This is a genomic window from Streptomyces dysideae, assembly GCF_001514305.1.
In the GTDB taxonomy this organism is placed as follows: domain Bacteria; phylum Actinomycetota; class Actinomycetes; order Streptomycetales; family Streptomycetaceae; genus Streptomyces; species Streptomyces dysideae.
The window spans coordinates 114817-170568 of the sequence record NZ_KQ949088.1; the positions used below are offsets into that span (position 1 = coordinate 114817).

Consider the following 55752-nt stretch of genomic DNA (forward strand, 5'->3'; position numbering starts at 1 on the left):
CCCCCACCGCCGACCAGGCCAGCCGCCAGCAGCAGATAGCCGTCGCCGAGAGGGTCCTCGCGGACCAGGGCACCGTCGCGTGGCCGACCTGCGGGCCGCTCTCCGGACTGGGCAGGGACTCCGCGTCGGCTGACGTCGACACGGGCGTCGGGGGCGACTCCTCGTCCGGGTCCGGATCGTCCGACACCTCCGACTCGCCCGGACTGCTCGACTCCATAGGCGGCTCGGCGGACAGTTCGAAGGGCGACCCGCCCGCTTCGCCCTCTCCGTCCATTTCGCCGGATAAGACGGATAAGACGGATAAGACGGATAAGGCGGATGGTGGCACTGGATCAGACACCAAGTTCGATACATCCCCCGACGTCGATGCGGGTAAGTCGCAGGAAACCGACAGTTCACCCACCGAAACCCCCAAGAGTGACGAGTCGGGCGACTCTGGGCAGAGCGAAGGCTCTTCGGCCCTGACCGACACCGGCCCCGACGTGCCCGCCGACGCCGCCGCCGGCACCGGCCGTCATCGCGGCGACAGTGCCGACGAGGGTGCCGTCGACGGCTCCTACGTCGTCCGCCCCGGGGACAACCTCTCCGCCATCGCCGACTCCCTTGACCTGAGTGGCGGATGGCGGGGCCTCTACGCCGAGAACAAGTCGACCCTCGGCAATGACCCGGACCTCATCATCCCCGGTCAGACCCTTGAAGTCGGTGTCGAATCGGGCGAAAAGTAGCGGGAGTTCGCGTCATGGTTCGTCGCTGAATGTCCGTTTTGATAGCGGTGAGAGATAGATCTCAGAAGCCCTGATCGTCTTTGAAATTCCGGGAATCGCATGTCTACGGTCGGGACCGCTCGTCACCACGAGCCCCGGCTGCCGCAACGCCGAATCCTGCCAGCGGCCGTACGGGAACAGTCGTCGCGTCAAGCGCCGTAGGCAGGAGCGGGGGACCCAAGGTAAGCGCCGGGTCCGGGAGTTGAGGCCCTTCGGGGTGGCTCGCGACCGGAACCGGCTTGGGGTGAAGCCGTGCCGCGCACGCAACGTGCGGGACACGACCGGGCAACTCAACCGGCCCGAACCCGACAGCTCACCTCGTAGGCGTCGGTGAGGGGATCTCTCCATGCTGTTCTCCGGCAAGGGCAAGCACCGTCGTCCGTCCAAGGCCACCCGCGCCATCGCCATCGCCGGCGTGACCGGTGCCGCCGTCGCCGCACCGCTGATGGTGTCCGGCACGGCCTCCGCCGCCACCGCCTCCGAGTGGGACGCCGTCGCCCAGTGCGAGTCCGGCGGCAACTGGTCCATCAACACCGGCAACGGCTACTACGGCGGTCTGCAGTTCTCGGCCTCCACCTGGGCCGCGTACGGCGGCACGCAGTACGCCTCCACCGCCGACCAGGCCTCGAAGGCGCAGCAGATCCAGATAGCCGAGAAGGTCCTCGCGGGCCAGGGCAAGGGTGCCTGGCCGCACTGCGGCACCGGCCTGTCCAGCGCCGCCTACACCGGTGGCGGCGACTCGTCGGGCTCCTCCTCGACCCCGAGCACCACCACGCCGCGTGAGACCGAGCAGCAGTCCTCCCGCTCCGCCGAGCGTCCGGCCGCCAAGAAGACCGTCACCACCCCGACCGGCAAGAAGGTCGAGAAGGGTGACGGCGAGTACAAGGTCGTCAAGGGTGACACCCTCAGCTCGATCGCCGAGGAGCACGACGTCAAGGGCGGCTGGGTGAAGCTGTTCGAGCTGAACAAGGACATCGTCTCGGACGCCGACCTCATCTACCCGGGCCAGCAGCTGCACCTGAAGTAACAGAAGGCGCGTAGCTGAACCACAGCGCCCTCACATCCGTGGGTTCCATAGTGGAGGCCTCGTGAGGGCCACCCCCGTCCCCCACGGGCTCCCCGCTCCGGTGCGTCTTCCCCCGTACGCACCGGGGCGGGGCTTTTTTCGTGCGGGTTCTTGCACAGGGGTTTTTGTTCCGTTCGGAAACAATTTACTCTCGGTTCTGCTCAAGGGGCGGTCGACCGGCTGGTGGATCGCCCGGAGCCGGTTAGGCTCGTCTCGCAGAGCCACCGCGCTCCTGCGTACCCGCGTCACATTGAAGAAGGAGATGCTCGTGCCGTCCATCGACGTCGTCGTAGCCCGGGAAATCCTGGACTCCCGAGGCAATCCCACGGTCGAGGTCGAGGTCGGCCTCGACGACGGCAGCACCGGTCGTGCCGCCGTCCCGTCCGGCGCCTCCACGGGCGCCTTCGAGGCCATCGAGCTCCGCGACGGCGACCCGAACCGCTACCAGGGCAAGGGTGTCGAGAAGGCCGTCCTCGCCGTCATCGAGCAGATCGGCCCGGAGCTGGTCGGCTACGACGCCACCGAGCAGCGCCTGATCGACCAGGCGATGTTCGACCTGGACGCCACCGACAACAAGGGCTCCCTCGGCGCCAACGCCATCCTCGGCGTCTCGCTCGCCGTCGCCCACGCCGCCTCCGAGGCCAGCGACCTCCCGCTCTTCCGCTACCTGGGCGGCCCGAACGCGCACCTGCTGCCGGTGCCGATGATGAACATCCTGAACGGCGGCTCGCACGCCGACTCCAACGTGGACATCCAGGAGTTCATGATCGCCCCGATCGGCGCGGAGACCTTCTCCGAGGCGCTGCGCTGGGGCGCCGAGGTCTACCACACCCTGAAGAAGGTGCTGAAGACCAAGGGCCTGTCCACCGGCCTCGGCGACGAGGGCGGCTTCGCCCCGAACCTGGAGTCCAACCGCGCCGCCCTCGACCTCATCCTCGAGGCGATCAAGGAGGCCGGCTACACCCCCGGCGAGCAGATCGCCCTTGCGCTGGACGTCGCCGCCTCCGAGTTCTACAAGGACGGCGTCTACACCTTCGAGGGCAAGGAGCGCTCCGCCGCCGAGATGACGGAGTACTACGCCGAGCTCGTCGAGGCGTACCCGCTCGTCTCCATCGAGGACCCGCTGTTCGAGGACGACTGGGCCGGCTGGAACGTCATCACCGAGAAGCTGGGCGACAAGGTCCAGATCGTCGGCGACGACCTCTTCGTCACCAACCCGGAGCGCCTCGCCCGCGGCATCGAGGAGGGCTCCGCCAACGCCCTGCTCGTCAAGGTCAACCAGATCGGTTCGCTGACCGAGACCCTGGACGCCGTCGAGATGGCCCAGCGCAACGGCTTCAAGTGCATGATGTCCCACCGCTCCGGCGAGACCGAGGACGTCACCATCGCCGACCTCGCCGTCGCGGTGAACTGCGGTCAGATCAAGACCGGTGCCCCGGCTCGCTCGGACCGCGTCGCCAAGTACAACCAGCTGCTGCGCATCGAGGAGATCCTCGACGACGCCGCGGTGTACGCCGGCCGCTCGGCCTTCCCGCGGTTTCGCTCTGCGAACCATTAAGCACAGCGCTCTGCGAACCATTAAGCACAGCGCTCTGCGAACCATCAAGCACAGCAAGGGCTGACCCTCACCGGGTTAAGGGCTTAGCCAGTCGTACGTACGTCCCCGTACTCGGTCCCGTACCGTGTGCGGGGACGTACGCGCGTGGGAAACGGGAGGCGGGCATGGCCGTGAAGGACCGGGACCGGTTCTCCACTACGACCAGGATCCGGTTGCTCGGCGAGCAGACGGCGGCCCGCGTCTACCGCTCCCAGACCAAGCGGCAGGCCCGGCGCTCCCGGCTCACGGGACGCGCCGCGTTGCTCGCGCTCGTCGTCTGCACCCTGGTGGTGGCGCTCGCCTACCCCATAAGGCAGTACGTCTCCCAGCGCGCCGAGATCGCCGATCTCCAGCGGGAGAAGCAGCAGGCCGCCCAGCGGGTGGAACGGCTGCGCGACATCAAGGCGCGCTGGCAGGACGACGCGTACGCCGAGCAGCAGATCCGGCAGCGGCTGCACTACGTCATGCCGGGCGAGACGGGCTTCGTCGTCATCGACCCGGACGCGGCGAAGCAGTCGCGCGCCGACCTCGGGGCGGCCGACCGCCCCTGGTATTCGAACGTCTGGGACGGGGTCGACAAGTCCGACGCCTCCGACCAGTGACGGACAGACAGACAGAAAGACAGCTTCAAGACAGATGGAAACGCCCCCGCCGACCACGCCTCGTACCGAGCCCACCGACGCCGACGTCGAGGCATTCAAGCAGCAGCTCGGGCGTCCGCCGCGCGGGCTGCGCGCGATCGCGCACCGGTGCCCGTGCGGACAGCCGGACGTCGTCGAGACGGCACCCCGCCTTCCCGACGGCACGCCCTTCCCGACGCTGTACTACCTGACGTGCCCGAAGGCCGCCTCGGCGATCGGCACGCTGGAGGCGAACGGCGTGATGAAGGAGATGACGGCCCGGCTGGAGTCCGACCCGGAGCTGGCCGCCGCGTACCGCTCCGCGCACGAGGACTACATCCGGCGCCGGGACGAGATCGAGGAGCTGACGGGTTTCCCGAGCGCGGGGGGTATGCCCGACCGCGTGAAGTGCCTGCACGTCCTGGTCGCGCACTCCCTCGCGGCGGGCCCCGGCGTGAATCCCCTCGGGGACGAGGCGCTGGAGATGCTGCCGGAGTGGTGGCGCAAGGGGACGTGTGTGTCGACGGCGCAGGAGCAGATCCAGCAGCTCGGCGACAAGGGCGGCGGCTTCTTCGAGGCGACCCCGCTCAACGAGGAGGACGGCAAGTGACCCGCGTCGCCGCCATCGACTGCGGTACGAACTCCATCCGGCTCCTCGTCGCCGACGCGGACCCGCTGACGGGTGAACTCGTCGACCTGGACCGCCGGATGACCATCGTCCGCCTCGGTCAGGGCGTCGACCGCACCGGGCGCCTCGCCCCCGAGGCGCTGGAGCGGACCTTCGCCGCCTGCCGGGAGTACGCGGCCATCATCAAGGAGCACGGCGCCGAGCACCTGCGTTTCGTCGCCACCTCCGCCTCCCGGGACGCCGAGAACCGGGACGACTTCGTGCGCGGCGTGCTGGACATCCTGGGTGTCGAGCCCGAGGTCATCTCCGGCGACCAGGAGGCCGAGTTCTCCTTCACCGGCGCCACCAAGGAGCTCGCCGGGCGGGACCACCTAGCCAAGCCCTACCTGGTCGTGGACATCGGCGGCGGCTCGACCGAGTTCGTCGTGGGCGACGACCACGTACACGCGGCACGCTCCGTGGACGTCGGCTGTGTGCGGATGGCGGAGCGGCACCTCGTGCACGAGGGAGCCGTGTCCGACCCGCCCACCGAGGCGCAGATCGCCGCGATGCGGGCCGACATCGAGGCGGCCCTCGACCTCGCCGAGCGGACGGTCCCGCTGCGCGAGGCGCGCACGCTCGTGGGGCTGGCCGGTTCGGTGACCACGGTGTCGGCCATCGCGCAGGACCTGCCCGAGTACGACTCCGCCGCCATCCACCACTCCCGCGTCTCGCACGACCGCGTCCGCGAGATCACCGACTGGCTGCTGCACTCCACCCACGCCGAGCGAGCGGCCGTACCGTCCATGCATCCCGGCCGGGTCGACGTCATCGCCGCGGGCGCTCTCGTACTGCTCTCGATCATGGAGCGGATCGGCGCGGAGGAGGTCGTGGTGAGCGAGCACGACATCCTCGACGGCATCGCGTGGTCGGTGGCGTAGACCCCGTTCATGACTCCCGCTGGACCTCTGGTGAGCAGGTCGGACAACGTATGAGCGCGCTCGAGGGGTCCTCGTGAGCGGCTCGATGACGCGCCGCCGAGAAAGTTCGTGAAGTTCTTCACAAGGATTTCGGCCCTGGTGGCACGGGAAAGGGGCCCGGTAGGCCCTTCCGGGGCCCCAGCAGGTCGTTGAACGTGTTCAGAGGGGTCGTGGGAGTCGGCCGGGCCCGGTCCTCGCGGGCGGGTCGAGGGGATGGGTCACAGGGGGTCCGGCCGCCCGGAGAGGCAGCTCACGCGGCATTGACAACGGGGCGTACTGGATCATGGTTCCCGGTCGTGGCCATGACCTGTGTCACGTGAGCGGCGGAGGATAACACATCCTCTGTCGGAGCTTGTGAAGGGGCGCACGAGCTACCCCCCTGGGCCGGGTGGATACTCGATGGCATGAGCACCACGGAGCGTCCCAGGATCCTCGTAGTAGGCGGTGGGTACGTAGGCCTGTACGCAGCTCGGCGCATTCTCAAGAAGATGCGCTACGGCGAGGCGACCGTCACGGTCGTCGACCCCCGGTCGTACATGACCTACCAGCCCTTCCTCCCCGAAACCGCCGCCGGCAACATCTCCCCGCGCCATGTCGTCGTCCCGCTGCGACGCGTGCTGCCCAAGGCGGAGGTCCTCACCGGCCGGGTCACCACCATCGACCAGGACCGCAAGGTCGCCACGATCGCCCCGCTGGTCGGCGAGGCGTACGAGCTGCCCTTCGACTACCTGGTCATCGCGATGGGCGCGGTCTCCCGCACCTTCCCGATCCCCGGCCTCGCCGAGCAGGGCATCGGTATGAAGGGCATCGAGGAGGCCATCGGCCTGCGCAACCACGTCCTCGAGCAGCTCGACAAGGCCGACTCCACGAACGACGAGGAGATCCGCCGCAAGGCGCTCACCTTCGTCTTCGTCGGCGGTGGCTTCGCGGGTGCGGAGACCATCGGCGAGGTCGAGGACCTGGCCCGCGACGCGGCCAAGTACTACACCAACGTGTCCCGCGAGGACATGCGGTTCATCCTCGTCGACGCCGCGGACAAGATCCTCCCCGAGGTCGGCCCCAAGCTCGGCCAGTACGGCAAGGAGCACCTGGAGAGCCGCGGGATCGAGATCTACCTCTCCACCTCGATGGACTCCTGCGTCGACGGCCACGTCGTGCTGAAGAACGGCCTCGAGGTCGACTCCAAGACCATCGTGTGGACGGCCGGCGTCAAGCCGAACCCGGTCCTGTCCCGCTTCGGCCTGCCCCTCGGTCCCCGCGGTCACGTCGACTGCGAGCCGACCCTCCAGGTCAAGGGCTCCGACTACATCTGGGCCGCCGGTGACAACGCCCAGGTTCCGGACCTCGCCGCCCGCAAGGCGGGCAACGAGAACGCCTGGTGCCCGCCGAACGCGCAGCACGCGCTCCGTCAGGCGCGCGTCCTCGGCGACAACGTGATCTCGGGTCTGCGGGGCTTCCCGCAGAAGGACTACGCCCACGCCAACAAGGGCGCGGTGGCGGGCCTCGGTCTGCACAAGGGCGTCGCGATGATCGTCATGGGCAAGATGAAGATCAAGCTCAAGGGCCGTCTCGCCTGGTACATGCACCGTGGCTACCACGGCCTGGCGATGCCGACCTGGAACCGCAAGATCCGCGTCTTCGCCGACTGGACGCTCGGCATGTTCCTCAAGCGTGAGGTCGTGGCGCTGGGTGCCCTCGAGTCCCCGCGCGAGGAGTTCTACGAGGCCGCCAAGCCCGCCCCGGCGCCGGCCGCCAAGGCCGGGCCGGCTCCGGTGAAGACCGAGGAGAAGGCCAAGGCCTCCTGACCTCCGGTCACTGAACAGCCCGAAGGGGCCGCCCGCCATCCGTGGTGCGGGCGGCCCCTTCGGCATGCGGGGGTTTTTCCCAGTTGTAACGCTGATGGGGGACTGCGCACCGGCCCGGTTGGTGTTTACGTGGTGTTGGGCATCTCGGTTTCCCTCATCACGGAGGTGTGCGCCATGGCAGAAGCCGCGCTGCGGCTGAAGGGCCTCATGGAACAGTTGCTGGGGGTGCCGCTCCCGGTGCGTATCCGCGCCTGGGACGGTTCGCAAGCGGGTCCGCCGGGCGCGCCGACCCTCGTCGTACGCAACCGCCGCGCCGTACGCCGGCTGCTGTGGAAGCCCGGCGAACTGGGCCTGGCCCGCGCCTGGGTCGCGGGGGACCTCGACATCGAGGGCGATCTCTACGCCGCCCTCGAGCTGCTCGCCGGGCTCGTCTGGGAGCGCGGGGAGGACGCGCGGGGTCTCGTAGAGTCACTGCGCGATCCCGACGTACGCGCCGGGGCACGCGGGCTCGTGAAGATCGCCGGGCTCCCGCTGCCGCCCGCCCCGCCCGTGGAGGAGGTCCGCCGCCGACGCGCCCACCTGCACACCAAGCGCACCGACAAACGCGCCATCAGCCACCACTACGACGTCGGCAACGACTTCTACGAGATCGTCCTCGGCCCCTCGATGGTGTACTCCTGCGCCTACTGGGAGGCCCCCGACGCCACCCTCGAAGAAGCCCAGCGCGACAAACTCGACCTCGTCTGCCGCAAGCTCGGTCTGCGGCCCGGCCTCAGACTCCTCGACGTCGGCTGCGGCTGGGGCTCGATGGCCATCCACGCCGCGCGCGAGTACGGCGTGACCGTCGTCGGCGTCACCCTCTCCCAGGAACAGGCCGCGTACGCCCGTAAGCGCGTCGCCGGCGAGGGCCTCACCGACAAGGTCGAGATCCGCGTACAGGACTACCGGGACGTCGCCGACGGACCCTTCGACGCCGTCTCCTCCATCGGCATGGCCGAACACGTCGGCAGCGAGCGGTACCTGGAGTACGCCACCCATCTGCACCGGCTCCTCAAGCCCGGTGGACGGCTGCTCAACCACCAGATCGCACGGCGGCCCCACCGGGACGAAACCACCTACAGCGTGGACGAGTTCATCGACGCCTACGTCTTCCCCGACGGCGAACTCGCCCCCCTCGGCACCACCGTCACCCAGCTCGAGCGCGCCGGATTCGAGGTGCGCGACGTCGAGTCGATCCGCGAGCACTACGCCCTCACCCTGCGCCGCTGGGTCGCCCGCCTGGAGGCCGACTGGTCCCGCGCCATGAAGCTCACCAGCCCCGGCCGAGCCCGCGTCTGGCGGCTCTACATGGCCGCGTCCGCCCTCGCCTTCGAGCGCAACCGCATCGGCGTCAACCAGGTGCTGGCCGTCCGGACACCCGAATCGGGTGGCTCCGCAATGCCCCTCCGGTCACGCGTCTGGGTGTAAAGCGGCCAAGCGGTTGAACGGTTGAACGGTTGAACGCGAAGGGGCCCCGCGGCAACTGCCGCGGGGCCCCGATCCGCTCACGTCCGCTCAGATTCCTCGCCGCTACTCCGACTTGATCGCCGTCAGCATGTTCAGCCGGGCCGCCCGCCGCGCCGGCCACAGCGCCGCCAGGACGCCCACCGCCGCCGCCAGCAGCAGGAACAGCGCCATCCGGGCCCAGGGCAGGACCAGTTCGTACGTCGGCATGCTCGTCCCCAGCAGCTCACCGGCCGCCCAGCCGAAGAACACGCCGAGCCCGATGCCGAGCACCCCGCCGAACAGGGAGATCACCAGGGACTCCAGGCGGACCATCCGCTTGATGCCCTTGCGGTCCAGGCCGATCGCGCGGAGCATGCCGATCTCCTGGGAGCGCTCGAAGACCGACATGGCCAGGGTGTTGATGACCCCGAGGACCGCGACCAGCACCGCCATCGCGAGCAGGCCGTAGACCATGTTCAGGATCAGCGTGAACATCTGCGCGATGTCGTTGGAGAGGTCCTTCTTGTCCTGGACCTTGATCGCCGGGTTGGAGCCGAGGGCCTTCTCCAGCTTGTCCTTCGTGGCGCTCGTCGCGCCGTCGGACGTCTTCACCATGACCTGCATGTCGGCGGCCTCCGACAGGTGCGGGGTGAGCGTGGCGTTGTCGAGGAGGATGCCGTTGAACAGCTCGTTGCCCTCGTAGACCCCGGCCACGGTGAGCTGCTGCTTCTTGCCGTCCTCGTAGGCGACGGTGAAGGCCGACCCGGCCTTCCAGCCGTACAGCTTGGCGCGCGCGTCGTCCACGACGACCTGCGTCCCGCCCACCTCGAACGTGCCGTCGTCGACCTTCAGGTCGGTGAGCTCGCCGATCGAGGCGCCGTTGACGCCGGTGAGGAACTCGGTCTCGCCGTCGATGCGCGAGGCCGCGTTGCGCATCGGGCTGATCTCCGTGACGTAGTCGGCCCGGCTCAGCTGCTTCTCGACGTCCGTCGACAGCTCGTTGCCGTTCGCCATCGACACCACGTAGTCCGCGCGGATCTCCGCCGCCGCCATCTTGTCGATCGACTTCTGCAGGCTGCCCGCCATCACCGTCATGCCGGTGATCAGGGTGAGCCCGATCATCAGCGCGGAGGCCGTGGCGGCCGTACGGCGGGGATTGCGGACCGAGTTCTGGCGGGCCAGCTTGCCCGAGATGCCGAAGACGCGCAGTACCGGCGCCGCCGCCGCGATCAGCGGGCGGGACAGCAGCGGGGTCAGGATGAACACGCCGATGATCAGCAGCACCGCCCCGATGCCCATGGGCGCCTGGCCGTCGGAGCCGCTCATCGACGTCGCCGCCAGGACGACCGCGATGCCCGCCCCGCTGAACAGCGCGCCCAGCGTGTTGCGCAGCACCAGGGACTTGACCGTCGGCGCCGCGTGCATGCTGCTCATCGCCGCGACCGGCGGGATCTTCGCCGCCCGGCGGCCCGGGAGCCACGCCGCCAGCATCGTGATCAGGACGCCGACCGCGAGGGCCGCGCCGACCGTGCCCGGCGTGACGACCAGCGGCCCGTCGGGAACGGTCGCGCCGAGCGTGCCCATGAGCGCCCGCAGTCCGGCGCCGATGCCGATGCCCGAGACCAGGCCGGTGACGGCGGCGACCAGGCCGACCACGAACGCCTCGGCCAGCACCGACCGCGTGACCTGCCGGCGGGAGGCACCGACCGCCCGCAGCAGCGCCAGTTCCTTGGTGCGCTGGGCGACCAGCATGGTGAAGGTGTTGGCGATGATGAACGTACCGACGAACAGGGAGATGCCCGCGAAGACCAGCAGGCCCTGTTTGAGGCCGCTCATCGACGAGGAGATCATCTCGGCCTGGTCGGCGGCGAGTTGTTCGCCGGTGGTGGTCTCGGTGAGGTCCTTCGGCAGCGCCTTGTCCAGCGCGGCCCGCAGCGCGGTCTGGGAGGTGCCGCCGGCGGCCGTCACGTCGATCTCGTCGTAGGTGCCCGTCTTGCCGAACAGATGCTGTGCGGTGGCCGTGTCGAACAGGGCCAGGCTGCCGCCGGCCGCGACGTTGCCGTCGTCGGTCGTGAAGATGCCGGTGATCGTCGGCGTCAGCACCGGCCCGTCGACCGAGATGCGTACGGTGTCGCCGACCTGGAAGCCGGCGCGCTTCGCGGTCTCGGCGTCGATGAGGACCTGGTCCTTGCCGCGCGGCGCGGAGCCGGACTTCAGCGGGTAGCGCGGGTCCTTGTCGCCCCAGTAGTTGCCGCCCTGGGACTGGAACCCGCCGCCGATGAGCTTGCCGTCCTTGTCGGCGATGGCGGTGAAGCCGGTCACGACACCGATGGCGTTCGCGGCCCCCGGCACCTCGGCGCTCGTGTCGAGTATGGCCTGCGTCAGTTCGGCCCGCTTGCCGAGCCGGTCGCCCTCGCTCTCCTGGTAGGCGGGTTCCACGGCGACGTCGACATGGTCGAAGCCCTTGGCGGAGCTGTTCTGGTAGGCGTGGGAGATGGTGTTGGTGAAGACCAGGGTGCCGGAGACGAAGGCCACGCCCAGCATCACGGCGAGCACGGTCATCAACAGCCGGGCCTTGTGCGCGAGTACGTTGCGCAGGGCGGTGCGGAACATCAGCTGGTGCGGCCCTTCGCGTCGAACTGCTTCATCAGGTCGAGCACGGAGTCGGCCGTGGGTTCGTACACCTCGTCGACGATCCGCCCGTCCGCCAGGAAGACGACCCGGTCCGCGTACGCCGCCGCCACCGGGTCGTGGGTCACCATCACGACCGTCTGCCCCAACTCCCGTACGGAGTTGCGCAGGAAGCCCAGCACCTCGGCGCCGGAACGCGAGTCGAGGTTTCCGGTCGGCTCGTCGCCGAAGATGATGTCGGGCTTGGAGGCGAGGGCGCGGGCGACGGCGACGCGCTGCTGCTGGCCGCCGGAGAGTTGGGAGGGGCGGTGGCTGAGCCGGTCGGCCAGGCCGACCATCCCGATCACCGAGTCCAGCCACTGCTGGTCCGCCTTGCGGCCGGCGATGTCCATCGGGAGTGTGATGTTCTCCAGCGCGGTCAGCGTCGGCAGCAGGTTGAACGCCTGGAAGATGAAGCCGATCTTGTCCCGGCGCAATTTGGTGAGCTGCTTGTCCTTCAGGGAGCCCAGTTCGGTGTCGCCGATGCGTACCGAGCCGGAGGAGAAGGTGTCCAGGCCCGCGACACAGTGCATCAGCGTGGACTTCCCGGAACCCGACGGGCCCATGATCGCGGTGAACTCGGCCTGCCGGAAGTCCACGGAGACCTGGTCCAGGGCGACCACGCGGGTCTCGCCCTGTCCGTAGATCTTCGACAGATCCGTGGCACGCGCGGCCACGGCGGTGGCCCGGCCGGCGATGGATGCGATGGTCACGAGAAGGCGCTCCTGAGGGATGACGGTGTGTTCGGGGGACGTGTTCCATCGTCCTGGCCGGCCGCCGCCGTGTAGTCAGCCGCTGTTCTGGTTCCGTAGGCAGACTTCGGGCGGACGGCGAGCCTCGGTGTCATACCTGGGGATGACGAGCGCCCCCTACGCGCGCGTGCGTCGAGAACCGGTGGAGCGACCTCGTTCGGGCGGTGAAATTCCGTCATTCCGCATACGCGCGGACGTGTCACGCGTAAGGCTATTGGCAAGTGCGGATGGCCCGTTCCGCGGGCTGATGCACCCTCAGGCATCAATAAAATAAGACAACATCGGTCCGCCCGTCCGCTGTTCGGGGGACGCACCCCGATAGGCTCGGAACCTCGATGCGGAGCCCATGGCCTGCCCGGATGGTGGAATGCAGACACGGCGAGCTTAAACCTCGCTGCCCCTCGCGGGCGTACCGGTTCAAGTCCGGTTCCGGGCACCTCCGACCTCACGCGCGGCCGCTGTTTGCGGCCGCTTTCGCATGCACCCTCCATTGAAGAGTTCACCGCACAACCGTTGACAGCGGGCGTGCGCGGTCGGAGACTCACAAGAGAAACGTGAAGTAAATTTCACTGGACGAACAGAAGGGTACGCCCGATGCGAACCACCGTAGGCATCATCGGCGCCGGCCCGGCCGGACTCCTCCTCGCCCGGCTGCTGCACAACGCCGGCATCGACTCGGTCGTCCTGGAGGGCCGCGACCGCGCCTACGTCGAGCAGCGCCAGCGCGCCGGAATCCTTGAGCAGGGCACGGTGGACGTGCTGCGCGCGGCCGGCGCCGGCGAGCGCATGGACCGGGAGGGCCTGCGGCACGACGGCATCGAGCTGCGCCACGACCGCAAACGCCACCGCGTCGACTTCCCCGCCCTCACCGGCGGCCGGTCCGTGATGGTCTACGCCCAGACCGAGGTCTGCAAGGACCTCATCGCCCTCCAGCTCAAGGAGGGCGGCCCGCTGCTCTTCGGGGCTGAGGCACTGGCCGTCGAGGGCGCGGACACCGACTCCCCGCGCGTCCGTTTCCGGCAGGAGGGGCACGAAGGAAACGACGACGTCCTGGAGTGCGACTACGTCGTGGGCTGCGACGGCTCCTGGGGCGTCGCGCGCAAGGCGATCCCGGCCGAACTGGTCCAGGTCTTCGAACGGACGTACCCCTTCGGCTGGCTCGGCATCCTCGCCGACGTCGCCCCCTCGCACGACGAGCTGGTCTACGCCCGCCACGACCGCGGCTTCGCCCTCCTCTCCATGCGCTCCCCGTCCGTCTCCCGCCTCTACCTCCAGGTGCCCGAGGGCACCGACGCCGAGGAGTGGAGCGACGACGAGATCTGGGCGGAGCTGGAACGCCGCTTCGAGACCGCGGACGGCTGGCGGCTGGAGCGTGGGCCGATCACCCAGAAGTCGGTCACCCCCATGCGCTCCTACGTCCACGAGCCCATGCGGCACGGCCGCCTCTTCCTGGCCGGTGACGCGGCGCACATCGTGCCGCCGACGGGGGCGAAGGGCCTGAACCTCGCCGTCGGTGACGTCGTCACGTTCGCGAAGGCACTGACGCATCAGAAGGACACCGGTTCGGCGGAGCTCCTCGACGCCTACTCGGAGACGTGTCTGCGCCGCGTCTGGCAGGCCGAGCGGTTCTCCTACGACATGACGACGCTGCTCCACCGGGCCCCCGACGCCACCCCGTTCGAGGACCGCCTCCAGGTGGCGCGACTCGAGCGGCTCGCCACCTCGACGGCGGCCGAGACCGACCTGGCCGAGGGCTACACGGGCTTCCCGTTCGAGTGAGACAAGCGGATGATCTCCGGCCGGTTCCGGCCACGTCGCAGGTTGGTCATGAATGAGCCCCTCCGTGGCTGGGAATCAACGAGCCGCGTAGCGTGTTGCGCAGCACGACGAGGGAAAGATCCTCCCCAAGCACTAGGGTCAATCCTTTGCCTACCTATTACTCTTAGGCCAAGGCCACGCCTGGTGGCCATGGAGGAGTGAAATGAGGAGCAGCAACCCGGTCTTCTCGCGACGGGGGTTCAGCCGCGACAACGGCCACGCGGGCTTCAGCACCGCGCCGCAGGCCGGGGGCGCCGCTGTCGGCACGCAGGCCAACCCGTACGCGCAGGGCAACCCGTACGCCGCCCAGCCACAGGCCGGCAACCCGTACGCGCAGAACCCTTACGCCCAGCAGGACCAGCAGTACGGCGCGCCGCCGCAGGCCCCGGTCACCACCGGCCGGATGACGATCGACGACGTCGTCCTGCGCACCGGTACCACACTCGGCATCCTGGTCGTCACGGCCGCGCTCGCCTGGGCGCTGCTGCCCGTCGACGACGCGAACCTCAGCCGGTCCTACGGCATCGGCATCGGTGCCGCGCTGATCGGCATGGTCCTGGCGCTCGTCCAGTCCTTCAAGCGCAAGGCCTCGCCCGCGCTGATCGTGTCGTACGCCGCGTTCGAGGGCGTCTTCCTGGGCGTCATCTCCAGCGTCGTCGACAACCGCATCGCCAGCGGTGCGGCCATGCAGGCCGTGCTCGGCACCATGGCGGTCTTCATCAGCGTCCTGGTGGCGTACAAGGCGGGCTGGATCCGCGTCAACCGCCGCTTCGTCGGCTTCGTGATGGCGGCCGCGCTCGGCTTCATCCTGCTGATGGCCGTGAACCTGCTGTTCGCGGTGTTCGGCGGCGGTGACGGCCTCGGCTTCCGCAGCGGCCCGCTCGGCATCGTCTTCGGCGTCATCGGCATCCTGCTCGGCGCCTGCTTCCTCGCCCTCGACTTCAAGCAGGTCGAGGACGGCATCGCCTACGGTGCCCCGCGCGAGGAGGCGTGGCTGGCGGCGTTCGGCCTCACGCTGACGCTGGTGTGGATCTACCTCGAGTTCCTGAGGCTTATCGCGATCCTCAACAGCAGCGACTAGTCTCCGACGGTCGTAACGGTCCTAGGCGAAAGGGCCCCGGCGCTCACATATGCGGCTTCCGCCGCGTGGCGACTCGGGGCCCTTCGTCGTTGTGCGCGCCTACATGAACTTGCGCGCGGCCCTCCTCAGGTCGTACTCGTGAATGATCGCCTTCGCGTGGCCATACGCGAGGTTGTGCTCGTGGCGGAGCCAGCTGACCTTCTCCTCGAAGTTGAAGAGAGCCGGGCCTTCTTCGACAGCGCGAAGCCAGTCGGAGACTTCACGACCGGTGCAGTGGGGGATACGGGCGAGCAGATTGCGATGGGTCTCCTCGGAGAAGACTTGGGACATCGGCGCCTCCGGACGCATGGGATGTAAGCCGGTCCTTCAGGTCACCGTGCCTGAGCGTTGGCCTGTTGGCAACAGTCGCGGTGCGGCGCGTACGCTCGCGGCGTGGTGGATACGACGCGTCTGACCCAGGCTGTGGATCACTTCGCCGATCGGTTGCGGGCGGCGCCGCAGAGTCGGTTGCAGCGGGGCGCTGCCGCCGAGGCCTTGCGGTTGGCCAGGGAGTTGGCCCTGCGGGCGCAGCGGATCGAGGATCCCCTGGGGGAGGGGCGGGTGATGCCTGACGCCGGGATGTTTGCTGCCGCTGATCAGATCACCGTGGCTGTGCATGACCTGGCTGTGGTGATTTCCAGTGACGCGGAGGTAGAGGAAGCGGTGGGGTTGGTGGCGGAGGCGCAGAAGAGGGCGGGGGTTTGAGGTTCGTACGCGGCTGCCGGTTCGTTGTTGCCCGGCGCCTGAGAACTCAAAGGCTTGCTATGACCCTGTCCGCCAGGATGTAGACGTTCTCCTCGCCGCACGCGAACGTCAGGGTGTACGCGCCTGAGACTCCCGAGCCGCCCAGCAGGACCGGGGTTTCGCCTGCCCTGAGGGCTGCTGCGAGGCGTTCTGCTGTTTCGCGGTGGCCGGGGGTCATGCAGAGGGTGGTGCCGTCGGCGAAGACGTAGACGTCGAGGGTGCCCAGGGGGCCGGGGCGGACGTCGGAGAGTTCGGTGGCGGAGGCGGCCAGGTCCTCGAGGGTGGCCACCGTGCGCTCGTGGTCGCCCACGACCGGTGAGGAGACCGGGACGAAGTCCGGGTGGGAGGGGTGGCGGCGGCGGGCCGCGGCCAGCTCCGGGGACTCCCCGGTGAACTCGTCGGTGTCCGCGGTCGGCTCGGTCACCGGCTCCAGGTGCTCCAGGCCCGCGAAATCGGCCTGCCGGGGCAGGAACAGCTCGCTGTCGGGCAGGCCCAGCAGGGTGGGCGCGTCGGAGGCGTCACGGGCCTCCTGGGCGGCCCAGAACGCCCGCGCCTCGGCGAGCTCCCGCTCGCGTTCCTCGGCAAGTGCCTCGGCGACGGCGGCGCGTATCTCATCGGCGTCGGCGGAGCGGCGGGAGGCCGGCACGAGACCACGGGCCGCGGCCGCGTTGGACGCGGCGAGCTCGGTGTGCAGGGCCGCGACCTGTCGGCGCAGCACCAAGAGGGTGCGCAGGACGGCGACGCCCACGGCGCCCGTGGCGGCCGTGGTGAGCAGCAAAGCGATCGGCATGGCGCTCACTGACGTACTCCCGGTTCAAAGTCGACCCCCGACTTCCTACATCAGCTTGAAGGGCGGACTGACCTGCTGTCAGTGCGTAACGTCACGAAACGGACAGGACTTTGGGTCCGGGGTTTAGTGGTGAAACGGCTCTGACCTGTGCGAATACCTCTCCGGAGGGAGATAGGTCACATCCTGGGGGAGATTGGATCACAAAACGGCCCAGAACCCTGGTGATTCAAGGGTTCCGGGCCTGAGGGTCACGCTGGGTTTGCGTACGGCTGCGGGGAGTTGGTCAGCTCAGGCGCTCGATGACCATCGCCATGCCCTGGCCGCCGCCGACGCACATCGTCTCCAGACCGAACTGCTTGTCGTGGAACTGGAGGGAGTTGATCAGCGTGCCGGTGATGCGGGCGCCGGTCATGCCGAAGGGGTGGCCGACGGCGATGGCGCCGCCGTTGACGTTCAGCCTGTCGAGGTCGAGGCCGAGGTCGCGGTAGGAGGGGATCACCTGGGCGGCGAACGCCTCGTTGATCTCGACCAGGTCGATGTCGTCGATCGTGAGGCCGGCGCGGCGCAGGGCCTGCTGGCTCGCGTCGACCGGCCCGAGGCCCATGATCTCGGGGGAGAGGCCGGAGACGCCGGTGGACACGATGCGGGCGAGGGGCGTGAGGCCCAGCTCGCGGGCCTTCGTGTCGCTCATGATGACGACCGCGGCGGCGCCGTCGTTCAGCGGGCAGCAGTTGCCGGCGGTGACCAGGCCGTCGGGGCGGAAGACCGGCTTGAGGCCCTGGACGCCCTCCATGGTGACGCCGGCGCGGGGGCCGTCGTCCTTCGAGACGACCGTGCCGTCGGGGGTCGTGACCGGGGTGATCTCCCGCTCCCAGAAGCCGTTCTTGATGGCTTCCTCGGCGAGGTTCTGCGAGCGGACGCCGAACTCGTCCATCTCCCGGCGGGTGACGCCCTTCCAGCGGGCCAGGTTCTCGGCGGTCTGGCCCATCGAGATGTAGGCGTCCGGGATCAGGCCGTCCTCGCGCGGGTCGTGCCAGGTCGTGCCCTCCTGCTGCGCGACGGCGGCGGTACGGGCCTCGGCCTCGGCGAAGAGGGGGTTGTGCGTGTCCGGGAGGCCGTCGGAGCTGCCCTTGGTGAACCGGGAGACCATCTCCACGCCGGCCGAGATGAAGACGTCGCCCTCGCCGGCCTTGATGGCGTGCAGGGCCATGCGGGAGGTCTGCAGGGAGGAGCTGCAGTAGCGGGTGACCGTGCAGCCGGGGAGGTGGTCCATCCCCATCTGTACGGCGACGATGCGACCGAGGTTGTGGCCCTGCTCGCCGCCGGGGAGACCGCAGCCGAGCATCAGGTCGTCGATGTCCCTCGGGTCCAGCTCGGGCACCTTGGCGAGGGCCGCCTGGATGATCGTGGCGGTCAGGTCGTCCGGGCGCAGGTCCTTGAGGGAGCCCTTGCCGGCGCGGCCGATGGGGGAGCGGGCGGTCGAGACGATCACGGCTTCGGGCATCACGGCTCCAGTCGAAAGGGGCGGCGCGTAGCGCCTCGTTGAGGGGTGGCGGTCGGGCGACGGGTGGGAGTACGTGTGTGATGGGCAGGGCTGCTTGGGAAGTTACCCGCACGTACCTCCAGGGTCACCGGTGGCGCGGTGTGACCCTGACCGCAATTTTCTAAGCGCTTGCTTTTTTCGCGCTGGGTGTGGGGCGAGACCCACTCCTTTCCCGGCCGAGTCGGGCGGCGGGTGGGCGCAGGCCGGGGGGCCAGGGGGCGGAGCCTCCTGGCTACGGAGCCGGCGTCGCAGGGGTCGGCTCGGCTTCCGGGACCCTCCGGCGGCGGCGCCGCTTCAGAAGCGCCCACGGTCCCCTGGGTCCCGTCGGCATCGCTGCCGCGACCTCCGTGCCTGCCTCCGAGGCGGCCTCGGCGGCAGCGCGGGCCACGGGGAGGAAGCCCTCGCGGCGGGCGACGTCGGGGCGTTCCTCTTCCGCCGGCCAGAGGTTCAGCGCCGCGCAGACCGTCGGCAGGACCGCCATCGCCGCGGTGGCATAGCCCTCCGCCGAGGGGTGGTAGTTGTCGGGGCCGAACAGCTCCCGCGGGTTCGCCTCGAACTCCGGGCCCAGCAGATCGCCCAGCGACACCGTGCGGCCGCCCTGCTCGACGACGCCGATCGTCTGGGCGGCCGCCAACTGGCGGGAGGCCCGTCGGGCCAGCCAGCGCAGGGGCTGCTGCACCGGCTCGATCGTGCCCAGGTCGGGGCAGGTGCCGACCACCACCTCCGCGCCGGCGGTACGCAGCCGCCGTACCGCCGCCGACAAATGGCGTACCGACCGCGTCGGCGGCATCCGGTGCGTGACGTCGTTCGCGCCGATCATGATCACGCAGACGTCCGGCACCGCGGCCGCGTCCGCCAGCACCAGCGCCACCTGACGGTCCAGGTCATCCGACCGCGCCCCCGGCGACGCCACGTTCCGCAGCTCCACCGGCCGCTCCGCCACCGCCGCCAGCCCCGACGCCACCAGCGCGCCCGGCGTCTGTCCCGCCCGGTGCACGCCCTGGCCCGCGGCCGTGGAGTCGCCGAGCAGCGTCAGCCGCAGCGGCGGTTCACCAGGGGCGTCGTACGCCAACCCGAACCGGCCGTCGGCGTTCGGTACGTGGTTGCTCGTGCCGTTGCCGACCTGGCGTCTGGCCAGCCGCACCTCCGCCAGGACCAGCCCGACGGTCGCAGCGCCGACCAGACCGATCCCGCCGCCGCCGTACGCCGCACCGGCCGCGATCCGCCGGGCCACCCTCGCCCTCGACATGCGTGTCATACGTCGCCGCCACCTCCTCATAGCCGTACATCCACTGCTTGCCCCGCACGGACCGTCGCCCAATCCCAACGGCGAGTGAACGACCGTCACGGGCCCCGAACAGGCCATAGGCTGGCGGAACCACTATGACCACTTCTTTTGCAAGCATCCGGAGACAACGGTGCAATTCCACGACTCGATGATCAGCCTCGTCGGCAACACCCCGCTGGTGAGGCTCAACAACGTGACCAAGGGGATCCGGGCGACCGTCCTGGCCAAGGTGGAGTACTTCAACCCGGGCGGCTCCGTGAAGGACCGCATCGCCCTGCGCATGATCGAGGCGGCCGAGGAGAGCGGGGCGCTCGAGCCCGGCGGCACGATCGTCGAGCCGACCAGTGGGAACACCGGCGTCGGGCTCGCCATAGTGGCCCAGCAGAAGGGGTACAAGTGCATCTTCGTGTGCCCCGACAAGGTGTCGACGGACAAGATCAACGTCCTGCGTGCCTACGGCGCCGAAGTGGTCGTCTGCCCGACGGCCGTGGACCCGGAGCACCCGGACTCCTACTACAACGTCTCCGACCGGCTCGTCCGCGAGACCCCCGGTGCCTGGAAGCCCGACCAGTACTCCAACCCCAACAACCCGCTCTCCCACTACCACTCCACCGGTCCCGAGCTGTGGGAGCAGACGGAGGGGAAGATCACCCACTTCGTGGCGGGCGTCGGCACCGGCGGCACCATCTCCGGCACCGGGCGCTATCTGAAGGACGTCAGCGACGGCAAGGTGCAGGTCGTCGGCGCGGACCCCGAGGGCTCGGTGTACTCGGGCGGGTCGGGGCGGCCGTATCTCGTCGAGGGCGTCGGTGAGGACTTCTGGCCGACCGCCTACGACCGGACCGTCGCCGACGAGATCGTCGCCGTGTCCGACAAGGACTCCTTCCAGATGACCCGCCGGCTGGCGAAGGAGGAGGGGCTGCTGGTGGGCGGTTCCTGCGGGATGGCGGTGGTGGCCGCCCTGCGGGTCGCCGAGCGGCTCGGTCCGGACGACGTCGTGGTCGTCCTGCTCCCCGACAGCGGGCGCGGCTACCTCAGCAAGATCTTCAACGACGAGTGGATGGCCGACTACGGCTTCCTCGAGGACGAGGGCCCCAGCGCCCGCGTCGCCGACGTCCTGAACGACAAGGTGCACGGCGCCATCCCGTCCCTCGTCCACATGCACCCGGACGAGACCGTCGGCGAGGCCATCGAGGTGCTGCGCGAGTACGGCGTCTCGCAGATGCCGATCGTCAAGCCCGGCGCCGGTCACCCCGACGTGATGGCCGCCGAGGTCGTCGGGTCCGTCGTGGAACGGGAGCTGCTGGACGCCCTGTTCACCAAGCGGGCCTCGCTCGACGACCCGCTGGAGAAGCACATGTCGGCCCCGCTCCCGCAGGTCGGCTCCGGCGAACCGGTCGGCGACCTGATGTCCGTCCTGGGCGGCGCGGACGCCGCGATCGTCCTCGTCGAGGGCAAGCCGACGGGTGTGGTCAGCCGACAGGACCTGCTGGCCTTCCTCGCCAAGGGCGGAAAGTAGCGGGAAACATCCGGTGAACTGCCCGGGACGGCGGCGAACTTGCTGTGATCGACAATCCTCGTGGACTTCGCGGAAGTGGTACGAGCGCGTCACGTCCGCGCAGCACCCGCTTAACACGGGTCCGGCACATTAGTGGATGTCGGCAAGGGCGGGAGCGGCTCCCCGCCCCGGCCGGCAACCAAAACGGCGCCAAGGACCTCCGGAGCGGCTCCCGGACCTCCATGGACGCCTAGGACGCGCAAGCCCGGCCCTGACCCGGCCCGCGTCCACTCGCGGGGACCGCCGTCGTCCCGCCCCCCGGTAACGGGGGTGCGGCGGTCCCCGCGCATAATCTTTTCCGGGCCCGCTCAGCCGACCTGCGCCGAGGCCCAACTCCCCAGCGGCGCCGGCCTCTTTCGGCGCAGGCGTGAGGTCAGTCCTCCCAGGCGTCGTCGTCCTTGGCCGCCTTGCGGCCCGGCCGGCCGCGGAACAGGCCGGGGTTGACGCGGGCGGCCTGGACGACGTTCACGCCGACGATGCCGAACCAGGCGACGAGCAGTCCCTTGAGGCCGGCGACGCCGCCGCCGATCCCGGACAGCGGGATCGCCAGTACCAGCGAGACGATGCCGAAGCCGAAGCGCTCGCCCCAGGTGTCCGTCGGCCGCGGCGACCGGGCACCCCGGGCCGCCACCATCTGCTGCTCGGCGAGCTGCCGGCGCAACCGGCGCTCCACCGCCCCGTCGATACGCTGGTCGACCTTCTCCAGGAAGGAGTCGACCAGCGCGGACTCGTATTCCTCGCCCAGTTCCCTGCGGGCCTGCAGGGTGGCGTCGAGTTCCTTCTTGAGTTCGGTGTCCCGTGCGTCCGATCCGGTCATACGGCCCACGGTAGGCAGCCCGGAGGACGCCCGCACTGGGGTTAGCCCCCCTGTTCGGGAGGGGGTGCGCCGGGGTCAGGGGCGCAACCGGCCGCCGTTCACTTCACCAGCCCGTGCTGCCGGGCGTACGCGTTCGCCACGTCCTCCGGGCCCTTCTTGTCCTTGTCGACCTGACGGTTGAGTTCGGTGAGCTGGGCGGTGGTGAGGACGTTGCCGAGTCCGGCGAGGGCCTTGCGGACCGTCGAGTCGGCCTTGCGGTCGGCGATGAGGGGACGACGTGCCGGCCGGGGATCAGGTTCTTCGGGTCCGTCAGCACCACCCAGTCGTTGGCCTGGATGTCCGTGTCGGTGGTGAAGAGGCCCCGACTGCCGGATGACGTATCCGATGGAGCGGCGCAGTTCGGCGGCGGCTGGCGCTGGACGTCCTTGCCGCCGACCCGGAGTGTGAGGTCGTGGACTGCTGTGGTGCCGATGGGGAAGCGCTTGTGGATCGCGTCGAACTGGATCACGAGTTGTCCCTTGCCCGACTGTATAACATCATGCAGAGTTCTTAGTGTGTGAATAGATTGTCAACGTCTTGGCGTTGATCCGAGGTAACGGATGACCGGCGAACAAGATCGGATGTCCTTGTTGAGGAGGTTTGGGTTTGATGTCGTCTCGGATCGTGGACGCACCGCGGATAGCGGCCTCTGCTCTTGTCGTCCTCGACGGGGTCGGCCTCGGCGTCACCGACGTCGTGCGCCTCGCCGACGGGGCCGCGCGGCCGGTACCGGGGAGCGAGGGGATGCGGCGCGTCGAGGAGTCCTGGGACGCCGCGCGCCGCATCGCCGCGACCGGCCGCGTCTACGGCCGGTCCACCGGCGTCGGCGCCAACCGGAACGAGGACGTGCCCACCGAGGCGGCCGCCGAGCACGGCCTGCGCCTGCTGCGCAGTCATGCCGGTGCCATCGGCGAGGAGTTGCCCGCCCGGCAGGTACGCGCGATGCTCGCCGTCCGCGCCAACCAGCTGCTGGCCGGCGGGGCGGGGCTCAGGCCCACCGTTGTCACGGCCCTGTGCGAGGCGCTGGAGAGCGGGGCGTACCCGGTCGTGAACGAGTTCGGCTCGGTCGGCACCGGCGACATCGCCGCCCTCGCCCAGGCCGGCCTCGCGCTGGCCGGCGAGCACCCCTGGCGGGGGCCGGGCGCCCCCGAGCCCCAGCCGCTCGACAACAACGACGCGCTGGCCTTCATCAGCAGCAACGCCCTCACGCTCGGCCAGTCCGCCCTCGCCCTGCGCGAACTGCGCGGGCTTCTGGAGGCCACCCAGGTCGTCGGCGCCCTCTCCCTGCTCGCCGTCGACGGCTCACACGAGGCGTACGCGGCCCCCGTGCACGCCGCCCGCCCGCACCGCGGCTCCAGCGAAGTCGCCCGCCGGATGCGGGAGTTGATCGGCGCCGCCGACCGCCCGACCCCGCCGCTCGGCCGCCTCCAGGATCCCTACGGCTTCCGCTGCCTGCCCCAGATCCACGGCCCGGCCCACGACGCGGCCGACGCCCTGGCAGAGGTCCTCGCGATCGAGATCAACGCGGCGGCGGAGAACCCGCTGATCTGCCCCGAGGACCTGGCCGCCTACCACCACGGCGGCTTCTACCAGGCCCAACTCGCCCTCGCCCTGGACCACTTCCGACTGGCCATGACCCAGGCGGCCCGTCTGTCCACATCCCGCCTGTCCACGCTCAACGAGCCCGCCTTCACCCGGCTCAGACCCTTTCTCGCCGACCAGGAACCCGCCTCCTCCGGCGTGATGATCCTGGAGTACTCCGCCGGGGCCGCCCTCGGCGACCTGCGGGCCTTCTCGGCGCCCGCGTCGCTCGGCCACGCTGTACTCTCCCGAGGCGTCGAGGAACAGGCCAGCTTCGCCTCGCTCGCCGCACGTCAGACACTGCGTGCGTGCGGCGCGTACCGTCTCGTCGTCGGCTGCGAACTCGTCGCCGCCGTACGGGCGCTGCGCCAGCGTGATGTCCGGCCCGACCCGGAGCTCGGGGTGGGCCGTGCGCTGGAGCTCGCCGAGTCGGTGCTCGACGAGGACCCGGCCGACCGGCCGCTCACGGGCGACGTGACGACGGCGGCCGCACTGCTCGACCGGTTCACGGACATCTGGAGGGGGAGCAAGTCATGAGCGCGGACGGGAGTGCGGGCGTGGGTGCGAGCGTGGCGGACAAGAGCGCGGGCGCGGCGGGCCGTGGCGCGGGGGTGCCGGACAGTCCTGCCGCGCGGCTGCAGGCGCTCTTCGAGGGGCACCGGCTGACGCCGACCCAGCGGCGCATCGCGCACAGCATGGTGCGGCGGGCCGCCGACGTGCCGTTCCTGTCCAGCGTGGAACTGGCCGAACTGGCCGGGGTCAGCCAGCCGTCGGTGACCCGTTTCGCGGTCGCCCTCGGCTTCGACGGCTACCCGGCCCTGCGCAAGCACCTGCGCGAGGTCGCGCCCGCCGAACCGGCGGCGGACTCTGCGTCGTACAACGAGTACCAGCAGGCCGTCGAGGCCGAGATCGAGAACCTGCGGCACCTGGCGGAGGTGCTGGCCGACCCGCGGCCCGTGCAGAAGGCCGGGCGGCTGCTCGCGGCCTCGCGCCCCCTTCCCGTCCTCGGGCTGCGGGCCGCTGCCTCACAGGCGTACGGCTTCGCCTACTTCGCCGCCAAGGTCCATCCGGACGTACGGCTGCTGAACGAGGGCGGCACGATGATCCACGACCGGATCGACTCCGCCGTCCGGGCCGGCGCCACGACCCTGCTGTGCTTCGCGCTGCCCCGGCATCCGCGTGAGGTCGTGGACACGCTGACGTATGCGAAGGAGGCCGGGCTGACGGTGGTGACGGTCGCCGACTCCGCCTTCGCGCCGGTCGCCAAGGCCTCCGACCTGCTGCTGCCGGCCGCCGTCGGCACGGGGCTCGCCTTCGACACCGCCTGCGCCCCGATGCTGCTGGGCCGGGTCCTGCTGGAGGCGATGTGCGACGACCTGCCGGACGCCCAGGCCCGGCTGGAGGAGTTCGACGCGAGAGCGGCGGCGCGCGGGCTGTTCGTCGAGTGAAGGCGAGTGAATTTCGCGTGCTCTAAGACTCGTCTCACGTTCGCTCGCTAATCTGCGCGACCAGGAATCCCTGTCAGGAATCCCTGTCAGGAATCGCAGTGCTGTGAGGCGACAAGGAGGCGGAACGTGGCACGCGGGGATCACAGAGCTCATGGCCTGGCTCGGGTGGCTGTCGTCGTACGCGCCGGAGCCGCGCCGATGTGGTGGCTCGGGGTGTTCGCGGCGGGCATCGGTGTTCTGGTGCCGGGCATCACGGGGCGACGGATCGGGGTGATGGCCGGGGCCGCGCTGTTCATCGTCGCGACCGCGGTGGTGGCGTACTGGCGCCGTAGGCGCTACACCGACCTCGCCCGCTCGGCCGCCCGTGCGAGCAAGCACGATGTGCTCCAGGACCGTGCGGTGAGCGCGCGCAACTGGCGGCGGGGACACCGCTGGTGGCTGCTGCTCGCCTTCCTGGCCGTGCTGGGCAGCGCGTTCGCGGTACCCGCCGCGGGCGGCATGCTGCTCGCCGGCTGCGGTGCCGGGCTGCGGCTGAAGGCCGCCTGGCTCGGGCGGCGCGAGCGGGCGGAGGACGCGCTGCTGTGGGTGCGTGTCGACTGGCTCGCGGCGAACGGCGGCCGTCCGGCAGGCAAGGCGGTCAAGGCCTACCGCAGCACGGGCATCGCGGCGGGCGACGCGGCCCCGGGTGGGGCACGCCGCCGCACCGCGGCCCTGGTCTAGCCGTCAGACGTGGTCCGGCCGTCAGACCTCCAGCTCCTCCTCGATCCTTCGGAGTTGGTGGCGGGCCATCGCCAGGTTGGACCTCTTCACGTCGAGGACCAGGTAGAGGAAGAGTCCGTTGCCGCCCCGGCCGCGGATCAGGCGGATCAGGTGGTACTGGTCGGACAGCGTGATCAGGATGTCCTCGATCTGGCTCTTGAGCCCGAGGTGTTCCATGGTGCGCATCTTGGCGCGGACCACATCGGTGTTGCCGGCGGCGGCGACGTTGAGGTCGAAGCTCTTGCCGCCGCCCAGCGTGCCCAGCGCCATGCCGCTGGTGTAGTCGACGAGCGCGACGCCGGTGGCGCCCTCGATGGAGGCGAGCGCCTCTTTCAGTGCGGTTTCGGTGTTGGTCATGACTGTTCCCTCGGTTCCTCTCAACTTTCGGTGGTGGTGCGCGCCACCGTTGGTGCGGCGGGCGCTTCGGTGGCCGGGGTCGGGGTCGGGGTGGGGGTGGGGGTGGGGGCGCGGGTAGCGGGGGGCTTGGAGCGGGAGGCGCGTGGGGTTCTGGCGCGGGGCGCGGTGGTCTTGGCGGCCGTCTCCGCCGAGGGCTTCGCCTGGGACTTGGTCGGAGGCATGTCCGGGGGCTTGTCCGGGGGTGCCGTGGCGGCGTCGACGAGTTCCCCGATGCGGGTGGCCGCCCGGCGGCCCTCCAGATGGAGGCGGCCGACGTTGACGGGGTCCTGGGCGAGCAGGGTCAGGACGGCGGCAGGGCCCGCCGCGTACGTCGCCACACAGCCGTGCACGCCGTGTACCAGCAGTTCGCGGAAGTCCCCCTGGCCGGTCGCCTCCGCCAACTGTGCGGCGAGGCCGCGTGCGGTCGTGGTGAGCGCGGCCAGGTTCTCCGGGTCGATGCCGGGGGTGTCCTGGGCGAGGACGAGACCGTCGGCGCAGGCCACGAGGGCGCCGGTGAGCTGGGGCACGCGGGCTCTGAGCCGGCGCAACTCCTCGAGGATGTCGCTCTCCGCTGCCATCAGGTCTCTCCTCTCGGCGCGGGTCCACTGCCGCTGCCGCCGCTCAAAGGGTCTCCAGCGCATCCCTGAGCCTCTTCAGCAACGTGATGTGGGGATCGGTGAACTCGGGCGGAAGTGCTTCGAGCACGTCGAGCCCCTCGAGTGCGAGTCCATCGGGCGGTTCGGTGCGGGCCTGCGGGCGGGGCTCGACGACTCCGGCCGCCGCCAGCCGCCGTAGGTCCACCAGCGTGTGGAACGACGGGCGGCCCAGGTCCCGGGCGATCTCCGTCGCCGTGCGGACGCCGTCCAGCCGGGCCAGGACCGCCCGCTGGCGTGCGCTGGGCGCCGGGAGCGCCAACCGGTCCGCCCGGGTGAGCGGGGCGTGGTCCGTGGCCGGATCGGGCCAGATGCCGTGCAGCAGATCGCGGCGGCGCAGCGTCTCGCGCTCCAGGGCGGCCACCGGCACCGGGCACTCACAGCCGGGTCCGGCCTCGCCGCCGTAGCGGAAGCGGCCAGGGGCGCTGCTGGGGGCGAGGACGAAGTACGCCGCGTCGTACAGCGCGGTGAGCCGGCACAGCTCCAGCGCTCCCGGGGTGAGGCGTCCGCCGTCGACCAGGTGGTGGCCGGCGCGGTGCCGGTCGCCGGTCTCGGCCTCCGCCTCCCGCCAGGCCTCGGCGTCCAGCGTGCCGCGGGCGGTGAGCAGGACGTCGAGGCCGGGTGCGGAGGGGCTCTCGGCGTGCACCACCCGGCCCTCGGCGAGGTGGAGCATGCCGCGCTCCCGGACGAGGACGCCGGTGGCGTGCTCGGCGGCGAGCCGGGTCAGCATCGGCGAGACGCCGCCCGAGCCCCGATCCCGTGCCGCCGCCTTGTTCCGCACGGGTAGCCGGGGCGGCGGAGGGGTCCGTACGACGGTCATTCCAGCACCAGCCGTCCGGCCATCTCGCCGAGCCTGATACGCGCCAGCGCGAGGTTGCCCTCCGCGCGGGCCAGCCACAGGTGCAGGCACACGCTGCTGTCGAAGGACGTCCGCACGAACCGCAGCACGTGGTAGCTGTTCCGGTTGCTGATGATCAGGTCCTCGACGGGTGGATCGGCGCCGTCTTCTTCGGTGCCGTCCCCGTCAGGGTCGGGCGCGAAGGCGTGCTGCTCGGCGGCGAGCCGGGCGAGCTCGGCGGCCTCCACCGCGGCCGTCTCCCGGTCGCCGCCCGGGGACTCCCCGACGATGCCCAGGGCCAGTCCGCTCGTCCAGTCGACCAGCGCGGCGCCCCGGGCACCGGGCAGTCGCATGGCTTCCAGCAGGCACTCGTCGATTCCGGGCACCGTGGCTCCCCTCCCGCCTGTAGTTCGGCTGAGTGACCCCGAAACTACGCACCGTGTGGGAGAGGAGTGAGGCTTCTGGCATTTTCCAGTGGAACATGCGGCAGATGACTAGGGTGGGTCAACTGGCCTGGCTTCCGGGACAGTTGATCAGTGGTGCTCCGGCGTGCGTCAACGCCCCCCGGGTGCGCGGAGGGTGGTGAGGGCGGCCGCGTGCGCCCCTCCCGACTCGGCCACGATCTCCTCGACGCTCTGCGGCTCGCGTACGGTCGCGAAGGCGATGCCTCCGGCCCCGTCCGGGGCGAAGCCGTAGATCCCGGGTCGGGCGAGGGAGTTGTAGGCGTAGTGGTGCGCGAAGTAGTACGCGCCCGTGTCGAGCGCCGCCGCGTAGTCGCCCTGTTCCAGCAACGGCAGCGCGCGCCCCGTCGCCAGCAGGTCGCCCGCGAAGCACGCCGGACCGGCGACGTCCTGCACCACGTCGGGCCCCTCCTTCGGCCGCCCCTTGCCGTCGTACGCGGCGATCCTGAGCGGCCACGCTCCCGGCGCGTACACCGTCCGGGTCGCCACCTGCACGCCCGCGTGCGTGACCGCGACCGGCCGTCCGCCGGCGCTCTTGGCGTACTCGACCCGGGCCACCACCGTGCCGTGCTTGGCCAGCAGCGACCGCCCGAACTCCGTCACCAGTCCGTACCGCTCGTCGAACAGCCCCGGCACCGCCTCGCGCAGCACGCGCGCGTAGTCCGCGTACGTCGGTGTCGTCGCGTCCGACCTGAAGTTCACCGGCAGTCCGCCGCCGATGTCGATCGTGTCGATCTGCGGCCGCCCGATCCGCCGGTTGATCTCCTCGGCGAGCCCGTACGTCTCCGCCACGCCCTCGGCCATCAGCGACAGCGGGATGCCCTGCGAGCCGGTGTGCGCGTGCAGCCGGGTCAGCCAAGGGCGCTCGGCGTACGCCCGGACCACCCACTCGCGCGCCCCCTCGTCCCGCAGCGCCACCCCGAACTTCGAGGTCGCCGTGGCGGTGGACAGTGCCTCGATGGAACCGCCGCCGACCTGCGGGTTCACCCGGATCCCGATGGGGGAGCGGCTGACCGCCGACCGCATCAGCCCGGCGATGCGGTCCAGCTCCTGCGGATTGTCCGCGTTGACGGCGATCCCGAGCGCCAGCGCCTCCCGAAGCTCGGCCGGTGTCTTGGCGGGTGAGTCCAGGACCGTCCGGCCCGGCGACAGCCCCGCCGCCCGGGCCAGCGCCAGCTCTCCCGGGCTCGCCACCTCGGCGCCGATCCCCTCCTCCCGCAGCAGCCGCAGCACCGGCACCAGCGGGGTCGCCTTCACCGCGAAGGCGTGCAGCACGGGCGTGCCGGGCGCGGTGACCGCGTCGAAGGCCGTCCGCAGAGCCGCCGCCGACTCCTGGATGCCGGTGACGTCGAGCAGGCCGACGACGGGGGTGGTCGGCCCGAGCAGCCCCTGCTCCACCGCGGCCCGCACCGCCTCGTCCCGCCGGCCCGCCCGCGCGGCGTCGGAGCGGCTCTCGTGATCGCTGTCGTGATCGTCGTTGACGTTGCCCACAACATCCCCCGTCATGTCGTTGCCTGCGTCCATGCGTCCAGCCAAACACAGCGCCGCGCCCGGGCCGACGGGCCGGTGTATTGACTAGTTCTATTCATGGCGTCAGGATGTGAATATCGGCAGTAACAGTCCACTGGGAGCAATCCGCACAGGAGGCAGACCGTGTCAGGACCCCGCCCCGTACGAGCGCCGCGCGGCACGGAACTGAGCGCCCTGGGATGGCAGCAGGAGGCCGCCCTGCGGATGCTGCAGAACAACCTCGACCCGGAGGTCGCCGAGCACCCGGACAAGCTCGTCGTCTACGGCGGGACGGGCAAGGCCGCCCGCGACTGGCGTTCCTTCGACGCGATGGTGCGCACGCTCAGGACGTTGAAGCAGGACGAGACCATGCTCGTCCAGTCCGGCCGCCCCGTCGGCGTCATGCAGACCCACGAGTGGGCGCCGCGCGTGCTCATCGCCAACTCCAACCTCGTCGGCGACTGGGCCAACTGGGAGGAGTTCCGCCGTCTGGAGGCCCTCGGGCTGACCATGTACGGGCAGATGACCGCCGGCTCCTGGATCTACATCGGCACCCAGGGCATCCTCCAGGGCACCTACGAGACCTTCTCCGCCGTCGCCGCGAAGAAGTTCGGCGGCACCCTCGCCGGGACGATCACCCTCACCGCCGGCCTCGGCGGCATGGGCGGTGCCCAGCCCCTCGCCGTGACCATGAACGACGGTGTCGTGATCTGTGTCGACTGCGACCCGCGGGCGATCGAGCGGCGCATCGAGCACCGCTACCTGGACGTGAAGGCCGACTCCCTGGACCACGCCCTCCAACTGGCGGTGGAGGCGCGGGACCAGCGCAAGGCACTCTCCATCGGCGTCCTCGGCAACGCAGCCGAGCTCGTCCCGCAGCTGCTGGCCATGGGCGCCCCCATCGACATCGTCACCGACCAGACCTCGGCGCACGATCCGCTGGCGTACCTGCCGCTGGGAGTCGACTTCGACGACATGGCCTCCTACGCGGCCAAGGACCCGGCGGGCTTCACCACCCGTGCGCGTGAGTCCATGGCCCGGCACGTCGAGGCCATGGTCGGCTTCATGGACGCCGGCGCCGAGGTCTTCGACTACGGCAACTCGATCCGCGGTGAGGCCCAGCTCGCCGGGTACGAGCGGGCGTTCGCCTTCCCCGGGTTCGTGCCCGCCTATATCCGGCCGCTGTTCTGCGAGGGCAAGGGCCCCTTCCGGTGGGCGGCGCTGTCCGGCGACCCCGCCGACATCACGAAGACCGACAAAGCGATCCTCGAGCTCTTCCCCGAGAACGAGTCCCTCGCCCGCTGGATCAAGATGGCCGGCGAGCGGGTGCACTTCCAGGGGCTGCCCGCGCGTATCTGCTGGCTGGGGTATGGCGAGCGGGACAAGGCCGGTGAGCGGTTCAACGACATGGTCGCCAGCGGTGAGCTGGCGGCGCCGCTGGCGATCGGGCGCGATCACCTGGACTGCGGGTCGGTGGCGTCTCCCTACCGTGAGACCGAGGCCATGCTGGACGGATCCGACGCGATCGCCGACTGGCCGCTGCTGAACGCCATGGTGAACGTGGCGTCCGGGGCGTCGTGGGTGTCCCTGCACCACGGGGGTGGCGTGGGGATGGGGCGGTCCATCCACGCCGGGCAGGTGACTGTGGCCGACGGGACGAAGCTGGCCGGGGAGAAGATCCGGCGTGTCCTGACGAACGACCCCGGTATGGGTGTCATCCGGCATGTCGATGCCGGTTACGACATCGCGGAGTCGGTCGCCGACGAGCGGGGTGTGCGGGTTCCCATGCGCGAGGGTGACGACGCGTGACTCAGCATGAGGGCGGGCACGGCAGCTCTCCGGTGGGGGCCGATGTCTCGTCGCCGGGCGCGGGCCCGGCTGTGCCCACCCTCCCCCACTCTCAACTTCGTTCGAGCGGGGGGACCCCCAACGCCCCGCGGAACGACTGCCCGCAGCCTGTGGCGGGTGACGGCCGTCCGGAGCCTGTCGCGGGTGAGGGGCGACCTGGACCGACCGCGGGTGAGCCTGTGGCGGGTGCGGGCCGGCCTGGGCCGGCCGGCGGGCCGAGCGGTGCCGCCCGGCGGCCTGCGGGCAGCGATGCACCGCAGCCTGGGCCGGCTGTGGGCCGGACTGGCGGATCCTTCCATGAGATGTGGCGCGAGCTGCTACCCATCGGTCGTCACCCCGCCTCCGGCGGCTACCGCCGCTACGCCTGGACCGGTGCCGACGCCGAATGCCGGGCCTGGTTCAAGGAGCAGGCCGAGGGACGCGGGCTGACCTACGAGGTCGACCGCAACGGCAACCAGTGGGCCTGGCTCGGGGATCCCGCTGCCGGGGACGCCGTCGTCACCGGGTCTCATCTCGACTCCGTGCCCGACGGCGGCGCCTTCGACGGGCCCCTCGGGGTCGTCTCCTCGTTCGCCGCGCTCGATGAACTCCGCGCCCGCCAGGTCACGTTCACCAGGCCCCTCGCCCTCGTCAACTTCGGTGACGAGGAGGGCGCGCGGTTCGGGCTCGCCTGCGTCGGGTCACGGCTCACCGCCGGGCAGCTCACCGTCGAGCAGGCGCACCGGCTGACCGACGGGGACGGGGTCAGCCTTCCGCAGGCCGTGGCGGCCGCCGGGTACGACCCCGACCGCATCGGGGCCGACCCCGAACGGCTCGCCCGTATCGGCGCCTTCGTCGAGCTGCATGTCGAGCAGGGGCGGGCCCTCGATCTGAGCGGTGATCGTGTGGGCATCGCCAGCGCCATCTGGCCGCACGGGCGGTGGCGGTTCGACTTCCGGGGCGAGGCCAACCACGCCGGCACCACACGGCTCGTGGACCGGCGTGACCCGATGCTGTCGTACGCCGAGACCGTCCTGGCGGCACGGCGAGAGGCTCGACTCGCCGGTGCCGTCGCCACCTTCGGCAAGATCACCGTCGAGCCGAACGGCGTCAACGCCATCCCCTCCCTGGTACGCGGCTGGCTCGACTCCCGTGCCGCCGACCAGGCGAGCCTCGACCTCGTGGTCAACGGCGTCGAGAAGGCCGCCCGCGAGTACGCCGCCGCGCACGGCGTCGACCTGGACGTCGTCCGTGAGTCCTTCACGCCCGTCGTGGAGTTCGACCACGCCCTGCGCGACGAGCTCTCCCGGATCCTGGGCAAGGACAAGGAAGCCGAGCTCAAGGTCCCCGTCCTAGGCACTGGTGCCGGACACGACGCCGGGATCCTGTCCGGGAGCATCCCGACCGCCATGCTGTTCGTACGCAACCCCACCGGCGTCTCGCACTCCCCGGCCGAGTTCGCGGCCGAGGACGACTGCGTGGCCGGGGTGCTCGCCCTCGCCGACGTACTGGAAGGACTGGCCTGCAGGTGACGCCGACCCAGCAGACACGGACGTACTGGCTGGAGCATGCCTGGCTCGGCACCCACGTCGAGCCGGGTGTCCTCCTGGAGGTCGCCGACGGTCGCATCACCGCCGTCCGCCCGGACACCCCGGCCCCGCCCCCCGGCGCCGAGCTCCTGCGCGGGCTGACGCTCCCAGGGCTCGCCAACGCCCACTCGCACGCCTTCCACCGCGCTCTCCGCGGCACCGTCCAGGGCGGCTCCGGAACCTTCTGGACCTGGCGTGAGGTCATGTACTCCGTCGCCGACCGGATGACCCCGGACACCTACCACGCCCTCGCCCGCGCCGTGTACGCCGAGATGGCCCTCGCCGGCGTCACCGCCGTCGGCGAGTTCCACTACGTCCACCACGCCCCGGGCGGTACCCCGTACGCCGACCCCAACGCCATGGGCGAGGCCCTCATCGCGGCCGCCGCCGAAGCCGGTATCCGGATCACCCTCCTCGACACCGCCTATCTCTCCGCCGGCTTCGGGCAGCCGCCCAACACCCACCAGCTCCGCTTCTCCGACGGGACGGCGGACGCCTGGGCCGAACGCTGTTCAGTTCTCAAGGAACGGGATCACGCGCGGATCGGCGCGGCCATTCACTCCGTACGGGCCGTGCCCGCCGGCCAGTTGGCGACCGTGGCACGGTGGGCCGAGGAGCGGCGGGCCCCGCTGCATGTGCACCTCTCCGAGCAGACCGCCGAGAACGACGCCTGCCGGGAGGCCCATGGGTGCACGCCCACCCAGCTGCTCGCCGAGCACGGTGTCCTCGGGGCACGCACCACCGGCGTGCACAACACCCACCTCACCGACGAGGACATCGCCCTCGTCGGTGGCAGCGGCACCGGTACCTGCATGTGCCCGACGACTGAACGCGACCTCGCCGACGGCATCGGCCCGGCGGCCGCCCTCCAGGTCGCGGGCTCCCCACTGTCCCTCGGCTCCGACAGCCACGCCGTGATCGACCTGCTCGAAGAGGCCCGCGCGATGGAGCTGGACGAGCGCCTGCGCACCCGTACGCGAGGTCACTGGACGGCGGCGGCCCTCCTGCGGGCGGCCTCGGCCGACGGCCACGCGGCCCTCGGCTGGGACGACGCGGGCACCCTGGAGCCCGGCGCGCTCGCCGACTTCACGACGATCGTTCTCGACTCGGTCAGGACGGCAGGGCCGCTTCCGCGGCTCGGTGCCGAGACGGCTGTATTCGCCGCGTCGGCAGCAGACGTGTCGCATACGGTCGTGGGAGGTCGGCACGTCGTGCGCGACGGGGCGCACGCCCTCGTACCGGATGTGCCGAAAGCCCTCGCGGACGCCGTCGCAGTCCTGCGCGGATGACCCCGGCCCGCCCACCCGCGCGGCCGGCCCCCGCCCCCGAACCTGACCCCACCACCGACCAGGCCAACAAGGACGCCATGAGCAGCCCGACGACCGTCAGCCCCGCCAGCTCGGCGAGCACCGCAAGCACGCTCATCACCAACATCGCCGCCCTGGTCACCAACGACCCCTCCCTCGGATCCCCCCTCGGACTGATCCAGGACGCGGCCGTCGTCATCGACGGTGAACGCATCGCGTGGACCGGTGATCAAAGCAAAGCACCCGCCACTGACAATCGGGTCGACGCAGGTGGCCGCGCGGTCATCCCCGGCTTCGTCGACTCCCACTCCCACCTCGTCTTCGCGGGCGACCGCACGCAGGAGTTCAACGCCCGGATGTCCGGGCGGCCGTACAGCGCGGGCGGCATCCGTACCACCGTCGCCGCCACCCGCGCCGCGAGCGACGAGGAACTGGAAGCCAACCTCACCCGCTATCTCGCCGAGGCCCTCCGCCAGGGCACGACCACCTTCGAGACCAAGTCCGGCTACGGCCTCACCGTCGCCGACGAGGCCCGCGCCCTGCGCATCGCCGCCGCCCAGACCGCCGAGGTCACCTACCTCGGCGCCCACATCGTCCCGCCGGACCACGCCGACGACCCGGCCGGCTATGTCGCCCTCGTCACCGGCGAGATGCTCGACGCCTGTGCCCCGTACGCCCGTTGGATCGACGTGTTCTGCGAGAAGGGCGCCTTCGACGGCGACCAGGCCCGCGCGATCCTCACCGCGGGCAAGGCCAAGGGACTGCACCCGCGCGTCCACGCCAACCAGCTCTCCTACGGCCCCGGCGTCCAGTTGGCGGTCGAACTGGACGCCGCCAGCGCCGACCACTGCACCCACCTGACGGACGCGGACGTCGACGCGCTCGCCAACAGCCGCACGGTCGCCACCCTCCTCCCCGGCGCCGAGTTCTCCACCCGCGCCGAGTGGCCCGACGCCCGCCGCCTCCTCGACGCGGGCGTCACCGTCGCCCTCTCCACCGACTGCAACCCGGGCTCGTCCTTCACCTCCTCCGTCCCCTTCTGCGTCGCGCTCGCGGTACGGGACATGGGCATGACTCCGGACGAGGCGGTCTGGTCGGCCACCGCGGGCGGGGCGCGGGCCCTGCGGCGCGACGACATCGGCCGGCTCACGCCGGGGGCGTACGCCGACCTGACCCTGCTCGACGCGCCGAGCCACGTGCATCTCGCCTACCGGCCAGGAGTTCCGCTGGTCAGCGGGGTGTGGCGGCGGGGCGTACGGGTGGTCTGACCCTCGTCCCCGCCTCTCACTTCACGCCGCCCCGGCCCGCCACCGCTGCTCCGTCCGTCCCGCCTCCACGGCCAGGGACACCGAGCCGTCCCCGCCCGGTGTCACAGCGTGGTCCGGTGCGATGGCCGGGCGGATCACCCCGCGCGAGTCCACGGCGAACCGGAGATTCTGTCCGTTCCAGCCCTCCACCGAGGCGCACGTCCAGATCCCGACCCCGTTGTCCACCGAACCCCGGCTGTCCAGGCAGTAGTCGGGATCGGCGGACGACTGCAGGACACCCCGCGCGGAGTCGACCCGCCAGCGCTGGGTGCGGGACGAGGTGCAGGGAACCGTGACGACGTCCGTGCCGTTGGAGAAGTCACCGGCCACGTCCAGGCAGAGGCCCGAGGCGACGTTCACGACCTGGGCGTAGCTGCCGCTCGGCGGGCGGGTCGGAGGCGGCGTGGGCGAAGGCGGCGGCTTCGGCGGTGTCGTGGTCGGCGGTGGGGGTGAACTCCTGGTGGGGGAAGGGGACTTGGACGGTTTCGAGGGAGAGCGCGAGGGCGAGGGTGACGGGGTGGGCGGTGCCGTCGCGGTCACCGTCACCGCCACCGGCGGCCTGCTTGCCGGCGTGCTGACCGCGCCCGCGGCCCCCGGGGTCGGCGCGTCACCGCCCCGCGACAACAGGAACACCAGCAGCGGAGCCAGCGCCACACCGAGGGCCGCCGAGGCCAGCGCGAAGCGGCGACGGCGGTACGGCGGCCAAGTCCCGTTGGGCGCAGGGGTGTCGGCATCCCGGTCGCCCGCGGCGTACGCCGTGCCGCCCCATGGCAGTAGCCCCTCCGCCAGCACCGCACGCGGGGAGTCCCGCAGGGCGGACTGTTCCTCGTACGCGGCCGCGCAGTGCGCGCAGTGGGCCATATGGGTGTGCAGGTCGGCGCTGTCGCGGGGGCTGTCCGGGCGTACCGACTCCTCGATGAGGCGGCGGAAGTCACGGCAGCGCGGGTCGTCGGAGGCGGCGAGGCGGGTGCGCAGACAGGCCTGGGCCAGCTGCTGGAGCGCCGGGGCCGTGCCGTAGGCGACGTCCTCGCGGGTCAGGCCCAGGAGGCCGGCCGTCGCTTCGGTCGGTTCCCGCTCGACCACCGCGTACCAGATCAGGCCCTGTGCGCGGGGCGGGAGCGACTGGAACGCGGCGAGCATCGGCGGGACGGGGTCCGCCGTGTTCAGGACGAGGAGCAGGCCCGCGTCGAGGCCCGCCGCCCGTTCGTCCCTGGCCCAGGGTGCGGCCAACTGGCCTACGAGCAGGAGGAGTCGGTGGCGCCACGGTACGCCCGGGTCGATGCCGCGTGCCGTGTCCCGGGCCGCGCGGGTGAACGCCTGGGCCGCGAGCTGCCGGGCCGTCGACTCGCCCGTGGTGCACAGCCGGGCGTAGGTGAGGACGGGCCGGTGGTGGCGGGCGCGGAGTTCCTGGAGGGCGGTGTACGCGGTGGCGGTGTCGGCGCGCAGCAGTTCGGTGAGCCGCGCGTCGGACGCGCCCGCGTTGATCCCGGGGCCACCGCCCATGCCGTCGTCGGTCCGCGCCATCCGCCCATCTCCTCGCCGCCCTGCCGCCCGCGGACTCCTGACCTACCAGCGGGTATGACGGCTCATAGTGATGGAAGGCACCTCGCGAGGAAAAGGTGTTCCCACGGGTAACTCACGGGTCGGCGCCCGGGTGTCCACAGAAAGCGAGGAGCAACCCGGCCCGATGAGGGCAGGGTTGCTCCGCCGGTACTGGGAAAAGAGGGGCGGGCGCCGTCACTCCTCGAGTGTCAGACCCTTGCGCAGCCGCACCAGCGTCCGCGACAGCAGCCGTGACACATGCATCTGCGAGATCCCCAGCTCGTCCCCGATCTCCGACTGCGTCATGTTGGCGACGAAGCGCAGGGAGAGGATCTTCCGGTCCCGGGACGGGAGTTCGGCGATGAGGGGCTTCAGCGACTCGACGTACTCGATGCCCTCGAGCCCGTGGTCCTCGTAGCCGATCCGGTCGGCCAGCGCGCCCTCGGCGTCGTCCTCCTCGGGCTGGGCGTCGAGCGAGGACGCCGTGTAGGCGTTCGACGCGGCCATGCCCTCGACGACCTCGTCGTTGCTGAGGCCGAGGCGCTCGGCGAGTTCCGCGACCGTGGGGGCGCGGTCGAACTGCTGGGCGAGTTCGTCGCCGGCCTTGGCCAGGTCGAGGCGGAGTTCCTGAAGGCGGCGCGGTACGCGCACGGACCATGACGTGTCGCGGAAGAAGCGCTTTATCTCACCGACGATCGTCGGCATCGCGAAGGTGGGGAACTCCACGCCGCGGCTGAGCTCGAAGCGGTCGATCGCCTTGATCAGGCCGATCGTGCCGACCTGGATGATGTCCTCCATCGGCTCGCTGCGCGAGCGGAAGCGGGAGGCGGCGAACTTGACCAGAGCCAGGTTGAGTTCGACGAGCGTGTTGCGGACGTACGAGTACTCGTGGGTGCCTTCCTCCAGCGACTCCAGCCGCTCGAAGAGGGTCTTGGACAGGGCCCGTGCGTCCACCGGCCCCACCTCGTCGTAGGGCGGGATCTCCGGAAGCCCGGCGAGTACGTCGTCCTGCTCGATGGGTTCCAGATGTTCCGGGGGGGATGTCGACGTCGCCCTGGGGGTATGCGATGCGTCGAGCCGGGGTGACATGATGTCCTCCATCGTTCTCGGCATATGGCTGCCGAAGCCAGTGCGTGCACTGCGGTGTGCGGCGCCTCCAAAGCCGGCCGTGTTTGGTTACGTGTTCCTACTAGCCCTACCCGCTCTCCGGAGCTCACCGCAAGTGCGTTCTATGGTGAAATGTCCGATTTCAGGCGGTTGTTCGGGTGTCGAAGGGTGTGGAGAAGGCGTAGTGTTCGGGGGCGTCAGTCAGCAGCCACGACGTCGGGAGTGAGACACGGCATGGACCGCGGGACGGTCGGCAGCGCACAGTCTGGCCGACTTCTGGTCGAGGTGCGGGAAGAGGGCGCCAGCGCCGTCGTGACCCCGGCGGGTGAATTGGATCACCACACCGCCGATTTGTTGCGTGAGCCACTCGGGGAGTGCCTCGTGCGGGGGTTCAGCAGGCTGGTCGTCGACTGCTCGCGTCTGGAGTTCTGCGACTCCACGGGGCTGAACGTGCTGCTCGGCGCGCGACTGAAAGCGGAGGCCGCGGGCGGCGGAGTCCATCTCGCCGGCATGCTGCCCGTGGTGGCCCGGGTGTTCGAGATCACGGGAGCCGACGCCGTCTTCACCGTCCACGACAGTCTGGCGGCCGCCCTGGCCGACGAGGCCCGCGACACCCGCGAGGCCGACGGGTCCGGCTGATTCCTCCGGCCGACGTCCGGCACCGCACCCCGCCCGTCCCTGTGTGACCGGCACGTTTCGGACGTCACATCATTCGTGCCGAATCCGGGGGTGTTCCGGCGGACCGCTCGGGCAGGAGACATCCTGAACGTGTCGGCCGCATGGGCGGCGGGGAGCTCCGTGGACCGGCGTGCAGGTACCGATCGCGTACTGCGTACTCCGTGGGCTACGTACTCCGTGCGGCACCGCGTACTGAACTTCTGAATCATGTGAATCGTTGAACTTGGTGAATCGGTGAGGTGAAGCGCTGATGAGCACCACCCGGCCTTGCTCGCCGGGCGACCGCGGCCCGGAGCCCAGCGGCGCTTCCGGGGCGTCCGAGGGGGGCGTGGCGGCGTCGGGGGGCCCCGGAGGGGGCGCGTCGGCGGCTGGTACGCCCGCCGGGGGTGCGGCCGTGCCGTCCGAGGTGTCCGAACCGTCGGTGGCGGCGGCCACGGGCCGGCAGGTCCGCCGGCTGAGTTTCGCCGGCGAGAGCGGTGTCGTGCCGCTCGCCCGCGACTTCGCCCGTCAGGCGCTGTACGCGTGGGGCTGGCTGCCCGCTGCGACCGCCGACCAGCGGGCGGTCGCCGAGGATGTGCTGCTCGTCGTCTCCGAACTGGTCACCAACGCCTGTCTGCACGCCGAGGGGCCGGACCAGTTGTGGATCGCCTGCGACAACAAGGTGATCCGCCTGGAGGTCTCCGACCGCGGCACGGGCCAGCCGTCCCCCCGCACCCCGCACCGGGCCGGCCGCCCCGGCGGCCACGGCATGTTCATCGTGCAGCGGCTGTGCCTGGACTGGGGGGTCGTACGCACCCCCGGGGGCGCGGGCAAGACGGTGTGGGCGGAGTTGGGGGCACCGGCCTGACCCGGTGAGAGAACCGTTTCCGCCGAAGCCGGACCGAGGTCCCCTCCCGACCTCACCTACGACGGACCGGCGGAGCGAAGCGCCCCGGGGCCCGTGAGCCGAGAGAGCCGACGCGAGTTGTGAGCGCGGCCTCGCGACCTGAGACGGATCCTCTCCGCCGTGCGGGGAGGAACGACCCGCCTCGGAGTTGCGGACCCCGTGTCCACCGCCCGGGAGCCGTGGACCCGCCCGGTCCCCATCGTCGGGCCCGAGTGAGACCGCCGTACCTCGGTGTCGAGCGTCCGTGCCCGCCGGCCCCGGGGTGGCGTCCCGTGAAGTGGGTAGCGGCGCGGAGTTCATGACTGCGCAGGTCAGCACTGCTGCGGTCCGTCGCCGCGCAGGATTGCGGCGCAGCCGCCAGTGACGCGGCGCGGACGGCTGCGCGGAGGACCGGGCGGTGCCTTCCCTCGGCGCGCCGAGCGGATTCGCGCGGTCCGCATGGCTGTGCCAGGCCATGGGACGCCACCAGCCCCGGCACCCTCCGGCCGGCCTGAAGTTACCCAGGGTCACCCCCATCATCCGAACCCCCTTTCGTGCGCGCCGGATCGTCACAAACTCCGGCGCGCGTCTTGTCTTCCCTCCTCACGACCCCGGGCGTACCTTGACGGCCCGATCTGATGTGCCGTCAGGAACGAGTAAGGGAGCGGAACCGTGTCGTACCGGAAACGAACCGCCGCGCTCGCGTCCGTCGCGGCCCTGGCCGGCTCGGCGGTGCTGATGGCCGCCCCCGCAGCCCGGGCCGAGGTCGTCGACGTCAACTACCAGTGCAAGACGCCGATCGGTGACAAGAGCGCCGTCTCGCCCATCGACATCAAGGGCGTCAAGAGCGGCGGCGCCTACAAGATCACCATGTCGTGGCAGAAGGGCGTCTCCTCCAGCCCGGTCGAACTCGGCAAGGGCGCCATGAACCCGAGCGCCACCATCAAGCTGGGCGGCGCCGACAGCGGCACCCTGTCGGTGACCGGACCGGCCAACCAGGAGGCGATTCCCGCCAACACGCCCATCAAGATCAACGACCTGAGCGGGACGTACACCCCGAAGAAGTCCGGCGAGGTCACCTTCACGGCGGGCGTTCTCACCATCAAGGCCCTCGGTACGACGACCACCTGCACGCCGTCCAACAGCCCCGGCCCTTCGCTCACCCTCGACGTCACGGCGGCGGGCGGCGGCGGTGCCACCGGCGGGACCCAGAGCGGCGGCGGCTCCGGCGCCGAACTCCCGCAGACCGGCCCCGAGGACTCGGCGATCGCCCTCGGCACCCTCGGCGGCACGGTCCTGCTCGCGGGCGCGGCGGGCGCGCTGTGGCTGACGCGGCGGAACCAGACGGTACGCCGCTGACCGCACGCAAACCGACCGCTGGAGCCGCCGATGTCGTCAGCCGTCCGTGTCCTGTGCCTGTCCGTGGCCCTGCCGGCGCTGCTGGGCGCCGCCCCCGCGGCAACCGCCGCCGACGGGTGGTCCGTCGCGCCCTCCGGCGGCGGCCGGCCGTCCTTCTACGCCGAGGGCGCGCCCGGCACGGTCCTGCAGGACACGGTGTCCCTGACCAACCGCGGCGGCGAGCCGGTCACCGTACGGCTGTCCGGCACCGGCGTCCCGGTCACCTTCGCCGAGCCCTCGGTACGCGTCCCGGCCCGCACCCGCGCCGACATCCCCTTCACGGTGACCGTCCCGGCCGGCGACCGCGCCGCGGAGATCGTCGCCCGCGACACCGACGGCCGTACCCGGCGGGTCGCTCTCCAGATCCGCGCCGCCGTCCCGGAGCTGTCCGCGCTGACCGTCGAGCACGTGTCCGTACGCGGTGACGGCATCGCGTACGAGGTCGTCAACCGCGGTACGACGACCCTCGCGCCGAAGCTCGCCGTACGCGCCGACGGCCTCTTCGGCCGCCTCCTCGACCGCGCCCCACGCGACCTCTCCGTCGAACTCCCCCCGGGACGACGCGTCAGGCTCACCGAGCCCTGGCCCGACCGGCCCGCCCTGGACGCGGTCGACGTACGACTGACGGTGACGGCCGGGGGAGGGGCGCGCGACACGGCGGAGGTGTCGGCGCGGTTCGTGCCCTGGGGTGGTGCGGGGGCGCTGGCGGGGAGTGCCGCGGGGGCGGCGATCGGCTCCTTCTTCGTCGTACGCCGTCATGGGCACCGTACGGCCGGTGACGGCGCGGCGGTCGAAGCCCCGGGCGCGGAAGTCGAGTTGACGGGAGCTGTGAAGTGAACGGCAAGGTGCGGATATCGGCGCTGCTCGCCCTGCTGCTCCTGATGGCGGCGGCCGTGGCCGTACCCGCCTCCGCCGCCGATCCGCCGACCGTGAAGCTGTCCAAGTCCCAGGCGGGGACCGGGGGTTCGATCACCGTCACCGGTGACGGCTGGCGGGCCCGGGCGCTGCTGATGATCCTGATCTGCGGCCAGTCCGTGCCGTCGACGGGGGTGACCGGCGGCACCAACTCCTGCGCCAACGCGGACGGCCGGGCCGTCACCACGGACGCCGAGGGGAGGTTCAGCCGGAAGCTGCCGGTGGCCGAGCCGCCGGTGCCGTGCCCGTGCGTGGTGCATGTCGCGACCGTGCAGGGGGCGAAGGCCGAGGCCGACGCGGTGTTCCAGGTGGCCGGGCACGCCGTCGAACCGCTGCCCGCCGACGCGGCCGGCGGACGGCTGTCGGTCCTCACGGACACCCGGCTCGACGGCTCGGGCGGGCTGCTGACCTGGTTCGGGGCGCCGCCCGCCCGCACCCTCGTCTTCACCGTCGGCAACGTCGGCACGTCCCCCGTGAAGAACCCGGTCTTCCAGGTCGGCACCTCCCACGGCGTGTTCGCCCCGCAGTGGGAGGAGCAGCAGTGGCGCGGCACCATCGCGCCCGGCAGGAAGGCCCGCATCGAGCTGCCGGTCGAGCTCGCCGCCGGAGCGCACGGCGACTACACCGTCTCGCTGAAGTACGGCGGCAGGGTCATGGCCGAGCAGCCCTGGGGCGTGGGCCGGCCCTGGGGTGTGACCCTGTTCTGGATCCTGGTCGCCCTGGTCGTACCGGCGGCGCTGTTCCGCGTCGGGATGGCGGTGGTGGACCGGGTACGGCCCCGCAGGTCCGGAGGCCACCGCGGCTTCGGGCTGCCCGAACTGGCCCTGCGCCTGCCGGGTTCGAAGCAGCCTCAGCAAGAGGCGGCGCCCCCCTCCAACTCGACCCTGCCGTGGTTCACCCCGGACTCCGACCCGGGGACGGCCGGTCGGCTCTCCGCACCGCACGACGACAGCCCGACGAGTCCGACGACTCCCACCAGGAAGGGACCCCCGTGAGCAAGCGAAGGAGAGCCACCCCGGCCACCCCGGCCCCCCGGCGCAGAGCCGGCGCCGCCGCCCTGACACTGACCGCAGCCTGTGTGCTGCTCGGCGTCGGGGCCGGCCCGGCCCAGGCGGCGGAGGTGTCGTACGCGACCGAGTGCGTCCCGCCGTCGATCTCGGGGCTGCCGCCGGTCCAGGGCACCACGAAGGTGGAGATCACCGCACCGGCGACGGCGAAGGTGGGTGACGAGGTCGAGGTGGTGTGGAAGTTCGTCCAGGCCGCTTCCAAGAACCCCGACCTCATCGACCTGCCGGCGAACTCGGTGCAGCCGAGCGGCACCCTCAAGGCGGCCGGCGCGCAGTCCGCGGACCTCGCGATGCAGGGGCCGCGGGAGAACCCGGCCATTCCCAAGGGCGGCGACATGGTGCTGTCCGACATGAAGGGCACGCTGAAGCTGACGACGCCCGGGGAGGTGACGCTGACGCCGGACGCGTACGCCATCAACGCCCTGTCGACGGACACGAAGTGCACGCCTGAGGAGGCGGTGAAGTCGGCGGCGACGATCAACGTGACGCCGGGGGAGGGGAGCCCACCGCCCGAGTCGCCCGACCCCACGGACAGCGCGACGCCGACCACCTCACCCACTCCTACACCCACCCCTACACCCACCACTTCACCCACCGAGGGCGACGGCGGCGGCCAGACCGACTTCACCGGCAAGGAGGTCCAGGTCCCGTACGAGTGCAAGACGCCCATCGGTGACAAGGACGCCACCTCGCCGGTCCAGATCAACGCCAAGAAGAACGGCGGGAGTTTCGACCTCACCGTCCAGTTCAAGAAGTCGGTGATGGACAGCCCCGCCGACATTCCCAAGGACTCGGTCAAGCCGTACATGGAGGTCGTCCTGGGCGGCGCCGACAAGGGCACCGTGCATGTGGAGGGCCCGACCAACTCCGAGGACATCAAGTCGGGCGAGCCGATCGAGATCCCCGACCTCACCGGCACCTACAAACCGGGTGCGAGCGGCGAGTCGACCCTCGCGCCGGGCATCCTGACGATCGAGGCCCTCGGCACGACCACGACGTGCACCCCCGCCAAGAGCGAGGTCTCGCTGACCCTGGACACGACGGAGCAGGCGGGCGGCGCGTCCGGCGGTTCGGGATCGTCCTCGGGCGGCACGTCGAGCGGCGGCACATCCCCCGACGGCGGCCTCGCGGACACGGGCGCCGACGACCACGGCGTACTGAAGGCCCTCGCCCTGGTGGCCGGCACGGCGGTGCTGCTGGGCGGCGCGGTGTTCACGTTCATGCCGGGACGGAGGGTGCGCTAGCTCACCTGAGGTGTGCGGGCCGTATCAACGCGCGGAAGGCCACTGCACCCACGTGAAGTGCAGTGGCCTCCGTCGGCTCAGCCGGGCCGGCCAGGCCTCAGTGGACGTCGCCCATCTGCGCCTTGACCTTCTTGCGGTACATGTAGACCGCGAAGCCCGCCACGGCGGCGAGCGTCGCTTCCACCGCCACCGCCACCGCCACCGCCACCGCCACCGCGCCCGTGCCGCTCAGGTCGACGCCGCCGACCGCCGGGTTGGAGAGCAGGCCGGTGACCGAGTCGCCCGCGGTGACCGCGAGGAACCACACGCCCATCATCTGGCTGGCGTACTTGGCCGGTGCCATCTTCGTCGTCACCGACAGGCCGACCGGGGAGAGGCAGAGTTCACCGACGGTCTGGATGAAGTAGATGCCGACCAGCCACATCGGGCTGACCGCGGTGCCGCCCGCCGCCATGGCCAGCGGGATCAGGAAGAAGAACGACACACCGATCAGGACCAGCGCCATCGCGAACTTCACGATGGTGCTCGGCTCCTTGCGTTTGCCGTTCAGCCACAGCCACACCCAGGCGAAGACCGGGGCCGGCGCCATGATGAACAGCGGGTTCAGCGACTGGTGCCAGGAGGTCGGGAACTCGAAGCCGAGCAGCGAGTCGGCGACCTTCTGGTCGTTCGAGCCGAACGCCTGCACCGTGGACGCGCCCTGGTCGTAGATCATCCAGAACACTGCAGCCGCGACGAAGAACCAGATGTACGCGGTCATGCTGGACTGCTCGGGAGCCGAGAGGTCCTTCTCCCATGATCGTGACGGCGGCGATGGTCACCGTCTTGCGCGGGCCCCAGACCCGGTCACCCAGCCAGCCGCCCGGCATGGCGAGCAGGTAAGAAGAAGGTTCTGCGGAGGTAAGAATCCCGGCCCTCGATCACACCCCGGCTCTTGTCATGGTCGGACTACCATCAGCTCATGACCCGTGTACTGCTCGCCGAGGACGACGCGTCCATCTCGGAGCCGCTGGCCCGCGCACTGCGCCGGGAAGGGTACGAGGTCGAGGTGCGTGAGGACGGACCCACCGCGCTCGACGCCGGAACGCAGGGCGGTGTCGACCTGGTCGTGCTGGACCTGGGCCTGCCCGGCATGGACGGCCTGGAGGTGGCCCGCCGGCTGCGCGCCGAGGGACTCACCGTCCCGATCCTCATCCTGACCGCGCGCGCCGACGAGGTGGACACCGTCGTCGGCCTCGACGCGGGCGCCGACGACTACGTCACCAAGCCGTTCCGGCTCGCCGAACTGCTCGCCCGGGTCCGGGCGCTGCTCCGCCGCGGTGCCGCGGAGCCTCAGCAGCCGCCCGCGACGCACGGTGTGCGGATCGACGTCGAGTCGCACCGCGCTTGGATGGGCGACGAGGAGTTGCAGCTCACCGCCAAGGAGTTCGATCTGCTGCGGGTGCTGGTGCGCGATGCGGGGCGGGTTGTCACTCGCGACCAGCTGATGCGTGAGGTGTGGGACACGACGTGGTGGTCGTCGACCAAGACGCTGGACATGCATATCTCGTGGCTGCGGAAGAAACTTGGCGACGATGCGGCTAACCCTCGGTATATCGCCACCGTGCGTGGGGTTGGGTTCCGGTTCGAGAAGAGCTAGTCGCCGCGGCGGGCCCGGGTGGGTGTGCGGCTGCGAACCGTGGGGGGCTGGTCGCGCAGTTCCCCGCGCCCCTGTCGGGGCGCTTTCGCCTCCCCTTGTCATAAAGTCACCGCCGCCCGGAGGGCCCTGTGCGTCGCCGTCTTATTCAGTCGACCCTTGCTGTCGTTCTCGTCGTCATCGCCGTCTTCGGGGTGTCCCTGGTCATCGTCGAGACCCGGACCATCAGCAACACCGCCCAGGAGCGGGTGGACACCGAGGCGGTGCGGCTGGCCAGTATCGTGGACAGTCGGCTGCTCGGTGCCGAGACCGTCGACGCGGAGGCCCTCCGGGAGCAGATCCAGGGCGACCGCTACGCCGAGATCCGTATCCCCGGCAAGCCGCTCATCGAGGTGGGCACCAAGCCGACCGGTGACGTCATCAGCGCCAAGGAGCGGGGCGAGGAGGGCGAGACGGTCCTCGTGCAGGAGCCGCGTTCGTCGGTGACGCGGGAGGTCGGCCGTACGCTGCTGATCATCGCGGCGGTGGCCCTGCTGGCGGTGATCGCGGCCGTGCTGCTGGCGGTACGCCAGGCCAACCGGCTGGCGTCGCCCCTGACCGACCTCGCGGAGACGGCCGAACGCCTCGGCTCGGGCGACCCGCGCCCCCGGCACAAGCGCTACGGCGTCCCCGAGCTGGACCGGGTCGCGGACGTCCTCGACTCCTCCGCGGAACGCATCGCCCGCATGCTCACCGCGGAACGCCGCCTGGCCGCCGACGCCTCCCACCAGCTGCGCACCCCGCTCACGGCGCTGTCGATGCGCCTGGAGGAGATCACCCTCACCGACGATCCGGACACGGTGAAGGAGGAGGCGACGATCGCGCTGACGCAGGTGGAACGCCTGACGGACGTGGTGGAACGCCTGCTGACCAACTCCCGCGACCCGCGCACCGGCTCCGCCGTCTCCTTCGACCTGGACGAGGTCATCCAGCAGCAGCTCGCGGAATGGCGCCCGGCGTACCGCAGCGTGGGCCGCGCGATCGTGAGCTCCGGCAAGCGGCATCTGCGGGCCGTGGGCACGCCGGGCGCGGTGGCCCAGGTGCTGGCAGCCCTGATCGAGAACTCCCTCATGCACGGCGGCGGCACGGTGGCCCTCCGCACCCGCGTCACCGGCAACCAGGCTGTGATCGAGGTCACGGACGAGGGGCCCGGCGTACCGCCCGACCTCGGCGCCCGCATCTTCGAGCGCACCATCAGCGGCCGCAACTCCACGGGCATCGGCCTGGCGGTCGCCCGCGACCTCGCGGAGGCGGACGGCGGCCGCCTGGAGATGCTCCAGGTGAAGCCGCCGGTGTTCGGCCTGTTCCTGTCCCGTACGCCGCTGCAGAAGCCGGAGTCGGACGAGGAGCCGACGGTCAGGTAAGAAGTGAAAGGTCCGGTGCGGAGTGCGGGGCGGATCAGCTGACGTGCTGCTTCGGTTTCGGCTTCTCCGTCGGCGGCGTCGGCTCCGACGCCAGGAACGATTCCGCGCCGGCCACCGCCTCCCGCGCCGGAAGCGCCCGGAACACCCAGGTCCGGTACGACCAGAAGCGGAACAGCGTGGCGATCCCGATGCCGAGGAACTTGAAGATGTTGCTCTGCAGCGGGCTGTCCCAGCCGAAGCCGTACGTCGCCGCGTACAGCAGGCCGTTCTCGATCACCAGGCCGACCACGCTGAACAGCAGGAACAGCGACATTTCCTTCGTACGCCGGCTCTTGTCGCGGTCCCGGTACGTGAAGTAGCGGAAGCCGACGTAGTTGAAGGCGATGGCGACGACGGTCGCGATGACGCTCGCCCGGACGACCTGCAGCTCGGTGACGCTCCGTACCAGGTTGAAGACCGCCAGATTGACGAGGAGCCCGGCGCCGCCCACGGCGCCGAACTTGGCGGCCTCGTGCACGAGACGCCGAAGCCTCGATGAACCATGTCCCATGGTCGTGAAGGCTCCTGTCCGGTCGGTTTCGTCAACCCAGCCATGCTAACCACCCCCCCTCCGGATTGCCTGTGCACGAGCCCACAGGTCGGCAAGAAGCCCGGAATGGGCCTGTACGAGGCATGGAGTCCGGTCCCGTCGGCGTGGCCGATACCCTAGGGGCGTGACATTCCCGGTAGTCGGCATGGTCGGCGGTGGCCAGCTTGCTCGTATGACACACGAGGCAGGCATCCCGCTCGGCATCAGGTTCAAGCTCCTCAGTGACACCCCTCAGGATTCCGCGGCGCAGGTCGTGAGCGATGTCGTCATCGGCGACTACCGCGATCTCGACACGCTGCGCGACTTCGCACGCGGGTGCGATGTGATCACCTTCGATCACGAACACGTACCCACCGAGCACCTCAGGGCCCTGGAGGCGGACGGCATACCCGTCCGCCCGGGCCCCGACGCGCTCGTGCACGCCCAGGACAAGGGCGTGATGCGGGCGAGGCTCGACGCGATCGGCGTGCCGTGTCCGCGCCACAGGATCGTGTCCGACCCCGGTGACGTGGCCGCGTTCGCTGCTGAGCTGGGTGGGCGGGAGGGAACCGGCACAGACGGCTTCCCCGTCGTCCTCAAGACCGTCCGCGGCGGCTACGACGGCAAGGGCGTGTGGGTCGTGGACTCCGTCGAGGAGGCCGCCGAGCCCTTCCGCGCCGGTGTGCCCGTGCTCGCCGAGGAGAAGGTCGACTTCGTGCGCGAGCTGGCGGCGAACGTCGTACGGTCGCCGCACGGCCAGGCCGTCGCCTACCCGGTCGTCGAGTCCCAGCAGGTCAACGGCGTCTGTGACACGGTCATCGCGCCCGCCCCCGACCTCGATGAGGCCCTCGCCCTCAAGGCCGAGGAGATGGCGCTGCGGATCGCGAAGGAACTGGACGTCGTCGGCCATCTCGCCGTCGAGCTGTTCCACACCCGCGACGGCCGCATCCTCGTCAACGAGCTCGCGATGCGCCCGCACAACTCGGGGCACTGGACCCAGGACGGGGCGATCACGTCCCAGTTCGCCAACCACGTCCGGGCCGTCCTCGACCTCCCCCTCGGCGATCCGCGCCCGCGCGCGAAGTGGACGGTCATGGTCAACGTCCTCGGCGGCGACTACCCGGACATGTACTCCGCGTACCTGCACTGCATGGCCCGCGACCCCCAGCTCAAGATCCACATGTACGGCAAGGACGTGAAGCCCGGCCGCAAGGTGGGGCACGTCAACACCTACGGCGACGACCTCGACGACGTGCTGGAGCGCGCCCGTCACGCTGCCGGCTATCTGAGAGGCACGATCACCGAATGAGCCCCGTTGTTGGCATCGTCATGGGGTCGGACTCCGACTGGCCCGTCATGGAGGCCGCCGCCCAGGCCCTCGACGAGTTCGAGATCGACTACGAGGTCGACGTCGTCTCCGCGCACCGAATGCCGCGCGAGATGATCACGTACGGTGAGCAGGCGGCCGAGCGGGGCCTGAAGGTGATCATCGCGGGGGCCGGTGGCGCCGCCCATCTCCCCGGCATGCTCGCCTCGGTGACCCCGCTGCCGGTCATCGGCGTCCCGGTGCCGCTGAAGTACCTCGACGGCATGGACTCGCTCCTGTCCATCGTGCAGATGCCGGCCGGTGTCCCGGTCGCCACCGTCTCCGTCGCCGGTGCCCGCAACGCCGGTCTCCTCGCGGCCCGTATCCTCGGCGCCCACGACGAGGAACTCCTCGGCCGGATGCGGGAGTTCCAGCAGGAGCTGAACGACCAGGCCACCGAGAAGGGCAAGCGCCTGCGCGCCAAGGTCGAGGGGGCCGGGAACGGCTTCGGCTTCGGGAAGTGACGAGGATGGCCTCGCTGGACGAAGCCCGGGAACTCCTGCGCGAGTTCCCCGTCGTCGACGGTCACAACGACCTCCCGTGGGCGCTGCGCGAACAGGTCCGCTACGACCTCGACGCCCGTGACATCGCCACATCCCAGGCCGCCCACCTGCACACCGACATCCCGCGGCTGCGCGAGGGCGGCGTCGGGGCGCAGTACTGGTCGGTGTACGTCCGCTCGGACCTGCCCGACGCGGTGCCGGCGACGCTGGAACAGATCGACTGCGTACGGCAGCTACTGGCGCGCTACCCACGGGACCTGCGGCCGGCGTTCACCGCGGCCGACATGGAGGCGGCGCGGGATGAGGGCCGTATCGCCTCCCTGATGGGCGCGGAGGGCGGCCACTCCATCGCCAACTCCCTCGCCACACTGCGGGCGTTGTACGCGCTGGGCGTCCGCTACATGACGCTCACCCACAACGACAACATCGCGTGGGCGGACTCGGCGACGGACGAGCCCGGCGTGGGCGGCCTGTCGGCGTTCGGCCGTGCGGTGGTCCGGGAGATGAACCGCGAGGGCATGCTCGTCGACCTCTCGCACGTGGCGGCGACGACGATGGGGGACGCGCTGGACGCGACAATGGCGCCGGTGATCTTCTCCCACTCCTCGTCCCGGGCCGTCTGCAACCACCCCCGCAACATCCCCGACGACGTCCTGGAACGCCTCCCCGGCAACGGCGGCATGGCGATGGTCACCTTCGTCCCGAAGTTCGTGCTCCAGGCGGCCGTCGACTGGACGGCGGCCGCGGACGAGAACATGCGCGCCCACGGCTTCCACCACCTCGCCACCACCCCCGGGGCGATGAAGGTCCACCGCGCCTACGAGGAACAGAACCCCCGCCCGGTCGCCACGGTGTCCACGGTCGCCGACCACCTCGACCACATGCGCGAGGTCACCGGCATCGACCACCTCGGCATCGGCGGCGACTACGACGGCACGGCGTTCACCCCGGATGGCCTGAACGACGTCTCCGGCTACCCCAACCTGATCGCCGAGCTCCTGGACCGCGGCTGGTCCCGCTCCGACCTGGCCAAGCTGACCTGGCAGAACGCGGTCCGGGTACTGGGCGCGGCGGAGGACGTGGCCCGCGACCTCCAGACGACGCGGGGTCCGTCCAACGCGACGATCGAGTCGCTCGACGGCTGAGCGGTTCCGGCGGAGAGGGCGGGGTGGTCGGTGGGCCGACCGTTTCGCCCGCAGCCGGCCGCGGTACCCCCGAACGCCCCACCCACCAGGAAGCCCACCCTGCTCCGTGCGACGGTGACCGTACCCCTACCGGCACGATCACGACGTAGCTCACGACGTACGGAGCCCGCCATGGCAGACCTCCAGGACGAACTGCGCACCGCGACCGAGGTCGACGCCCTTGACGCCCTGGCCGGCCCTTTTGCCGACGAGCCGTACGAACCCGTCTCGGACCCCGACGCCGAGCCCCTCGAACGCGCGCACGTGATCCTCGCCGCGCACCCCGTCGCCGACGGCTACAGCGGTCTGCCGTGGGCGCTGCGGCACCTTCCGTGGTTCGACCTGGAGCTCGGCGAGAGTGCCGTCGACACCGACGTACCGCGGATGCGCGAAGGTCACGTCGGTGCGCTGTTCTGGTCGCTGCATCTGCCCGAGGGGCTGGACGGGGACCCGGCCGTCGGGGCCACCCTGGAGCAGCTGGACCTGGTGAAGACCGTCGTACGGGCCCACCCCGAGGGCCTGCGGCTCGCGTTGACCGCCGGGCAGGCCACCGACGTCCACAACTGCGGTCGCGTCGCCGTCCTGCTCGGCCCCGCCGGCGCCGCCGCCCTCGGCGACTCGCTCGGCATCCTGCGCTCCCTGCACGCCCTCGGTCTGCGCGTCCTCACGTTGTCCGGCGTGTCCTGGGCGAGCGAGGCGGGGCTGACACGGTTCGGCGAGGAGGTGCTGCGCGAGATGAACCGGCTCGGTGTGCTCGCCGACCTCTCCGGCGCCTCCGCGGACACCGTGCGACGGGCGTTCGCGGTCTCCAAGGCGCCGGTGCTCTTCACCCGCTCCGCCGCCCGCGCCCTGCGCCCCCACCCGGCCAACCTCCCCGATGACCTGCTGGCCGAGCTGGGTGCCGCCAAGGGCCTGTGCATGGTGCCGCTCACCGCCGAACAGACCGGCCCGTCCGTCCGGGACGTCGCCGACCACCTCGACCATCTGCGCGCCGTCGCGGGCCCGGAATGCGTCGGCCTGTCCGGCACCTACGACGCCGGCACCGCCCACCCCCAGGACCTCGCCGACGCCTCCTGCTACCCGCACCTCATCGCCGAGCTCCTGCGCCGCGACTGGGCCGAGTCCGGCATCGCCCTGCTGACCTGGGGCAACGTCCAGCGCGTACTGCGCGGCGCCGACTTCACGGCACGGGCCGCGCAGCAGCGCCGGGAGCCGTCGACGGCGAAGATCGCGGAACTCGACGGATAGGGTCCAGTCCCCTTTACCGGCCGTGCTCGATCCGGCACAAGCAGAACGGGTGCCCCGCCGGATCGGCGTACACGCGGAAGTCCTCGTCCTTCTCGGCGTTCTCCCTGTGCAGCAGCCGCGCGCCCAGCTCCAGCACCTTCTTCTCGGCCGCGTCGACCTCTTCCCACGTCGCCCCGGCGTCGAAGTCGATATGGAACTGCTGCGAGTTGCGGTCGGCGCGCGGCCACTCCGGCGGGGTGTACCCGGCCGCCGACTGGAAGGCGAGCCGCGGGCCGCCCGGGATCTGGAGCACGACCCAGTCGGGGTCCTCGCCGTCGGGCGTACCGCCGGCCACGCGCGCGTAGAAACCGGCCAGCGCGCGCGGGTCGGGACAGTCGATCGCGACGGAACGGAGACGTGCCACGGGCTCGGTCATGGGTTCCTCCTGGCAGGTTGTGAAGTGATCAGCAGGCGCACAGACAGAACGGGTGCCCCGCCGGATCCGCGTACACCCGGAAGCTCCGCGAGCGGTCCTCCGTGTCCAGCGGCTTCGCGCCCAGCGCCATGACTTCCTCTTTGGTTACTTGTAGAGGTGTGTAACCAGTAACCGTTACTGCATGCTCACGCATTGGCGGTAACGTCGCAAGCATGAGTGAGAGATCGCCCGCACCCGGCGCGCTGGCCCTGGTCCAGTCCCTGGTGAACACGCTGGACATCGAATCGGGCGCCGACTCGCTGGACACGCCGGACGGCCGGGTGCCCTTCGGACTGACCGAGGACGAGGTGCCGGCGGTGCGGGAGCTGCGCGAATCCCTGCGCGCGGCCCTGCTCGCCCACGCCGGCCACCCGGCACACCGTGCGGTGACCCCGCTGGGGGAGCTGCTGGCGGCGGTTCCCCTGGTGGTGACGGTCGACGCGGGCGACGGCTCAGGGGCCCTCGCCCCGGCGGACGAGGGCCCCCTGCTGTCCCGCGTCGCGGCCGCCATCGCCGAGGCCCTGGTCGAGGGCACCTGGACCCGGCTGAAGGCCTGCGAGGCCGCCGACTGTCACTGGGCGTACTACGACCGCAGTCCCGCCGGACGCGGCCGCTGGTGCTCGATGCAGGTGTGCGGAGCGCGGGCGAAGATGCGACGGTACCGGGCCAAGCAGACCTTTTCGAAAGGTAGTTGAAGAATCAGCGGTCGTGGTCCCGGCCCGGTGGTGCAGAATGCGAAAAGACGCCGTTTCGGCCGACTGAGCCTCGGCCGAAACGGCGTCGTACGTGTGCCTCGTGGCTCAGGCGGTCGGACGCCCCATCGCGCGGTACGTCCACCCGGCCTCCCGCCACAGCTCCGGGTCGAGGGCGTTGCGCCCGTCCAGGATCAGCCGGGTCGTCGCGGCCTCGCCGAGCGCGGCCGGGTCCAGCTCGCGGAACTCCCGCCACTCCGTCAGGTGCAGCACGGCGTCCGCGCTCCGTACGGCGTCGATCGCGGTGTCGGCGTAGCCCAGGGTCGGGAACAGCCGCCGGGCGTTCTCCATGCCCTTGGGGTCGTACACCGTCACCTGGCCGCCCTGGAGGTGGATCTGCCCGGCGACGTTCAGCGCGGGCGAGTCCCGGACGTCGTCCGAGTCGGGCTTGAAGGTGGCGCCGAGGACGGCGATCCGCTTGCCCAGGAAGGACCCGCCGCCCAGCGCCTGCCGTGCCAGCTCGACCATCTGCCCGCGCTGACGCATGTTGATGGAGTCGATCTCACGCAGGAAGGTCAGCGCCTGGTCGGCGCCCAGCTCACCGGCGCGCGCCATGAAGGCACGGATGTCCTTGGGCAGACAGCCGCCGCCGAAGCCGATGCCGGCCCGCAGGAACTTCTTCCCGATCCGGTCGTCGTACCCGATGGCCTCGGCCAGCTTGGCGACGTCGCCGCCGGAGGCCTCGCACATCTCGGCCATCGCGTTGATGAAGGAGATCTTGGTGGCGAGGAAGGAGTTCGCGGAGGTCTTGACGAGCTCGGCGGTCGGGAAGTCGGTGACGACGAAGGGCGAACCCTGGGCGACGGGCGTGGCGTACACCTCGCGCAGCAGCTTCTCGGCCCGTTCGCTGCGCACGCCGACCACGATCCGGTCCGGCCGCAGCGTGTCCTGGACGGCGAAGCCCTCGCGCAGGAACTCCGGGTTCCAGGCCAGCTCGGCGTCCTCGCCGGCGGGAGAGTGCCCGGCGAGATAGCGGGCCAGCCGGTCGGCGGACCCGACGGGCACGGTCGACTTGCCGACGACGAGGGCGGGCCCGGTCAGGTGCGGGGCGAGCGAGGCGAAGGCGGACTCGACGTACGACATGTCGCAGGCGTACTCGCCGTGCCGCTGCGGGGTGTTCACGCACACGAAGTGCACGTCACCGAAGGCACCGGCCTCGGCGAAGTCCATGGTGAACCGCAGCCGCCCGGAGGACCCCTCGATCCCGGCGACATGCTTGCGCAGCAGCTCCTCCAGCCCCGGCTCGTACATCGGGACCTGGCCGCGCTGGAGCATCTCGATCTTCTCGGGCACGACGTCGAGCCCGAGTACCTCGAACCCGAGTTCTGCCATGGCCGCGGCATGGGTGGCGCCGAGATAGCCGGTGCCGATCACGGTGATCTTGAGGGCCATGGATGCTCCTGGGGTACGGCTGCGGTGTACGGCGTTCAATGCGCTGACCGAGCATAGTCGGGGCATGGGCGCGCCCCCCACTGGACACTTAACCCGCTGTCGCCAAGCTCACGTATCACTCCCGTGGGCAGGCCCCTAAAATTTGGGTTACTTAACGGTAATTAGCGTCAGCATCAGAGCTTCTTTGGAGCGTGAGAGACCTTGGCCGGATCGGCTGACTTCGACCTGTACCGCCCGTCCGAGGAGCACGACATGCTCCGCGACGCCATCCGCTCGCTGGCCGAGGCGAAGATCGCGCCGTATGCCGCCGCGGTCGACGAGGAGGCCCGCTTCCCGCAGGAGGCGCTGGACGCGCTGGTGGCGAACGACCTGCATGCGGTGCACGTGCCCGAGGAGTACGGCGGCGCGGGCGCGGACGCGCTGGCGACGGTGATCGTGATCGAGGAGGTGGCGCGAGTCTGCGCGTCCTCTTCTCTCATACCCGCCGTGAACAAGCTGGGCTCGCTCCCGGTGATCATCTCCGGCTCCGAGGAGCTGAAGAAGAGGTACATGACCCCGCTCGCCAAGGGCGACGGAATGTTCTCGTACTGCCTCTCCGAGCCGGACGCCGGCTCGGACGCGGCCGGCATGAAGACGAAGGCGGTCCGCGACGGCGACCACTACGTCCTGAACGGCGTGAAGCGCTGGATCAC

At 70.8% G+C, this 55752-nt stretch carries 51 protein-coding genes, 1 tRNA gene, 2 pseudogenes and 1 riboswitch (2 of these 55 cut by a window edge); of the genes and pseudogenes, 34 read left to right on the forward strand and 20 right to left on the reverse strand.

From position 1 onward, the window contains the following. From AQJ91_RS22410 to AQJ91_RS22445, 8 genes are all read left to right on the forward strand, one after another. Nucleotides 1-725 carry the 3' portion of a LysM peptidoglycan-binding domain-containing protein gene (locus tag AQJ91_RS22410; protein WP_067024608.1) on the forward strand. It extends 256 nt beyond the left edge of the window, so 725 of the gene's 981 nt are visible here — the last part of the coding sequence; its start codon lies off the left edge, out of view; it ends in the stop codon at nt 723-725. Between the two features lie 183 nt (nt 726-908). Continuing rightward, a riboswitch (cyclic di-AMP (ydaO/yuaA leader) is annotated at nt 909-1106 on the forward strand. A 4-nt stretch (nt 1107-1110) separates the two neighbouring features. Continuing rightward, complete coding sequence (locus AQJ91_RS22415) at nt 1111-1791, forward strand: transglycosylase family protein (protein ID WP_067024611.1); 681 nt, start codon at nt 1111-1113, stop codon at nt 1789-1791. 301 nt (nt 1792-2092) lie between these two features. Next, the gene (gene eno, locus AQJ91_RS22420) at nt 2093-3388 is read left to right on the forward strand and encodes a phosphopyruvate hydratase (protein ID WP_067024612.1); all 1296 of its coding nucleotides are present in this window, start codon (nt 2093-2095) and stop codon (nt 3386-3388) included. Nucleotides 3389-3552: 164 nt separating this feature from the next. Further along, on the forward strand, nt 3553-4029 hold the full coding sequence (locus AQJ91_RS22425; RefSeq protein ID WP_067024614.1) for an FtsB family cell division protein: 477 nt from the start codon (nt 3553-3555) through the stop codon (nt 4027-4029). 34 nt (nt 4030-4063) lie between these two features. After that, the gene (locus AQJ91_RS22430) at nt 4064-4657 is read left to right on the forward strand and encodes a DUF501 domain-containing protein (protein ID WP_067024617.1); all 594 of its coding nucleotides are present in this window, start codon (nt 4064-4066) and stop codon (nt 4655-4657) included. After that, nucleotides 4654-5595, forward strand: coding sequence for a Ppx/GppA phosphatase family protein (locus tag AQJ91_RS22435; RefSeq protein WP_067024621.1), 942 nt, complete (start codon nt 4654-4656; stop codon nt 5593-5595). Before AQJ91_RS22430 ends, AQJ91_RS22435 begins: the two co-directional genes overlap by 4 nt. Nucleotides 5596-6038: 443 nt before the next feature. Further along, nucleotides 6039-7439: an NAD(P)/FAD-dependent oxidoreductase gene (locus tag AQJ91_RS22440; protein WP_067024624.1), complete on the forward strand. Its 1401-nt coding sequence runs from the start codon at nt 6039-6041 to the stop codon at nt 7437-7439. A 174-nt stretch (nt 7440-7613) separates the two neighbouring features. After that, on the forward strand, nt 7614-8906 hold the full coding sequence (locus AQJ91_RS22445) for a class I SAM-dependent methyltransferase (RefSeq protein WP_067024627.1): 1293 nt from the start codon (nt 7614-7616) through the stop codon (nt 8904-8906). Nucleotides 8907-9008: 102 nt separating this feature from the next. Here the strand turns inward: AQJ91_RS22445 and AQJ91_RS22450 are convergent, their stop codons facing one another. Continuing rightward, complete coding sequence (locus tag AQJ91_RS22450; protein ID WP_067024630.1) at nt 9009-11537, reverse strand: ABC transporter permease; 2529 nt, start codon at nt 11535-11537, stop codon at nt 9009-9011. Beyond that, entirely contained in the window at nt 11537-12307 is a 771-nt protein-coding gene (locus AQJ91_RS22455; RefSeq protein ID WP_067024633.1) for an ABC transporter ATP-binding protein, read from the reverse strand. The genes AQJ91_RS22450 and AQJ91_RS22455 overlap by 1 nt, the downstream gene beginning before the upstream one ends. Before the next feature lie 392 nt (nt 12308-12699). On the opposite strand from AQJ91_RS22455, the gene AQJ91_RS22460 reads away from it, so the two are divergent. The 3 genes from AQJ91_RS22460 to AQJ91_RS22470 all read left to right on the forward strand — a co-directional run bounded on the left by AQJ91_RS22460 (nt 12700) and on the right by AQJ91_RS22470 (nt 15245). Further along, a tRNA-Leu gene (locus tag AQJ91_RS22460) sits at nt 12700-12782 on the forward strand. Between the two features lie 158 nt (nt 12783-12940). Continuing rightward, a complete protein-coding gene (locus AQJ91_RS22465) occupies nt 12941-14125 on the forward strand; it encodes a 4-hydroxybenzoate 3-monooxygenase (RefSeq protein ID WP_067024636.1) in 1185 nt (394 codons plus the stop codon). Between the two features lie 202 nt (nt 14126-14327). Continuing rightward, nucleotides 14328-15245, forward strand: coding sequence for a Bax inhibitor-1/YccA family protein (locus AQJ91_RS22470; protein ID WP_067024639.1), 918 nt, complete (start codon nt 14328-14330; stop codon nt 15243-15245). A gap of 99 nt (nt 15246-15344) precedes the next feature. On the opposite strand, the gene AQJ91_RS22475 is transcribed toward AQJ91_RS22470, so the two are convergent. Next, a complete protein-coding gene (locus AQJ91_RS22475) occupies nt 15345-15575 on the reverse strand; it encodes a DUF4287 domain-containing protein (RefSeq protein ID WP_067024867.1) in 231 nt (76 codons plus the stop codon). Nucleotides 15576-15677: 102 nt separating this feature from the next. Here AQJ91_RS22475 and AQJ91_RS22480 point away from each other — a divergent pair, with 102 nt between their 5' ends. Further along, nucleotides 15678-15989 (forward strand): hypothetical protein, encoded by a 312-nt coding sequence (locus tag AQJ91_RS22480; protein WP_199847994.1) that lies wholly within the window; start codon nt 15678-15680, stop codon nt 15987-15989. A 46-nt stretch (nt 15990-16035) separates the two neighbouring features. Here the strand turns inward: AQJ91_RS22480 and AQJ91_RS22485 are convergent, their stop codons facing one another. The 3 genes from AQJ91_RS22485 to AQJ91_RS22495 form a co-directional block, all read right to left on the reverse strand. After that, a complete protein-coding gene (locus AQJ91_RS22485) occupies nt 16036-16818 on the reverse strand; it encodes a hypothetical protein (protein ID WP_199848001.1) in 783 nt (260 codons plus the stop codon). A 283-nt stretch (nt 16819-17101) separates the two neighbouring features. Continuing rightward, nucleotides 17102-18322, reverse strand: coding sequence for an acetyl-CoA C-acetyltransferase (locus AQJ91_RS22490; RefSeq protein WP_067024643.1), 1221 nt, complete (start codon nt 18320-18322; stop codon nt 17102-17104). A gap of 271 nt (nt 18323-18593) precedes the next feature. Next, complete coding sequence (locus AQJ91_RS22495; RefSeq protein WP_199847995.1) at nt 18594-19619, reverse strand: SGNH/GDSL hydrolase family protein; 1026 nt, start codon at nt 19617-19619, stop codon at nt 18594-18596. 160 nt (nt 19620-19779) lie between these two features. On the opposite strand from AQJ91_RS22495, the gene AQJ91_RS22500 reads away from it, so the two are divergent. After that, a complete protein-coding gene (locus AQJ91_RS22500) occupies nt 19780-21168 on the forward strand; it encodes a cystathionine beta-synthase (protein ID WP_067024649.1) in 1389 nt (462 codons plus the stop codon). A gap of 412 nt (nt 21169-21580) precedes the next feature. Here AQJ91_RS22500 and AQJ91_RS22505 read toward each other — a convergent pair whose 3' ends face one another. Next, entirely contained in the window at nt 21581-22024 is a 444-nt protein-coding gene (locus tag AQJ91_RS22505; protein ID WP_067024652.1) for a hypothetical protein, read from the reverse strand. A gap of 98 nt (nt 22025-22122) precedes the next feature. Further along, nucleotides 22123-22382, reverse strand: a pseudogene (locus AQJ91_RS55855) (glycine betaine ABC transporter substrate-binding protein); the annotation flags it as partial. Between the two features lie 290 nt (nt 22383-22672). Between AQJ91_RS55855 and AQJ91_RS22515 the strand changes: the two are divergent. The 3 genes from AQJ91_RS22515 (at nt 22673) to AQJ91_RS22525 (ending at nt 25812) form a co-directional block, all read left to right on the forward strand. Further along, nucleotides 22673-24181, forward strand: a complete 1509-nt coding sequence (locus AQJ91_RS22515) for an aromatic amino acid ammonia-lyase (protein ID WP_199847996.1) — start codon at nt 22673-22675, stop codon at nt 24179-24181. Continuing rightward, nucleotides 24178-25092 (forward strand): MurR/RpiR family transcriptional regulator, encoded by a 915-nt coding sequence (locus AQJ91_RS22520; RefSeq protein ID WP_234382764.1) that lies wholly within the window; start codon nt 24178-24180, stop codon nt 25090-25092. The genes AQJ91_RS22515 and AQJ91_RS22520 overlap by 4 nt, the downstream gene beginning before the upstream one ends. Nucleotides 25093-25290: 198 nt before the next feature. Beyond that, entirely contained in the window at nt 25291-25812 is a 522-nt protein-coding gene (locus AQJ91_RS22525) for a hypothetical protein (protein WP_234382769.1), read from the forward strand. A gap of 21 nt (nt 25813-25833) precedes the next feature. On the opposite strand, the gene AQJ91_RS22530 is transcribed toward AQJ91_RS22525, so the two are convergent. The 5 genes from AQJ91_RS22530 to AQJ91_RS22550 all read right to left on the reverse strand — a co-directional run bounded on the left by AQJ91_RS22530 (nt 25834) and on the right by AQJ91_RS22550 (nt 29723). Further along, nucleotides 25834-26208: a roadblock/LC7 domain-containing protein gene (locus tag AQJ91_RS22530; RefSeq protein ID WP_067024663.1), complete on the reverse strand. Its 375-nt coding sequence runs from the start codon at nt 26206-26208 to the stop codon at nt 25834-25836. A 20-nt stretch (nt 26209-26228) separates the two neighbouring features. Beyond that, complete coding sequence (locus AQJ91_RS22535; RefSeq protein ID WP_067024667.1) at nt 26229-26825, reverse strand: roadblock/LC7 domain-containing protein; 597 nt, start codon at nt 26823-26825, stop codon at nt 26229-26231. A 43-nt stretch (nt 26826-26868) separates the two neighbouring features. After that, nucleotides 26869-27720 carry a hypothetical protein gene (locus tag AQJ91_RS22540; protein ID WP_067024670.1) on the reverse strand — a complete coding sequence of 284 codons (852 nt, stop codon included), beginning with the start codon at nt 27718-27720 and terminating at the stop codon, nt 26869-26871. Then, nucleotides 27717-28124 (reverse strand): hypothetical protein, encoded by a 408-nt coding sequence (locus AQJ91_RS22545; RefSeq protein ID WP_067024673.1) that lies wholly within the window; start codon nt 28122-28124, stop codon nt 27717-27719. Before AQJ91_RS22545 ends, AQJ91_RS22540 begins: the two co-directional genes overlap by 4 nt. Before the next feature lie 168 nt (nt 28125-28292). Beyond that, entirely contained in the window at nt 28293-29723 is a 1431-nt protein-coding gene (locus AQJ91_RS22550) for a type III PLP-dependent enzyme domain-containing protein (RefSeq protein ID WP_067024676.1), read from the reverse strand. Between the two features lie 129 nt (nt 29724-29852). Here AQJ91_RS22550 and hutU point away from each other — a divergent pair, with 129 nt between their 5' ends. From hutU to hutI, 4 genes are all read left to right on the forward strand, one after another. Beyond that, nucleotides 29853-31517: a urocanate hydratase gene (gene hutU, locus AQJ91_RS22555; RefSeq protein ID WP_067024679.1), complete on the forward strand. Its 1665-nt coding sequence runs from the start codon at nt 29853-29855 to the stop codon at nt 31515-31517. Nucleotides 31518-31858: 341 nt separating this feature from the next. Further along, nucleotides 31859-33067 (forward strand): allantoate amidohydrolase, encoded by a 1209-nt coding sequence (locus tag AQJ91_RS22560; RefSeq protein WP_199847997.1) that lies wholly within the window; start codon nt 31859-31861, stop codon nt 33065-33067. Continuing rightward, nucleotides 33064-34413: a formimidoylglutamate deiminase gene (locus tag AQJ91_RS22565; RefSeq protein WP_067024685.1), complete on the forward strand. Its 1350-nt coding sequence runs from the start codon at nt 33064-33066 to the stop codon at nt 34411-34413. The genes AQJ91_RS22560 and AQJ91_RS22565 overlap by 4 nt, the downstream gene beginning before the upstream one ends. After that, nucleotides 34410-35699: an imidazolonepropionase gene (gene hutI, locus AQJ91_RS22570; RefSeq protein WP_067024689.1), complete on the forward strand. Its 1290-nt coding sequence runs from the start codon at nt 34410-34412 to the stop codon at nt 35697-35699. The genes AQJ91_RS22565 and hutI overlap by 4 nt, the downstream gene beginning before the upstream one ends. 21 nt (nt 35700-35720) lie before the next feature. Here hutI and AQJ91_RS22575 read toward each other — a convergent pair whose 3' ends face one another. Both AQJ91_RS22575 and AQJ91_RS22580 read right to left on the reverse strand, forming a co-directional pair. After that, nucleotides 35721-37262 carry an RICIN domain-containing protein gene (locus AQJ91_RS22575; protein WP_067024692.1) on the reverse strand — a complete coding sequence of 514 codons (1542 nt, stop codon included), beginning with the start codon at nt 37260-37262 and terminating at the stop codon, nt 35721-35723. A 213-nt stretch (nt 37263-37475) separates the two neighbouring features. Beyond that, on the reverse strand, nt 37476-38369 hold the full coding sequence (locus AQJ91_RS22580; RefSeq protein WP_067024876.1) for an RNA polymerase sigma factor SigF: 894 nt from the start codon (nt 38367-38369) through the stop codon (nt 37476-37478). 252 nt (nt 38370-38621) lie between these two features. Here AQJ91_RS22580 and AQJ91_RS22585 point away from each other — a divergent pair, with 252 nt between their 5' ends. The 6 genes from AQJ91_RS22585 to AQJ91_RS22610 all read left to right on the forward strand — a co-directional run bounded on the left by AQJ91_RS22585 (nt 38622) and on the right by AQJ91_RS22610 (nt 44554). Next, nucleotides 38622-39026 (forward strand): STAS domain-containing protein, encoded by a 405-nt coding sequence (locus AQJ91_RS22585; RefSeq protein WP_067024695.1) that lies wholly within the window; start codon nt 38622-38624, stop codon nt 39024-39026. A 289-nt stretch (nt 39027-39315) separates the two neighbouring features. After that, complete coding sequence (locus tag AQJ91_RS22590) at nt 39316-39912, forward strand: ATP-binding protein (RefSeq protein WP_067024698.1); 597 nt, start codon at nt 39316-39318, stop codon at nt 39910-39912. A 690-nt stretch (nt 39913-40602) separates the two neighbouring features. After that, nucleotides 40603-41289: an LPXTG cell wall anchor domain-containing protein gene (locus AQJ91_RS22595; protein WP_067024701.1), complete on the forward strand. Its 687-nt coding sequence runs from the start codon at nt 40603-40605 to the stop codon at nt 41287-41289. A gap of 30 nt (nt 41290-41319) precedes the next feature. Continuing rightward, the gene (locus tag AQJ91_RS22600; protein ID WP_067024704.1) at nt 41320-42165 is read left to right on the forward strand and encodes a COG1470 family protein; all 846 of its coding nucleotides are present in this window, start codon (nt 41320-41322) and stop codon (nt 42163-42165) included. Next, entirely contained in the window at nt 42162-43238 is a 1077-nt protein-coding gene (locus tag AQJ91_RS22605) for a hypothetical protein (protein WP_199847998.1), read from the forward strand. Before AQJ91_RS22600 ends, AQJ91_RS22605 begins: the two co-directional genes overlap by 4 nt. Next, nucleotides 43235-44554 (forward strand): hypothetical protein, encoded by a 1320-nt coding sequence (locus AQJ91_RS22610; RefSeq protein ID WP_407696896.1) that lies wholly within the window; start codon nt 43235-43237, stop codon nt 44552-44554. Before AQJ91_RS22605 ends, AQJ91_RS22610 begins: the two co-directional genes overlap by 4 nt. A gap of 97 nt (nt 44555-44651) precedes the next feature. Here AQJ91_RS22610 and AQJ91_RS22615 read toward each other — a convergent pair. Further along, nucleotides 44652-45347: pseudogene (locus AQJ91_RS22615) on the reverse strand (oligopeptide:H+ symporter); the annotation flags it as partial. 168 nt (nt 45348-45515) lie between these two features. Between AQJ91_RS22615 and AQJ91_RS22620 the strand changes: the two are divergent. Together AQJ91_RS22620 and AQJ91_RS22625 are read left to right on the forward strand one after the other, a co-directional pair. Then, nucleotides 45516-46193 carry a response regulator transcription factor gene (locus AQJ91_RS22620; RefSeq protein ID WP_067024884.1) on the forward strand — a complete coding sequence of 226 codons (678 nt, stop codon included), beginning with the start codon at nt 45516-45518 and terminating at the stop codon, nt 46191-46193. Nucleotides 46194-46321: 128 nt separating this feature from the next. Then, on the forward strand, nt 46322-47593 hold the full coding sequence (locus tag AQJ91_RS22625; protein ID WP_067024707.1) for an ATP-binding protein: 1272 nt from the start codon (nt 46322-46324) through the stop codon (nt 47591-47593). Between the two features lie 34 nt (nt 47594-47627). Here the strand turns inward: AQJ91_RS22625 and AQJ91_RS22630 are convergent, their stop codons facing one another. Then, nucleotides 47628-48143, reverse strand: coding sequence for a GtrA family protein (locus AQJ91_RS22630; RefSeq protein WP_067024710.1), 516 nt, complete (start codon nt 48141-48143; stop codon nt 47628-47630). A 163-nt stretch (nt 48144-48306) separates the two neighbouring features. On the opposite strand from AQJ91_RS22630, the gene AQJ91_RS22635 reads away from it, so the two are divergent. The 4 genes from AQJ91_RS22635 (at nt 48307) to AQJ91_RS22650 (ending at nt 52462) form a co-directional block, all read left to right on the forward strand. Further along, nucleotides 48307-49470 carry a 5-(carboxyamino)imidazole ribonucleotide synthase gene (locus tag AQJ91_RS22635; RefSeq protein ID WP_067024714.1) on the forward strand — a complete coding sequence of 388 codons (1164 nt, stop codon included), beginning with the start codon at nt 48307-48309 and terminating at the stop codon, nt 49468-49470. After that, entirely contained in the window at nt 49467-49991 is a 525-nt protein-coding gene (purE, locus tag AQJ91_RS22640) for a 5-(carboxyamino)imidazole ribonucleotide mutase (RefSeq protein ID WP_079085121.1), read from the forward strand. Before AQJ91_RS22635 ends, purE begins: the two co-directional genes overlap by 4 nt. 5 nt (nt 49992-49996) lie before the next feature. Beyond that, the gene (locus AQJ91_RS22645; RefSeq protein ID WP_067024721.1) at nt 49997-51175 is read left to right on the forward strand and encodes a dipeptidase; all 1179 of its coding nucleotides are present in this window, start codon (nt 49997-49999) and stop codon (nt 51173-51175) included. Nucleotides 51176-51346: 171 nt separating this feature from the next. Next, nucleotides 51347-52462: a dipeptidase gene (locus tag AQJ91_RS22650; protein ID WP_067024724.1), complete on the forward strand. Its 1116-nt coding sequence runs from the start codon at nt 51347-51349 to the stop codon at nt 52460-52462. A 13-nt stretch (nt 52463-52475) separates the two neighbouring features. On the opposite strand, the gene AQJ91_RS22655 is transcribed toward AQJ91_RS22650, so the two are convergent. Both AQJ91_RS22655 and AQJ91_RS22660 read right to left on the reverse strand, forming a co-directional pair. Next, entirely contained in the window at nt 52476-52877 is a 402-nt protein-coding gene (locus AQJ91_RS22655) for a VOC family protein (protein WP_067024726.1), read from the reverse strand. A gap of 28 nt (nt 52878-52905) precedes the next feature. After that, entirely contained in the window at nt 52906-53070 is a 165-nt protein-coding gene (locus AQJ91_RS22660) for a VOC family protein (protein ID WP_267891228.1), read from the reverse strand. Between the two features lie 19 nt (nt 53071-53089). Here AQJ91_RS22660 and AQJ91_RS22665 point away from each other — a divergent pair, with 19 nt between their 5' ends. Beyond that, nucleotides 53090-53611 carry a CGNR zinc finger domain-containing protein gene (locus AQJ91_RS22665; protein WP_067024729.1) on the forward strand — a complete coding sequence of 174 codons (522 nt, stop codon included), beginning with the start codon at nt 53090-53092 and terminating at the stop codon, nt 53609-53611. A gap of 105 nt (nt 53612-53716) precedes the next feature. On the opposite strand, the gene AQJ91_RS22670 is transcribed toward AQJ91_RS22665, so the two are convergent. Then, the gene (locus AQJ91_RS22670) at nt 53717-55060 is read right to left on the reverse strand and encodes a UDP-glucose dehydrogenase family protein (RefSeq protein WP_067024732.1); all 1344 of its coding nucleotides are present in this window, start codon (nt 55058-55060) and stop codon (nt 53717-53719) included. 201 nt (nt 55061-55261) lie between these two features. On the opposite strand from AQJ91_RS22670, the gene AQJ91_RS22675 reads away from it, so the two are divergent. Next, nucleotides 55262-55752: the 5' portion of an acyl-CoA dehydrogenase family protein gene (locus AQJ91_RS22675; protein WP_107122498.1), read on the forward strand. Its footprint extends 667 nt past the window's final position; only the first 491 of its 1158 coding nucleotides appear in the window; it begins with the start codon at nt 55262-55264; its stop codon lies off the right edge, out of view.

Bases quoted from the DNA above. Each gene is read 5' to 3' on its own strand.
- AQJ91_RS22415 (WP_067024611.1), top strand. From the start codon at position 1,111: ATGCTGTTCTCCGGCAAGGGCAAGCACCGTCGTCCGTCCAAGGCCACC.
- eno (WP_067024612.1), top strand. From the start codon at position 2,093: ATGCTCGTGCCGTCCATCGACGTCGTCGTAGCCCGGGAAATCCTGGAC.
- AQJ91_RS22425 (WP_067024614.1), top strand. From the start codon at position 3,553: ATGGCCGTGAAGGACCGGGACCGGTTCTCCACTACGACCAGGATCCGG.
- AQJ91_RS22430 (WP_067024617.1), top strand. From the start codon at position 4,064: ATGGAAACGCCCCCGCCGACCACGCCTCGTACCGAGCCCACCGACGCC.
- AQJ91_RS22440 (WP_067024624.1), top strand. From the start codon at position 6,039: ATGAGCACCACGGAGCGTCCCAGGATCCTCGTAGTAGGCGGTGGGTAC.
- AQJ91_RS22445 (WP_067024627.1), top strand. From the start codon at position 7,614: ATGGCAGAAGCCGCGCTGCGGCTGAAGGGCCTCATGGAACAGTTGCTG.
- AQJ91_RS22450 (WP_067024630.1), bottom strand. From the start codon at position 11,537: ATGTTCCGCACCGCCCTGCGCAACGTACTCGCGCACAAGGCCCGGCTG.
- AQJ91_RS22465 (WP_067024636.1), top strand. From the start codon at position 12,941: ATGCGAACCACCGTAGGCATCATCGGCGCCGGCCCGGCCGGACTCCTC.
- AQJ91_RS22470 (WP_067024639.1), top strand. From the start codon at position 14,328: ATGAGGAGCAGCAACCCGGTCTTCTCGCGACGGGGGTTCAGCCGCGAC.
- AQJ91_RS22475 (WP_067024867.1), bottom strand. From the start codon at position 15,575: ATGTCCCAAGTCTTCTCCGAGGAGACCCATCGCAATCTGCTCGCCCGT.
- AQJ91_RS22485 (WP_199848001.1), bottom strand. From the start codon at position 16,818: ATGCCGATCGCTTTGCTGCTCACCACGGCCGCCACGGGCGCCGTGGGC.
- AQJ91_RS22490 (WP_067024643.1), bottom strand. From the start codon at position 18,322: ATGCCCGAAGCCGTGATCGTCTCGACCGCCCGCTCCCCCATCGGCCGC.
- AQJ91_RS22495 (WP_199847995.1), bottom strand. From the start codon at position 19,619: ATGACACGCATGTCGAGGGCGAGGGTGGCCCGGCGGATCGCGGCCGGT.
- AQJ91_RS22505 (WP_067024652.1), bottom strand. From the start codon at position 22,024: ATGACCGGATCGGACGCACGGGACACCGAACTCAAGAAGGAACTCGAC.
- AQJ91_RS22515 (WP_199847996.1), top strand. From the start codon at position 22,673: ATGTCGTCTCGGATCGTGGACGCACCGCGGATAGCGGCCTCTGCTCTT.
- AQJ91_RS22520 (WP_234382764.1), top strand. From the start codon at position 24,178: ATGAGCGCGGACGGGAGTGCGGGCGTGGGTGCGAGCGTGGCGGACAAG.
- AQJ91_RS22525 (WP_234382769.1), top strand. From the start codon at position 25,291: ATGTGGTGGCTCGGGGTGTTCGCGGCGGGCATCGGTGTTCTGGTGCCG.
- AQJ91_RS22530 (WP_067024663.1), bottom strand. From the start codon at position 26,208: ATGACCAACACCGAAACCGCACTGAAAGAGGCGCTCGCCTCCATCGAG.
- AQJ91_RS22535 (WP_067024667.1), bottom strand. From the start codon at position 26,825: ATGGCAGCGGAGAGCGACATCCTCGAGGAGTTGCGCCGGCTCAGAGCC.
- AQJ91_RS22540 (WP_067024670.1), bottom strand. From the start codon at position 27,720: ATGACCGTCGTACGGACCCCTCCGCCGCCCCGGCTACCCGTGCGGAAC.
- AQJ91_RS22550 (WP_067024676.1), bottom strand. From the start codon at position 29,723: ATGGACGCAGGCAACGACATGACGGGGGATGTTGTGGGCAACGTCAAC.
- AQJ91_RS22560 (WP_199847997.1), top strand. From the start codon at position 31,859: ATGTGGCGCGAGCTGCTACCCATCGGTCGTCACCCCGCCTCCGGCGGC.
- hutI (WP_067024689.1), top strand. From the start codon at position 34,410: ATGACCCCGGCCCGCCCACCCGCGCGGCCGGCCCCCGCCCCCGAACCT.
- AQJ91_RS22575 (WP_067024692.1), bottom strand. From the start codon at position 37,262: ATGGCGCGGACCGACGACGGCATGGGCGGTGGCCCCGGGATCAACGCG.
- AQJ91_RS22580 (WP_067024876.1), bottom strand. From the start codon at position 38,369: ATGTCACCCCGGCTCGACGCATCGCATACCCCCAGGGCGACGTCGACA.
- AQJ91_RS22585 (WP_067024695.1), top strand. From the start codon at position 38,622: ATGGACCGCGGGACGGTCGGCAGCGCACAGTCTGGCCGACTTCTGGTC.
- AQJ91_RS22590 (WP_067024698.1), top strand. From the start codon at position 39,316: ATGAGCACCACCCGGCCTTGCTCGCCGGGCGACCGCGGCCCGGAGCCC.
- AQJ91_RS22600 (WP_067024704.1), top strand. From the start codon at position 41,320: ATGTCGTCAGCCGTCCGTGTCCTGTGCCTGTCCGTGGCCCTGCCGGCG.
- AQJ91_RS22620 (WP_067024884.1), top strand. From the start codon at position 45,516: ATGACCCGTGTACTGCTCGCCGAGGACGACGCGTCCATCTCGGAGCCG.
- AQJ91_RS22630 (WP_067024710.1), bottom strand. From the start codon at position 48,143: ATGGGACATGGTTCATCGAGGCTTCGGCGTCTCGTGCACGAGGCCGCC.
- purE (WP_079085121.1), top strand. From the start codon at position 49,467: ATGAGCCCCGTTGTTGGCATCGTCATGGGGTCGGACTCCGACTGGCCC.
- AQJ91_RS22645 (WP_067024721.1), top strand. From the start codon at position 49,997: ATGGCCTCGCTGGACGAAGCCCGGGAACTCCTGCGCGAGTTCCCCGTC.
- AQJ91_RS22650 (WP_067024724.1), top strand. From the start codon at position 51,347: ATGGCAGACCTCCAGGACGAACTGCGCACCGCGACCGAGGTCGACGCC.
- AQJ91_RS22655 (WP_067024726.1), bottom strand. From the start codon at position 52,877: ATGACCGAGCCCGTGGCACGTCTCCGTTCCGTCGCGATCGACTGTCCC.
- AQJ91_RS22660 (WP_267891228.1), bottom strand. From the start codon at position 53,070: ATGCGTGAGCATGCAGTAACGGTTACTGGTTACACACCTCTACAAGTA.
- AQJ91_RS22665 (WP_067024729.1), top strand. From the start codon at position 53,090: ATGAGTGAGAGATCGCCCGCACCCGGCGCGCTGGCCCTGGTCCAGTCC.
- AQJ91_RS22670 (WP_067024732.1), bottom strand. From the start codon at position 55,060: ATGGCCCTCAAGATCACCGTGATCGGCACCGGCTATCTCGGCGCCACC.